The sequence below is a fragment of the Clostridia bacterium genome (genome assembly GCA_024653205.1).
Taxonomy (GTDB): domain Bacteria; phylum Bacillota; class DSM-521; order Neomoorellales; family SLTJ01; genus JANLFO01.
This window is the reverse complement of sequence record JANLFO010000020.1, coordinates 1-44,697: the sequence shown is the minus strand read 5'-3', so window position 1 is coordinate 44,697 and position 44,697 is coordinate 1. Positions and strand designations below refer to the sequence as shown.

Here is a 44,697-nt window from a genome sequence, read left to right as displayed (position 1 = left end):
TTACCAGTTGCCTGTGTCGGCGTTCCTTGATAACCTGCAGGTCAAATTATACGAGGGGGGCAGGTAATGTTGCCTTTTTTGATCCCGTCCTGGTACTTGCTGCTGGCCGCCGCATTTCTGACCCGGGCGGCGGCGAAGCAGCCGGACCTTAAGATAGTAGTGTTCCGGCAGGGGGTAGCGCCGGAAGAATACCGCGAACTGGTGGAGGCTTTCGGCGGGCGGCTGCTCAAGACCGTGCCCCTGGCCGACGCCGCGGTAGGCCTGTTTCCGCGCGGAAAAGAAGCTCTAAAGCTTTTGGCCGAGCACCCCAAGGTAGAGGCGGTAGAGGACGACCTGCCGGCGGCGGTGTGCGAGGCGGGGGAGCCGAAGGAGGAAATCCCCTGGGGAGTGGCGCGGGTGGAGGCGCCGCCGGTCTGGCCCACGGCCACCGGCGCCGGGGTAAAGGTAGGGGTGATCGATACCGGGGTAGACCTGCATCACCCGGACCTAAAGCCCAATGTGCGCGACGGCATCAACCTCCTGCGCCCGGGGCGGCCTCCGCAGGACGACAACGGCCACGGCACACACGTGGCCGGCGTCCTGGCCGCGGCCAAGAACGGCCTGGGGGTAGTGGGCGTGGCCCCGGATGCCCAGCTCTACGTGGTTAAGGCCTTCGACAACTCCGGCAACGGCCGGCTGTCCTCTATCCTGGAAGGCCTGGACTGGTGCGCCTCCCAGGGAGTGAGGGTGGTGAACCTGAGCTTCGGCATGGTCCAGGATAGTCTGGCCCTCAGGCGGGCGGTAGAAAAAGCCTACAAAGCAGGCATATTCCTGGTGGCGGCGGCGGGCAACCTGGGCCTGCCGGAGTCGGTGACCGTGCCCGGCCGCTACTCCCAAGTAATGGCAGTGAGTGCCCTTACCCAGGAGGGGAGCCTGGCCGATTTCAGCAGCTACGGGCCGGAAGTGGGGGTCATCGCTCCCGGAGACAAGGTGCTCTCCACCTATCCCGGCGGCTACCGCACCCTGAGCGGAACCTCCATGGCCGCCCCGCACGTGGCCGGCATCGCCGCCCTGGCCCTGGAGCTAGAGCCGCGGCTCACGCCTGCCAGCCTGCGCCAGCTTATCCGCTCCCACTGCCGGCCGGTGGCCGGTCTTTCTCAGGAGCAGCAGGGGGCGGGGGTCCCCAGCGCCCTGGCGTTGGTGCGGAGGCTCAGGAGCCGCCTGTGGGCCCAAGCCTCCTAGCGGGAGGCAAGAGTTTGCAGAACCCCATAAGGCAGGAGGGAGCAACATGAGCCAAGACTGGTCCGAACTGCTGCGTCTGGCCAAGAAGATCGAAGAAGAAACCGGGGCCTCGCTCTGGGAAGCCTTTCGCGACTTGAAACCTTCGGAGGAGCAGCTGCGTTCCTGGCTGGCCGACCTGGGGTTTACCGGGGATAACCTGTCGGACGCCCGCTCCCAGGTGGAGGGCCTGCTGGCCGGCCTGGGGCCGGAGGAGAAGCGGCAGTTGGCCGGGCTCCTCCGTCAGCTCTTGGGGGATAAGGGGTCGGCGGTGCCGGACGAGGTGTGGGATTTCGTTAAAAGTCTCGAGAGGAACCGCTAGTCCCGCGGTTACCACTTTTCCTTGGTTGGCATAAATTGGTTTGGAGGCAACCGGCCGAGGAAAGGGGGTAGCAACGGTGCAACTGGAAACGGCAGCTCCCGGCGGCTTCTGGTGGATCTTTATTCTGCTGTTGTTTGTCTTGTTTATCCCGCTCCTGTTTTTCTTCTTCATTCCCGACACTCCGGGCAAGAAGAAGCAAACGTAAAGCACGGGCGGTGCCGGCCGGAGGCTCCAAGATCTCTCTGGAAGCTGAAGGCACGGCACCCACCGGTTACCACCATCGGCTGATTGGCATAGCCTGATATGGGAAGCAATCACCAAGAGAAAGGGGGTAGCAGGCGGTGCAACTGGAAACGGCAGCTCCCGGCGGCTTCTGGTGGATCTTCATCCTGCTGTTCATCCTGTTCATCCCGTTGCTGTTCTTCTTCTTTATCCCGGTTTGGGGTAAGTAAGAACGGACCAGCCGGGGCCCTGGCCGAGTGCCGGGGCCCCGCCGCGCATAAGGGTGGTGTGGAAATATATGGCAGCCGTACCGCATCCCCGCATATGGTACCGGCTGGAGGCCCTGGAGGAAGCGCTGGCGCGCCAGGAAAGGCGCCTGGAGGAACTGGTGGAGCGCCAGAGGGCCCTCAAAGGGGGGCTTTTGGAGCTGAAGCAGGCCCTGGTTCCTGCCGCGCCGTCGGCCGGGCAACCGGCGCCGCCGGCGCCGGCCCTCACCTCGGCGCCACCGAAGACGGCTCCGACCCCGGCGGCACTCCCGCCCGCAGAGCCGGCGCTGCCGCCGGCCGAGCCCGGGAAACCCGGGGCGCCCGCAGACGATAACCTGCCTGCCGCGGGCGCCGACCCCCCTGATCCGGCCCCGGCTCCCTTAGTCCGGGTGCTCGGTCTATTGGGGCGAGAGAACGTCCGGAGGGGCATTATCGAGGGAACGTTTAGCAACGGAATCCAGGAAATAATGGGATGGCTGCAGCAGTTCGAAGAGTTCCTGGACGGCCTCCTAAAAATCCTGGAGCAGGTAAGGAACAACCTGGGACAGCCCGGGGCCAGCACCATGGCCGCCGAAATCCCGGTGCTGAGCCGCCACTCGGTGGAGGTCATGGCCAAGATGATAAAAATGCCGGAGTTCCAGCGCCTGGCGGCCGGCCTCCTCACCCAGATGCTGAGAGACCAGGGCCCGCGCTGCCAGCAGGAACCAACCGGCGGCGCGGGTCATACCCTGAAGGTGTAAGGCACCTGAGCTTGGGAAGGGGGGTCTTAAGTGGAACTTGCCCGTTCCGGGTGGGATCGCCGGAGCTTTGTGGTATTCCTGATCCTCATCCTGCTCCTGCTGGGCGACAACTTCTAGGCTGGCTTTCGCAAGCGGGAAAGCGCCGCGAGGGGTACCACCGTACCCCTTTCGGCCTTGCCCCTCCGGCGCGCCCGAACCTTGCCCGGTTCCGGCCGGGCGGCCGACTTGTCCGGCCTCAAAGATACTCTTCGTACAGCGCAAAAACTCAGCACCTAAAGTCACCCTCAGTACACGTCCCGGATCACCTTCTTCACCACCCCGATTATTTCCACCTGCTCGGGCTCAATGGGCCGGTAGCCGGCGTTGGCCGGCTCCAGCCTTACCCGGTTCCCCACCCGGTAGAAGCGCTTCACCGTGACCTCCCCGTCCACCCGGGCCACCACGGTCTGGCCGTTCTCCGCCGTGGGCTGCAGCCTCACCAGCACGTGGTCGCCGTGGTAAATGCCCACCCCCTCCATGCTGTCCCCGCTGACCTCCAGGCAGATGAAGCCCTCCTCGGCGAAGCGCCGGGGAAGTGGCAGGTAGCCCATGACCGTCTCCTCCGATATCACCGGACCGCCGGCCGGCACCCGGCCGATCACCGGCACCTCCACCACCGCTTCCGCCCGGGTCAGGTCGGGAGGGTCCTCCAGGAGCCGCGCCGCCGGCAGCCCCAGGCCCAGGGCTATGCGCTCCAGGGTCCTTACACCGGGGTTGGCCTTATTCAGCTCGATGTCGCACATGTACTGGGGGCTGAGGCCCGACCGGCGGGCCAGCTCCGCCTGGCTCAGGCCCTTCTCCTCCCGCAGCCGCCTTATCCTCTCGCCCAGGTTCATTCTCCGTCACTCCCCGCTCGTTCTTTGCTGCTTCCCGGGCCGTGCCCGCCCGCGCACGCGGCAGCCGCGCCGGCCCGCTCATACCTGCCGTCGATCATATGATACCTCCGGCAAGGCCGGACGAACAAGCCCCCAAAATGTATGCCAGGAACAGAGAAAAGGGGTCCGGGCGCGGACAAGAAAGTACATGGCCGCAGGCGCCCGCCTGCCGCCCTTGCCCCCGGACCGGGGCCGGAGTTATCATCTGCCCGTAGCTGATAGGCGGCACGTCCGAACCGGCCTCGCATACGCTACGGACGGATAGTAGCCGCGCTCGGGGCCACGTCCCGCCGGCCGGGACCGGCCCCGGTCACGCCAAGAGAAGGGAGGGAACGCATATGCCCGTATCCGCTACCCCGGTGGACAGCACCCTGGTGGTGCTGGTCCAGACCGGAACCGACGGCGAGGGCAACCCGGTCTACCGCAGCCTGCGGTACGCCAGCCTCAAGCCCTCCGCCACCGACCAGGACGCCTATGACGTGGGCGCGGCGGTAGCCGGGCTGGTGGCCTACCCCCTGGCGGAGGTCAGGCGCCAGACCCTCTCCAGCCTCATCAGCGCCTAATCGCGGCGGCCTAATCCTAGAGAAGGGAGGTGATGCGCCGTGGCCCAGCGCCTGGACCTGCGCTTCCGCAACGCTGCCGGACGGATCGCCACCCTGAGGGTGCCCGACCCCAAGGCCGGTCTTACCGCCCAGGAAGTGGGGGCGGTAATGGACGCCATCATCGCCAAGAACGTGTTCGAGACCGGCGGCGGTGACCTGGTGGCCAAGGTGGACGCCCGCCTGGTGGAGGTATCCGAAGTGGTGCAGGAGTTTAGCTTCTAGCCCGTGACAGGGCGGGGAGGGAGCCGGACTCCCCGCCCGCACCCCGGCTGCCCGGGGAGCCGTGACCTTCGCCCGCGGGCGCCGGCCGGGGGATCCGGATAACCCGGGTGACAAACCATGTGAGGAGGTGAGAGCTGTGGAAGACCTGTTCAGGCTCGCCGCCAACTACGGCTTTCCCATGGTGGTGGCCTTCTACCTCCTGGTGCGGCTGGAGCCGGTGATCAAGGAGCTGCAGAAGTCGGTAACCATCCTCACCGTGGTGGTGGCCCGCCAGGGAGGCGTGGACTACGCCGAGGTAAAGGGCATGGTGGAAGGTGGCTACGGCTGTTGACTCGCGGTGGGCCCGCTGCCGGGTGCCGGACTCGGGCAGCAAGAGGCGCCGGACGCCCCCGGAAACCCGCCGGACGATAGATAGGGAGGGAGAGACGTGGATTGGCGCTACGTGATCGTGCACCACACCGGCGCGGAGGAGAAGGACGCGGAGCAGGTGAGAAGATACCACCTGTCCCTGGGCTGGCGGGACGTGGGCTACCACTTCCTGATCGAGAGGGACGGGCGCTCGGTGCGGGGGAGGAGCCTGGAGCTTCCCGGCGCCCACTGCGCGGCGTCGGACATGAACCGCCGGGGCATAGGCGTGGCGGTCATCGGCAACCTGGAGGAGCGGCCGCCCACCGAAGCCCAGGAAGCGGCCTTGCGGGAATTGCTGTTCTGCCTTTGCCGGGTGTGGGGCCTGCCGCCGGCGCGGGTCCTGGGCCACCGGGAGGTGCCGGGAGCGGCCACCCTCTGCCCCGGCCGCCACCTGGACCTGGCCGGGCTGCGTCAGGAACTGAAGGTTTATTCGCGGCCGGGGTTCTGGTAAACTGGTGGTAGGGGAGGCGGCAATACCTTGGCCGGCAAGGGACGAAAAACGGGCGGAGTTGCCTTGGCCGGGTCCCAAGGGCTGGCCGGAGAGCGCGAGCGGTATCGGCGGCTCTTGGCGGAATCGCTGCGGCGGGCGGTGCAAGCGCTATCCGCCCTCGAGGAAGTGGAGCGGGTAAGCCTGGTGGGCTCCTACGCCGAAGGGCGGGCCGATCTCAGGAGCGACCTCGACCTTTTGGTAGTGATGCGCACCGAGCTGCCCTTTGTAGAGCGCCTGCGCCGGCTTTATCCCCTGCTGGCCCTGCCGGTAGACGTGGACTTGTTCTGCTATACGGCGGAAGAAATGGCCTCCCTCAAGGAATCCCCGTTTTTCAAGCACCTCCTGGCGAAGGAAGTGGTCCTCTATGAGAAGAACCCCATTTGAAGAGGGCCGGCGCTGGCTGCTCCAGGCCGAGGAGGACTTGCGCTGGACCAAAGATTTGGCCGCGCGCGGGGGCTATCACCTGGCCTGTTTCCTGGCCCAACAGGTGGGAGAAAAGGCGGTAAAGGCCTTCATCTACGCTCAGGGCGAGGAAGTAGTGCTTGGGCACTCTCTGGAGCGGCTCTGCCACCAGGCCGCCCGGTGGGAGCCGGAGTTCGCCCAAAGGGTCAAGCGTTGGTCCATCCTGGACGGATACTACGTGCCTACCCGCTACCCCAACGGGCTGCCGGACAGCATCCCGGCACGGGTCTACACCGGGGAGGCGGCACAAGAGGCGGCCCGCTTGGCGGAAGAAGTGGTGGCCTTCGTGCGGGAAAGGCTTTCGCCCGAGCCATGACCGAGGGACCTGCGGGTAGCCGGCTCCGGGCGCGCGGGGCAGCTGAGCTTGACACGGCAAAAGCGGCTCTGCTATACTCTACTTGCGCGTGGTGGGTGTAGCTCAGCTGGTTAGAGCGCCAGGTTGTGGCCCTGGAGGCCATGGGTTCGAATCCCTTCACCCACCCCATTTCATTGGGGCGTAGCCAAGCGGTAAGGCAGCGGACTTTGGATCCGCGATGCGTTGGTTCGAATCCAGCCGCCCCAGCCAAAGGTGGGCCATTAGCTCAGCTGGTAGAGCAACGGACTTTTAATCCGTGGGTCGGAGGTTCGAATCCTCCATGGCTCACCAGAGACGACAAGGGTTGCAGGGTGCGGGCGAGTTGCCCGGACCCGTTTTTTGTGTCCACGGCCTCCGGCGAGCACGCCGTCTCTCACCGTAAGAGTTGTTTTTCGCAATGGCCTAGTTTATTATACTTTGCAGGGGGAAAAGTATAATAACAGGCAAGCTATTATACTTTAGTGTCAAGATATCGAGGCGATCCTCGCTTGAAGCCCGATGATTTTGCCTGGAGCCAAATAGCGGAAGAGCCCCTCCGGTGAGAGACGAGCCGGGTCCCGGCCTCAGCCTGTTCTCACCTTTCCCTCAGGTTCATCTCAGCCGGCCCCCCTACAATAAGAGCCGGGTCGGAATGAAAACGCGGCAGGGCCGCGTATGGTTCGTAGGGGGAGTTGCATGCATTCCGTGCGAGAAACCAACTACTACCTCAACACCGCCCTCTTTGTGGCCGGGCTGGTCTGCCTGCTCACCGGCCTTATCCACGGGGGGCACGGTTCCGTGTCCGTGCTGGGGTCGGCCGTGAGCCTCAGATGGCTGCACACCGCGGCCGGCTACGTCCTCGGCGGCCTGGTCGCGCTGCACCTTCTCCTGCACGCCCGGTGGATCGGCGCCGCCACCCGGGCCCTTTTGCGGCAGCGCGGCAAACTGGTGCTCTTCCTCCTGGTGATCGCGGTGACCCTGGCGGGCCTCTACCTCCTGGCCCAAGGGCTTTCTCCGTCCGGGCCGTACGGCCTCGGCCCGGGAGGCAGGGGGTTCGGCGGCCCGCCCGACCGCTAATGCCCTAAAGCCGCGGAGGAGGATAATCGTTCCGGCCGGCGAATAGTAAAGAGCCGAGACCAGATGAGTCCGAGACGAGAGGAGGAATGTCCGGTGTCGAGGAAGGTTTTGTCGGTAGTGGTGATCCTGCTGCTGGCGGCGCTGGCGCTAGGAGGCTGCGGCGAGAAGGCGCCGGCGGGCCCGGCCCCGGCGGCAGGGGAGGAAAAGGCGACCCAGCCAGAGGAGCAGGTTCACATCGGTATCATGCAGATCGTGGAGCACCCGTCTCTTGACGCCATGCGCCGGGGCTTCATGGACTTCCTGGCCGAGCACGGCTACCAGGAAGGCAAGAACGTAGCCTACGACTACGCCAACGCCCAGGGCGACATGGCCACCGCCCAGACCATCGCCAAGCAGTTCGTGGCCCAAGGTGTAGACCTCATCCTGGCCATAGCCACTCCCACCGCCCAGGCGGCGGTCAACGCCACCCGGGACCGGCCGGACATCCCCGTGGTGTTCACCGGCATAACCGATCCCGTGGCCGCGGGGCTGGTCAAGAGCCTGGAGGAGCCGGGCGGCAACGCTACCGGCATGACCGACATGATCCCGGTGGAGAAGGACCTGGAACTGGTGAAGAAGTTCCGGCCCGAAGCCCGGCGGGTGGGCTACCTCTACAACGCCGGCGAGGTCAACTCCGAGGTGGTGCTGAACATCGCCCGCGAGGTGGCGCCCAAGCTGGGGCTGGAGATCGTGCCGGCCAGCGTGACCAACAGCTCCGAGGTCAAGCAGGCGGCCGAGTCCCTGGTGGGCCGGGTGGATGCCGTATTCATCGCCACGGACAACACCGTGGTTTCCGCCCTGGACTCGGTGCTCCAGGTGGTGGAGAAGAATAAGATACCCCTCATCATGGGCGACGCCGACTCCGTGCGGCGGGGCGGGCTGGCCACCTACGGCATCGACTACTACAAGATGGGCTACCAGACCGGCGCCATGGCCCTGCGCATTCTCCAGGGCGCGGACCCCGCCACCACGCCGGTGGAGGCCCTGGAGGACCTGGACTTCGTGATCAACCTCCAGGCCGCGGCCCGGCAGGGAGTAGAGGTGAGCGAGGAACTGCGGCAGCAGGCGGACGAGCTGATTCAGTGAGCGGGCGCCGAAGCGCCCGCTCTTTTAAGGACCACCGGCCTTTACAACCTCACCCGCCTTTGTTATACTGTGTGTACTACAAACGGGGAGCGAACGTAACGTGTCCGATACCCCTAGAACCTTACGGATGACGGCGGTGAGGCTGCCGGTTAGGGTGATCAAGGAGATTGATGGCCTGGTCGGAAAAGGCAACCGGTCCAAGTTCATTGCCGGGGCAATTGAGAAGGAACTCCGGCGGCAGAAACGGCTCGCCTACCTGCGCTCCAACCAGGGTCTGGTTTCCGACGAGGAGATCCCCGACGCCGTCGATTTCGTGAACCGGTTGAGAGGGGAAGATTAGGGGGGATCTTTCTGCCGGCGACGCCCCGCCAGAGCTCCGGAGCCCTGCTGGACACGGATTTCCTGATCGACCTCAATCGCAGTCCACGTAATCCTTGGCGCCAAAGAGCAGAAAGAGTGCTCTTAGAGATGGAGGAAGAGTTGTATGTCTCGGCGGTCACGGTTGTGGAATTCATGACCGGCATTGCCGAAGATAAGCAGGAAGAGGCCGCGCGCATGCTCCGGGAACTCTACGTTTATGTCTCTCCCTCCCATGAAGAGGCGGTCCTGGCGGGAAAACTCCGGCGGGCATACCTAGAGCAGGGCGTAACCCTTTCCCTGGCGGACGTCACCAATGCCGCCATAGCCCTATCGCGCGGTTTTGCCCTCCTGACGCGCAACTCCGCCCGCTATCCTTTTGCGGGCCTAGCCATTAAAGGCTGGTGAGGGCGCCGCGGGTCTTTACAGCGGTGGCATACTGCGGATAGAAAGGCCGCGAGCCGCGCTTGTGATTAGGTTATTTGCCTCGGACCGAGGACTGGCTCGGGGGCCAAAGCCAAGGTGATTGAGCGGTAGCCCCTGTGACTGCAGCCCTGCTAGGAGAAAGAGAAGAAGTTGTGGTCTTAACGGCGGAAGTGGACGGGGTGCTTACCGAAGTGAGGCAAGCGTTGGACCGTCCGGCGCAGGTGCCTAGAGGGTCAGAGCCCGCTAGCACCGGGTAGCTGACCTAATCCCAGACGCACAAATCACGGCGAAGTGGTGAAGGTTAGAGGTGGAGATCCGGGGGAGTCTGCTTGCCCGCAATACCCTACTGAACTTCATTGGCCAGGTCCTGCCCCTTATGGTCGGGCTGGTCACGATGCCGTTCATCGTGCGCGGCCTGGGCACGGAGAGGTTCGGCCTTCTCTCGCTGGCGTGGGTGATACTGGGCTATTTTGCCGTCTTTGACCTGGGGCTCGGGCGGGCCACCACCAAGTTCGTCGCCGAGGCCCTGGGCAAGGGCGAAGCCGACCGGGTGCCGGGGTTGGTCTGGACGACGGTAGCGACGCAAGCGCTCCTGGGGGCCGCGGGCGGGCTGACCCTGGCCGCTGTCACGCCGCTTTTGGTGGAGCGCGCACTGAACGTTCCTCCGTATTTAGTAAGGGAAGCCAGCAGTGCCTTCTACGTACTGGCTGTCGGCGTTCCGGTCACCCTGATCTCCGGGTCGTTCGTGGGGGTTCTGGATGGCCAAGGTGGTGCTCTACGACCCGCGCGAGGAAAGCCCCACCAGGGGCCTAATAAACGAGTTCCACCTGGGCTACCTCAACCCGGTGCTTTTGAAAATCCCGCCCCTGGTTTACCACGGCTTCACCGCCGAGGGGGCAACACGGCGCTGATCGTCAACTTCCCCACGGAACTCTACAACTACGAATCGCCGGACGAGTACCGGCTGCCGTACAACGACCCGGCATCCCGTATTCGCGGGAAATTAGACACGGGTGAGCGAAGCTGGCCTTGTTGCCGGCCCTTTGCCTGTTGGCCGAGGCGTGGTACACTAGTAACAGAGCAGCGACAGAAACCGTTGCTCTGATTTGCCTGGTAACAGAATACCTAAAAAGTGAAGGTGGGGTAAATGCCTCTTCTTTCGGCTTTTGTCCAGGCGGCCATGGCCGAGGCTAGGTACAAGAGGCTAGAGGATGGCAGTTTTTTCGGAGAAATCCCTTCATGCCGGGGCGTCTGGGCTAATGAGGATACCCTGGAGAAATGCCGCGAAGTCCTCCAGGAGGTTTTGGAGGAATGGTTAGTGCTGAAACTACGGGACCGTGATCCCCTGCCCAAGGTTGGTGGCGTAGATCTCAACCGGTTGGTAGCTGAGGCGTGAAACCACTAAGCCGGCGAGAACTTATTCGTCGCCTGCGGAGGTTGGGTTTTGAAGGACCTTTTTCAGGTGGGCGCCACTCGTTCATGCGGCGGGGTCAGTTGAAGATCAGAGTACCCAACCCTCACCAGAGCGACATAAGCGCCAGCCTGATTAAAGAGATTCTCAGGCAGGCGGGAATCTCACAGAAAGAATGGGATGACGCCGAATAGGCACGCGGCGTGGCTGCAGCGGAAAGGAAGACCGCTAGCATGGCCCAGTTGTAGTAGGTTATTTGCCTCGGACCGTTGCGCCTGTAGCAGGCGGGTTGGGCAATATAGACTGAGAGGGGTGTGCAAGGTAATGAAGGTCTTCTATACAGTTATCCTAAGAAGATTCTTCGACCAGTGGGTGGCTCTATGCCTGGAAAACGGTTGCGTGGGGCAGGGGACCACGCGGGAGGAAGCTGTTTCTAACCATCGGCGGCGTCGATCCCGTGACCGAAACCTTTGAGCTGAGGGCCGTAAATGCCTAGGAACATTCCGTCGTTGGAGCCCCGGCAGCTGGTCCGCCTGTTAGAGGGAGCGGAGCTTCGACGCGGTCGCCGGCGTGTGCCAGGCTTGTGGACGGCGTTACCGCAAGGAAAACGGGAGGGTAACTCTTGAGCAAGAAGCGTAAACTCTTAACGACCCTGTCCGCTAACACTCTAGGCGACAACGAAGCCGCCGTGCCGGAGATGGAGCTTTACCTAACCCAAATCCGTCGGATCGTGCTCGAGGGTTTGAGGGGCCAGAAGGCCCGGGTCTACCTTTTCGGGTCCCGCGCCTGTGGAAAAGCAACCGGAACCTCAGACGTAGATGTGGCCGTACTCCCCTTGGAACCTCTGCCCCCCGGAACCCTCAGCGCCGTGAGGGAAGCCCTTGAAGAGAGCACGGTGCCGTACACCGTGGATCTGGTCGATTTGTCTCGCGCTGACCCCGCTTTTCGGAAGCGGGTTGTGAAGGAAGGCGTATTATGGGGCGACTTGAGGAACGCCTAGTCATCGCGCGCCGCGCCTTGAAAACGCTGCGGAAACTCCCGCTTGATGAAGTTAAGCCAGACGATGTGGTACGCGACGCAGCCATTCAACGGTTTGAGTACACCTTCGAAACATTGTGGAAGGCTGCTCAGCTAGCTTGCAGCCATGGAAAGAGGAGCCCGGGGTGTGTGAGATGAAGGTTCTCTTGCTCGATCTCGGGCGTCAGTACGAGTCTATTCAAGAAGATATCGACGCTGCCATCCGGCGCGTGGTGACCTCCGGCCGCTTCATCCTGAGCTCACCGGGCAGGAGCAGGAGGAGGTGGAGGGTGAGGTCAAGATGTTTTTTGACAGTAGAATAGAAGAGGGGTTAACCTAAGGGTGGAGGTGGACGGGATGCTTACAGAATACATCGAGGCGGCGCTGGCGGAGGCCAGGTACGAGCTAATCCAAGACGATGAGCCTTACTATGGCGAGGTACCCGGCCTGCGGGGCATTTGGGCCACGGGGAAGACGCTCGAAGATTGCCGCAGGAACCTCAAAGAAGTGCTTGAGGGGTGGATTGTGCTGCGCTTGCGGCGGGGTTTGCCCATACCACCTATAGGGGATTGCCGCATTGAGGAACCGGAAGGGCTCGCGATCGAAAGCTAGACTTACGCCGGTTTCCTGGGCGGAACTGGTGAAGCGGCTGAGGGATTTCGGATTCGAGGGGCCGTACCGGGGAGGGAAACACCTTTGCATCCCCAACCCCCACCGGAGGGAGATCGGTGTGGACCTGTTATCACGAATTCTGAAGCAAGCAGGTATTTCTAGAGAGGACTGGCTCAGGGGCCAAAGCCAAGGTGATTGAGCGGTAGCCCCTGTGACTGCAGCCCTGCTAGGAGAAAGAGAAGAAGTTGTGGTCTTAACGGCGGAAGTGGACGGGGTGCTTACCGAAGTGAGGCAAGCGTTGGACCGTCCGGCGCAGGTGCCTAGAGGGTCAGAGCCCGCTAGCACCGGGTAGCTGACCTAATCCCAGACGCACAAATCACGGCGAAGTGGTGAAGGTTAGAGGTGGAGATCCGGGGGAGTCTGCTTGCCCGCAATACCCTACTGAACTTCATTGGCCAGGTCCTGCCCCTTATGGTCGGGCTGGTCACGATGCCGTTCATCGTGCGCGGCCTGGGCACGGAGAGGTTCGGCCTTCTCTCGCTGGCGTGGGTGATACTGGGCTATTTTGCCGTCTTTGACCTGGGGCTCGGGCGGGCCACCACCAAGTTCGTCGCCGAGGCCCTGGGCAAGGGCGAAGCCGACCGGGTGCCGGGGTTGGTCTGGACGACGGTAGCGACGCAAGCGCTCCTGGGGGCCGCGGGCGGGCTGACCCTGGCCGCTGTCACGCCGCTTTTGGTGGAGCGCGCACTGAACGTTCCTCCGTATTTAGTAAGGGAAGCCAGCAGTGCCTTCTACGTACTGGCTGTCGGCGTTCCGGTCACCCTGATCTCCGGGTCGTTCGTGGGGGTTCTGGGAGCTGCCCAGAGATTTGACCTGGTCAACGCGGTAAAGATTCCCGCAAGTTGCCTAACCTATCTTCTGCCGTTGCTCGGCTTAACGTTAGGGCTCGGCCTTCCGGCCATCGTGGCCCTGACCCTTGTGGCCAGGGTGGCGGCCTTGATTGCGTTCCTGGTCCTAAATCTTCGTCTGATTCCGGGCCTAAAGCGGTGGTCGGCCGAGTTTAGCTTATTTCGGAGCCTTTTTTCGTTCGGCGTCTGGGTGACGATCTCGAGCATTGTTGGGCCCATCCTCGTTTATCTGGACCGCTTCCTCATAGGCTCGGTCCTGTCGATATCCGCGGTTGCCTACTACAGCGCCCCTTATGAGGTAGTAACACGTTTACTGATCATCCCCGGAAGTCTTACCACGGCTTTATTTCCGGCGTTCAGCGCCTTAGAAGCAGTTAGGGATAGGGGCAGAGCCAGTCTCTTCTTTGCACGTTCAATCAAATACATCTTACTGGCATTGGGGCCCGTGGTGTTACTGATAGGCTTGTTCGCCAGGGACGGTTTGCAAATGTGGTTAGGGCCCGACTTCGCTTCGGAAAGCACTGCGGCGCTCCAGATTCTTGGTGTGGGCGTACTGATCAATTCGCTGGCCCAAGTGCCTTTTGCCCTGCTTCAAGGGGTAGGGCGGCCTGATCTCCCTGCCAAGTTCCACCTGCTGGAGCTACCGCTTTACGTCGGGGTGGCTTGGCTCATGATCTGCCGGTGGGGCATCGCCGGAGCGGCAGGTGCTTGGACGCTACGGGTTACGCTCGACGCAGCCCTGCTGTTCGGCGCCGCCCTCAGGGGTTATCAGTTGCCGTCGAGCCTGTTAAGGGCTAATGGGGTGCCGCGCACGCTGTATGCCATTATTGCTCTTGGAACAGCAGCCTACGCCATAAAGAGGCTGTTCATGGTTCACCCGCTGTTACTTCAAGCTTTAATGGTTCTCGGCCTTTTTGTCTGCTTTGTCTGGTTTTGCTGGTGGAGAATCTTAGATCCCTCAGAGCGGGGGCTGTTCATTAAGGGTGCCAGGACGTGAAGGGAGATACATAATGCGCATTTTGATTTTAGGTGCTGCCGGCCAACTCGGTTCGGAACTGCGCTCGGTGTTAGGCGCCGAGCACGAGGTCATTCCCACGGCCCGGCCCGAGGCCGACGTTGCCGATCTGTCGCAGCTTCTCGCGATAGTAAAACGGACAAGCCCTGACGTGATCATCAACGCCGCCGCGTACACCGACGTGGACGGCTGCGAAACGAACCGGGACCGCCCCTTCCTGATCAACGCCCTGGGGGCGCGAAACGCGGCCATCGCCGCCCGGGAGGCGGGGGCCAAGCTGGTCCATGTCAGCACCGACTACGTGTTCGACGGTACCAAAACCGGACCCTACTTCGAGTTCGACCCGCCCAACCCCATCAGCGTCTACGGCGCCTCCAAGCTTTGGGGCGAGAACCTGGTGCGGGAGCAGTGGCCCAAGCACTTCATCGTCCGCACCGCCTGGCTCTATGGCCGCACCGGCAAGAACTTCGTCAAGACCATGCTGCGGCTGGCCCGGGAGCAAAAAGAGCTGCGGGTGGTGAACGACCAGCGGGGCACGCCCACCTGGGCGGCGGACCTGGCCCGGCAGATCGCGAGGCTCATCCAGACGGACTGCTACGGCACGTACCACTGTACCTCCCAGGGGAGCTGCACCTGGTACCAGTTCGCGCTCGCCATCTTCAAGGGAGCCGGCTACGAGGCCAGAGAAGAGCCCGGCGGTTCGGTCCGGTTGCTACCGCCTGCAGGGCTGCCCGGGCCCGTGACCGTGAGGCCGGTAACCAGCGAGGAGTTCCCGCGCCCGGCCCGGCGGCCGAAGAACTCGGTCCTGGAAAACTACCTGCTGCAGCTCCAGGGCATCGACATCATGCCTCCCTGGGAAGAAGCGCTGGCGCGCTTTATGACCGAGATGGAGAGAGAAGGAGGAGAGCGGTGAAAGGTTTAGTCCTGGCGGGAGGGAAGGGCACGCGCCTTCGGCCCCTGACCTATACGGTGGCCAAGCAGCTGGTGCCGGTGGCCAACCAGCCCATCATCCACTACGTGATGGAGCAAATCGCCTCGGTAGGGATCAAAGAGGTGGGGGTGATAGTGGCGCCCGAAACCGGGGACCAGATCCGGGCCGCGCTGGCGGATAACCCCTGGGGCCTTTGCTTCACCTTCGTGCGGCAGGAGGAGCCCAAGGGCCTGGCCCACGCGGTGATGGTGTCCCGCGAATTTCTGGGCGATGACCCTTTCCTCATGTATCTGGGGGACAATCTTATCGGCCAGAGCATCCAGGGCTTCGTGCAGGAGTTCCGCACCTCCCGGCCCGAGGCCCTGATTCTGCTGAAACCCGTAGCGGACCCCCGCATGTTCGGGGTGGCGGAGGTGGACGGCGGGGGCAACGTGCTGCGGCTGGTGGAAAAGCCCAAAGAGCCGCCCTCCAACCTGGCCCTGGTGGGCATTTACCTCTTCTCCCCTGCGATCCACGAGGCCATCGGCCGCATCAAGCCTTCCTTCCGGGGGGAACTGGAGATCACCGACGCCATCCAGGCGCTTCTCGAGGCGGGCAAAAGGGTGAGGAGCCACGTGCTTGAGGGCTGGTGGCTTGACACCGGGAAGAAGGACGACCTCCTGGAGGCCAACCGCGTGGTGCTGGACGAACTGGTGGCCTGCGCCCTGGAGGGCGAGGTGGACGAGCAGAGCCGGGTGGTGGGCAGGGTGAGGCTGGAGAGCGGGGCCCGGGTGGAGCGGAGCACCGTCAGGGGGCCGGCGGTAATCGGCGCGGGCACGGTGATCCGGGACTCCTTCATCGGCCCCTACACCAGCGTGGGAAGAGGCTGCTTCATCGAGGGCACGGCGCTGGAGCACTCGGTGGTCCTGGACGGCGCGCGGCTGGTGAACGTGGAGCGGCTGGAGGACAGCGTAATAGGCCGCAACGCGGTGGTGGCCGCGGCCAAGCAGAACAGCAAGGCCCTGCGGCTGATGATCGGGGACGACGCGGAGGTGAACATCTAGGGCATGCCCTTCCGGTTCACGCGTCTTGAGATACCCGAGGTGGTGCTGATCGAGCCGGCGGTCTTCCCCGACGAGCGCGGCTTCTTCCTGGAGGCCTACAAGTACTCCGAGTTCGCCGCCTTCGGGATAAGCGAGCGCTTCTTGCAGGACAACCATTCCCGATCGCGAAAAGGAGTGTTAAGGGGGCTGCACTACCAAAATCCCCCAAAGGCGCAGGGCAAGCTGGTGCGGGCGGTGGCGGGGGAGATCTTCGACGTGGCCGTGGACATCCGTAAGGGCTCGCCCACCTACGGCCGCTGGGTGGGGGCCACACTTTCGGCGGAGAACAAAGCCATGCTCTACATACCGGCGGGGTTTGCCCACGGCTTTTGCGTGCTGAGCGAGGCGGCCGAGGTGCTCTACAAGACCACCGAGGAGTACGCCCCGGAGTGCGAGGCCGGGATAATCTGGAACGACCCGGAAATCGGGATCCGCTGGCCGGTGGAGGACCCGATCATCTCCCCCAAGGACGCCGGGTGGCCGCCGCTCAAAGAGGCCGTGAACGGGTTTATCTACCGGCCGGGGAGGCAGGGCACGTGAAGCTTCTGGTAACCGGTGGCTGCGGCTTTATCGGCAGCAACTTCATCCGCTACGTTCTTGAAGAGGGCCCGGGTTGGGAAGCGGTAATAAACCTGGACAAGCTTACCTACGCGGGCAACCTCACCAATCTCAGGGACGTCGAGCGCGACCCCCGCTACAAGTTCGTCCGGGGCGACATCGCCGATCGGGACCTGGTGGACAAAATCTTTGCCCGGGAGCGGCCGGACGCGGTGGTGAACTTCGCCGCCGAATCCCACGTGGACCGGAGCATCCTCGACGCCAGCCCCTTTATTGAGACCAACATTAAAGGGGTGCAGGTCCTGCTGGAGGCGGCCCGCAAGTACAGGGTGGAGCGGTTCCTGCAGGTCTCCACCGACGAGGTGTACGGCAGCCTGGGCGAGGAGGGGTGCTTTTCCGAGGAGTCCCCCTTGCGGCCCAACTCCCCTTATGCCGCCAGCAAGGCCGCCGCCGACCTCCTTTGCCGGTCCTATCATAAGGCCTACAGTGTCCCGGTGATCATTACCCGCAGCTCCAACAACTACGGCCCCTACCAGTTCCCGGAGAAGCTCATCCCGCTGATGATCCGCAACGCGCTCCTGGGCAAGGAGCTGCCGGTGTACGGCGAGGGAAAGCAGGTACGGGACTGGCTCTACGTCGAGGATAACTGCCGGGCCATAGCCCTGGTGCTTAACCACGGTCGGCCCGGCGAGGTCTACAACATCGGGGGCGGGTGCGAGAGAAGGAACCTCGAGGTGGTTCGGCTCATCTGCCGGATCCTGAAGGAAAACCCCAGGACCCGGCACCTCGAACCGGAAATCCGGTTCATCAAAGACCCCCGGGGTGCGGCGCACGACTTCCGCTACGCCCTGGCCTGCTCCAAGATTAAGCAGGAGCTGGGGTGGGAACCCGAGATGGACTTTGAAGAGGGCCTTCGCCGGACGGCGGATTGGTATTTGGGCAACCAGGCCTGGGTGGAGGAAGTAATCACGGGCGAGTACCAGCAGTATTACGAGAAGGTGTACGGGTGGGGGTACGCGAAGTAGCCTGGCCTGACGGTCGCACGGCTGACAAGGAGCGGTGCTGCGCGCGGGCGAGTGAACGTCTGGGTGGAAGCTCGTTTGGAGGAGTCGGAGGTACATGAGGGTTTCTGTGGCGGTGGCCACCTACAACGGAGAAGCATATCTTGAGGCTCAGCTTGGCAGTCTTGCACAGTAAACGAGGCCTCCCGACGAGTTGGTTGTCTCTGACGACGGATCCACGGATCGTACGATCGAGATTCTCGATTCTTTCGCCAAGGCGGCGTCCTTCCCTGTGCGCGTTTACCGCAACCCGGAGCGGCTGGGGTATTCCAGGAATTTCGAGCGCGCCATCGAGCTTTGCAGTGGTGACATAATTTTTCTTTGTGATCAAGACGACGTATGGTTCCCGGAAAAAGTTAAGACCGTGCTACAGGCGTTTCAGGCGCCGGAGCATCCCCTGGTGGTGGGTAACAACGCGGAGTTGACGGACGCGGACCTGAGGCCGACCGGATTGACCGCCGTACGGCAGCTCAGTGGCGCAGGTCTTCGTGCTGACAGTTTTGTTTGGGGCTGTTGCACAGCATTTCTGGCTGAACTCCGGGTTGCAATCCTGCCCATTCCGCACGACTGTATCGGGCACGACGGCTGGATCCACAGGGTCGCGCTGACTCTGGACCGTCGCGTACTCTTGCCACAGCCCCTGCAGTATTTCAGGCGCCACGGATCGAACGCCTCCCACTGGTTTGTGATCCAAACTAGGCGGGTGACGATCCTTGATCGGGTCAAGCATTACGCCCCCGGAGACACGCGGGCAGCTTGTAAACAGCGCTTAGCTCAATTAGAAATGCTCTCCAGCCGCCTGCGGGATCGAGGGAGAGAACTGGAAACCCTGCTAGGGGAAGATTTGGAGTTGAATGCCGCCCTCGAAAGAATACGGCGAGAACAACAGGCAGTGATGCGCCGCCTGGCAATGCTCGCGTTGAGGGGGCCTTCTAGATGGGTACCGGCGTGGCGGATGCTCCGGGCAGGCGATTACAGCTACTTTAGCGGCTGGATGAGTCTGGTGAAGGATTTGGTCCAGTAGATCGTCACTAGGTTCCTAACTCAGGTGTTTGGGTAAAGACGTGTACCAGAAAACCGTCGGATTCCGGTCGGGGTCGGAGTTGTGGGCCGACCCATGGTGGCGGAGGTGCAAGGATGTCTGGGCCCAAGGTGGCCTTGTTCCTTCCCTCCCTTCGCGGCGGCGGGGCGGAGCGGGTGATGGTGAACCTGGCCCGGGGCTTTGCCGAGAGAGGCCTGGCGGTGGATCTGGTGCTGGCCAGGGCGGAAGGGCCTTACCTTGCGGAGGTGCCCTCCTCGGTGCGGGCGGTGGACCTGGGCGCCCGGCGGGTGCTCTATGCCCTTCCGGGGCTGCTCCGCTACCTGCGGCGGGAGCGACCGCACGCTATGCTGTCCGCCCTCAACCACGCTAACGTGGTGGCCATTTGGGCCAGGTTGCTGTCCGGGGTCGAAACTCGACTGGTAGTTTCGGAGCACAGCACCCTAAGCCGGTCTACGGAAAACGCTTCCTCTTTGCGAAGGCGGTTTATACCTCTGTTGATCAAGCGCTTTTATCCAAGGGCTGACGCGGTGGTAACAGTATCCCGCGGGGTAGCGGAGGACTTGGTGGCCCAGACCAGGCTACCCGCAGAGAAGGTGAAGGTCATCTACAACCCCGTGGTCACGCCGGAGCTCTTCGCCAAGGCCGAGGAGCCGTTGGATCACCCCTGGTTTCGGCCCGGCGAACCGCCAGTGATCGTGGGCGTCGGGAGACTGACAGTGGCGAAGGATTTTCCCACCCTCCTCCGCGCCTTCGCCCTGGTCCGCCAGGACCGCCCGGCCCGGCTCGTGATCCTAGGTGAGGGTGAAGACCGCCCGGAACTCGAGACCCTGGTGCGGCAGCTGGGAGTCGAACGAGACGTGGCCCTGCCTGGATTCGTAGACAACCCCTACAAGTACATGAAGCGTGCGGCGGTCTTCGTGCTCTCCTCGCAGTGGGAAGGTTTCGGCATGGTGTTGGTAGAGGCTATGGCTCTAGGAACGCCGGTAGTGTCCACCGACTGCCCCAGCGGCCCAGCCGAGATCCTCGAGGGCGGCAAATGGGGGCGGCTCGTGCCAGTTGGAAAGCCCGGCCAACTGGCGGGCGCCATAATGGCGGTTCTCAAGGGGGAACGTTGTGACCCTTCACCACGCGTCAGCTCTTTCTCGATAGAGGCGATAACGGATGAGTATATCCAACTCCTCGGTGTCACCGGCTAAACAACTAAACTTCGTCGGCGTCGTCATACTCGTCATCTTCACTGGTACTGCCGTGCTTTCTCTCCAGACGCCCTCAAGGGACTACCTATTTCCTCTAGCGGCGTACCTGCAGCTACTGTTACAAGTCTCCGGTTTCGCCATCGCGTTACCACTTCTCCGACTACGCCGCTCTGGCATGGGCAGCAACCTACTAGCGCTCTTGTGCCTCCTCTTATTTTTTGCCTTGGTATCCGTCTGGTGGAGCCCATACCCTGAGCTTACACTTCGTAGGACTTTGATGATAATGGTTACCTCAATGTTTGTCGCCATCCTTACCCTGGGCGACCCCACCCCAATAGCCACGTTTACCGGTCTCAGTAAAGGGCTGGCTTTGTTCGGTGGAGCGATGAGCGTTGTGGGATTGGCGGTGTACCTCTTTGGTGATGTAATGGTGCTAGAGTACGGTACCGTCCAGACACTGCGGCTCGGCCCAATAACCCTCAGTCAACGGCTCTATGGCATATCCCCTTTTTGGCGCATTTCCTCGCTCTTTGGCAACCCGAACACCTTGGCCTCATGGCTTCTCATTAGCCTCACCCTCACGGCCTACCACGCGGCAAACGCGCCACATCGTGGACGCTGGGCAGCGTGGACTCTACTGCAGGTGCTGGCACTCTTACTTACCTTTTCTCGCGCCGGCATTTTGGCGACGGTTCTGAGCCTAGCGATGCTCTGGTATCTTTCCCGAAGCCAAGGCCCTGCATCGCGCGGGTGGCGACAAATCATATGGATTGCCGCCGCCATGGCTCTCCTGGGTGCGGGGCTTGCGATTTTTTGTGCTTATGGCGACGGCTTGACAAGCATTGCTGGCCTCTACCACCCGGCGCGCCTCTCTCTGGACCTAAACCTGCGCGAACTTGCGTGGCGCCCACTCTGGCAGACTATTCTAGAACGGCCCCTGATGGGCGTAGGTTTTGGGGTAAGCTCCGAGGCAGTACTGCTCCCAGAGGGGGTCCAGATAGTGGCACACAATACCTTCCTCGCTGTGGCCAGCGAAGTGGGCATTCTAGGCTTGCTGACGTTCCTTGTCCTGTGGTTTCTTCCCTTGTTCGTAGGTACGAGGAGGCTTAGGCACCGCACCGGCACCGAGAGAACCGTCTTGGCTACCTGTGTGGCCATCGCGACCGGCCTAGTTATCCACCAGGTGTTCGAGGGAGCCATTTTAAGGTACGGTTTCCACACACTGTTTTGGATGTATCTTCTTGCCCTGATGGTTCACCCGGCGGTAGGAGTGCCAAATAATGAGCCAATGGTCTGCAAGGGTTTTGTTCCTAATCACGGGTCTAGCTTACGGCGGGGCGGAGACGCAACTGGTGCGCCTGGCCAGCCAGCTTAAAGGCCGGGGCTGGGCCGTGCGCGTGGTTTCCCTTATGCCGCCCCGGGCCTACGTGCAGGAACTGGAGGCGGCGGGCATTCCCGTCTTCTGCCTGGGCATCCGCCGGAAGCTGCCGGACCCGCGACCGGCCTTACGGCTGGCCAGGCTCATCAGGGAACGGCGGCCGCACATTGTGCATAGCCACACGGTACACGCCAACCTGCTGGCCCGGGTCGTGCGGCCACTGGCGGCAGTTCGAGTACTGGTTTGCACTGCCCACAGCATTGACGAGGGCGGCCGGCTGCGGCAACTTCTCTATCGCCTTACCGATCCGTTTTGTGACCTAACCACCCAGGTTAGCCAGGCTGGGCTGGAGCGCTACGTTCGGGTGGGCGCGGTGCCGGCAGGGAAGATTCGCTTCATCCCCAACGGCGTAGACACCGCGCGTTTCAAGCCCGAGCGGAAGGCGCGCCTCGCGCTGCGGAAGGAACTGGGCGTGGAGGGTTCCTTCGTCTGGCTGGCCGTGGGTCGGTTGGAGCCCCCAAAGGACTACCCCAACTTGCTCAAGGCCTTCGCGCGGGTAGCGGCCGAACAAGCTGGCGCTGTGCTCCTGATCGCCGGGGACGGTCCCCTGCGACCCGCGGCGCAGGAGCTTGCCCGGGAACTGGGCCTAGAAAGGCGGGTGACGTTTTTGGGCATCCGCAGGGACGTGCCCCAACTCATGAACGCCGCCGATGCCTACGTGATGTCCTCTGCCTGGGAGGGGATGCCCATGGTGCTCCTGGAGGCCTCCGCTAGCGGTCTCCCTATCGTGGCCACCGACGTAGGGGGAAACCCGGAAGTGGTGGTGGAGGGCGAATCGGGCTTCCTGGTACCGGCGACCGATCACGAGGCGCTGGCGGCCGCGATGCTGCGCCTCATGCGGCTGCCCGAGGAAGAGCGGCGCCGGATGGGCGAGGCTGGCCGCCGCCACGTGGAGACGAACTACGCCCTCGACCGTGTGGTGGACCGGTGGGAGGAGCTGTACCGGGAACTGTTGGCTCGAAAGGGTACAAAGTGCAATGGCTGAACATTTGGCGCCGCAGCGAATCCTGGCAGCTCAGGGGAGAGTGTGGCTCCATTAAACGGGGGTGCTGAAGCGTGGTTATGGAGAAACAACCTAGGACCTGCGGCGTGGTCGGCCTGGGCTATGTGGGGCTGCCCCTGGCGGTACGGGCGGCGCAGGCAGGGTTCACCGTCTACGGGGTCGATATCGACGAAGAGAAGGTGAGGCGCCTCAGCCGGGGAGAATCAATTGTGCTCGACGTCGCCTCCTCCGAGTTGATGAGCCTCGTAGGTTCAGGTGCCTTCTTTGCCACTACCGACTTCTCTTGCCTAGAGGACGCGGACGTGGTCCTGATTTGCGTGCCGACACCCTTGCGGAAGTCGCGGGACCCGGATATGTCCTACGTGCTGGCCGCGGTTCGCTCGTTTACGCCCTTCCTTCGTCGGGGCCACCTAGTCGTGCTGGAGAGCACCGTGTACCCGGGCGCAACCGAAGAGCTGATAAGACCGGAACTCGAACAGGGCGGCCTGCGCGCGGGCCGGGATTTTTATCTGGCTTTTTCCCCCGAGCGGATTGATCCGGGGAACCGTCATTACGGCGTGGCGAACACTCCCAAGGTAGTCGGAGGGGTGACGGCGGAGTGCACGCGAGTGGCGGCCGAATTCTATGCGCTGCTCGTTGACCAAGTGGTTCCGGTTTCCTCCGCCCGGGCGGCGGAGATGGTGAAGCTTCTGGAGAACGTCTTTCGCGCCGTGAACATTGCGCTGGTCAACGAGACGGCCATCATATGTGAGCGGATGGGAATCGACGTCTGGGAAGTAGTGGAGGCGGCGGCGAGCAAACCTTTCGGCTTTATGCCCTTCTACCCGGGGCCGGGGATCGGCGGGCATTGCATTCCGGTAGACCCGGTGTACCTCTCCTGGAAGGCGAGGACCATGGGGCATCACCACCGCCTGATCGAGCTGGCTACAGACATCAACGCTGAAATGCCGCGCCGGGTGGCGGACAGGGCCGGCGAGATCCTCAACCTTTGGGGCAAGGCCGTCCGGGGTGCCAGAATCCTCCTTCTGGGGGTCGCGTACAAGCCGGACGTGAGCGATATTCGGGAATCGCCGGCTCTGGAAATCCTCCACCTCCTGCGCGAACGGGGGGCGCTGGTGGAGTACCACGACCCGCACGTTCCCCGCCTTGACCTCAGTGGCATAGCGATGGCCTCGGTGCCGCTTACGGCCGAGCGCCTATCGGCATGCGATCTCGTAATCCTCACCACGAATCACTCTTGCTTTGATTACCCCTGGATCGCATCGCACGCCAGGGTGGTCTTCGACACCAGGAACGGGTTCAAGGGAATAACGGGTCCTCATATCTTTCGGGTTGGGGCACCACTGCCGAGTGGCGACGTGCCCGTGGAAGTGGGGTGAGAGGGTGGGCCGCATTTGTCTCGTCACCGGGGGAGCGGGTTTTATCGGCTCGAACCTGGTGCGCACGCTGGGGGAGCAAGGGTGGCAGGTAAGAGTTCTGGACAACCTCGCCACCGGAAGGCTCGAGAACCTGACGGACGTGCTCAACCACGTGGACTTTATAGAGGCCGATGTGAGGGATCTGGATGCGGTCCGGCGCGCCACGGAAGGGGTGGAGGTGGTCTTTCACCAGGCGGCGCTTCCCTCCGTTCCGCGCTCGGTGAAGGATCCTCTGGCTACCAACGAGGTGAACGTCACCGGGACCCTGAATGTACTGCTTGCCGCCCGCGACCATCGGGTGCGCCGGGTGGTTGTGGCCTCGTCTTCCTCCGTATACGGCAACACCCCGGTGTTGCCTAAGAGCGAGGACCTCAAACCGTCCCCTATCTCTCCCTACGCAGTCAGCAAGCTCGCGCAGGAACTGTACGCCCGGAGTTTTTGGGAACTCTACGGCCTCAGTACCGTTTGCCTGCGCTACTTCAACGTTTTCGGTCCACGGCAGGATCCCCGCTCCGAGTACGCCGCGGTGGTACCGCGCTTCATCGGCGCCCTGCTGAGCGGCCGGAGCCCGATTATATACGGGGACGGAAACCAGTCCCGGGACTTCACCTACGTGGCGGACGTGGTCGCCGCCAACCTCCTTGCCGCGGGAGCCGAGGGCGTGCACGGCGAGGTGTTCAACGTTGCGGGGGGGAGAGAGACTACGGTCAACGAGCTCTTGGCGGCGGTCCAGGAGGTAGTGGGCGCTTCGGTTGTGCCCGAGTACAGGGAGCCGCGGCCGGGGGACGTTCGCCATTCGCGCGCCGACGTAAGCAAGGCCCGGCGGCTTCTCGGCTTCGTTCCGCGGTGGGACTTGAAGGCAGGCCTGCGCGAGACGGTTCGCTGGTTTGAGGAGAACGGCATGGCGGAGGTGTACGCTTAACAAGGTTGAGCAGGATCATTATTGTTTCCCACTATACCAGATCGTTGCTTAACTTCCGGCGCGAGCTGATTGAGGAAATGGTCGGGCTCGGGCACGAGGTGATCGCCCTGGGGCCAGAGCAAGGCTTCGAAGCACAATTGGAAGCACTCGGTGCCCGGTATGTACCGATTCCCCTCAGGCGCACGAGCTTGAACCCCGCGGGGGACCTCCCCACCCTGGCCGCGCTTGTGCGACTGATGAGGGACACGAGACCGGACATAGTCTTTTCGTACGCCGCCAAGCCGGTCATCTACGGTTCGCTGGCGGCGCGTCTGGCCGGTGTGCGGCGGGTCCACTCTATGATCACGGGGCTAGGGTCCGCTTTCATAGGTGAAGGAGACTGGCGTGGCCGCGTCCTGGCGGGAGCAGTAGCCTCCCTATATAGGCTGGCGCTGGCGAACAACTCCGCCGTCTTTTTTCAGAATCCCGACGATGCCCGGCTGTTTGAGGACTGGGCTCTCTTGCCCGAACGTTGCCGGGCGGTTGTCATCCCCGGGTCGGGAGTAAACCTCACCCGCTTCCCCTACGCGGACGCTCCTGTGCAGCCCGTCTCTTTTTTGCTGGCCGCGCGGCTCATCCGACATAAGGGCATTGTCGAATACGTGCAAGCGGCGCGCATGCTGAAGCCGCGCTACCCGACCGTGCGTTTTGGACTCATCGGACCCTTCGATACGAACCTTTCTGCACTGCGCAGGGATGAAGTGGAGCGGTGGGCGGCAGAAGGCGTCATCGAGTACCTCGGGGAGACGGACGATATCTATCCTTACCTTGCCGCGTGTAGCGTCTATGTGTTGCCCTCTTACCGAGAGGGTACACCCCGCTCCGTCCTGGAGGCAATGGCGGTGGGGAGGCCGATTATCACCACGGACGCGCCCGGTTGTCGCGAGACCGTGGTGGAGGGCCTGAACGGCTTCCTGGTGCCCCCCAGGGATAGCATGGCGCTTGCCGTGGCGATGGAAAGGTTTGTCCAGAATCCTGGAATAATCAGGGACATGGGGCGGAAAAGCAGGGAGATGGCGGAAGAGAAATATGACGTCCGCCAGGTTAACAGGATCATCCTGGACACCATGGGGTTGGTTTGAGGGGTCGTTCTTTGCAGTGTCTGGAGGGACAGCGCGAGGTGGACGCCGGCAGGTTCTTGTCCTTGCTAGAATCAGAAGCCATATCCGGGCCTCTCTGGATGGTCTTAGGCGCGCTGGTGGATGAGCCGCTGAAAAGGCTTTGCCGGACCATATATCGCCGAGGCCGACGCGCTGCGCTCAGAGTTCTCTGGCCATCCGGCCACAACCCTAAGAGGGAGATCCTTTACCTAACAGATAGCCCTAGGTACGGCTGGGTTGTACTGGATACGACTAGCGGGAAGGGATACTCCAGGCAGAACCTAGTGACTCGTTTTGTAGACGAACCTCCCTTGCTGCCCCCAGTCGTTCAGGAGTTGCGTCGCCAGGTACAGGAGGAGCTAAGCGATCCTTATCCCGGCGGGGTCAAGTTGTGGAACGGCGGGCGGTACTACTTGCGTTCCTTCACCCTTACCCGGCTACCGGACGAGGAAGAACCCAGATTGATCTTCGGGTTTGGTCCCTCCGACTACTACAACTTCCTGGCCACCTCCTTAAGCCTGGACCGCAAACTCGAGGTCAACGGCACCACTACTACGCTTAGAGAGATGTACTTGAGGGACGCCGATCCGTGGGCCCAACCTATCTCTTGTTTGGCGCACAGCTTCGGCATTAATCTCGCCGTGATTACGAGAGACAACCACCTCTTACTCACTCGGAGGTCCAGGTATGTTAGCTCGAGGCCGGCCGCATGGACTGTGGCCGTGAACGAGGGGCTCCAGAGGCCGGCAGACAAAGACGAAGCTGGAAATCCAGACTTCTATAAGGCCGCCGTGAGGGGTGTGTACGAGGAGCTAGGTGTAAGCCTTAGGGAAAACACGGGCGACTGGCCGTTGTTCCTGAGCTTCGGGCTCGACTGGGAACTGTACCAGTATGCTCTGCTAGGGCGTGTCAGGCTCAACCTCTCCCTCAAAGAGGTGAGGGACTGCTGGGAGCTTAACAGCCGCGACAAGTGGGAGGGTGAGATTACCGCGATTCCGTTTACGCTTAAGCATTTTAGCGAGTTCGTGAAAGACCATGGGCCGTGGTCTCCTGCCGGAGTAATCTGTATCATTCATGCCCTTATGGCGGACGAAGGGGTGACCATTGAAACAGTTACAAGGGAGCTAAACAGAGTAGGGGTGAGATACCTTGCCTATCCGGGAGGTAGTCAACTCTCAGGGTCGTCGGAGCCTGGCCAAAAGCCCGTTAACCCGCCGTAACCCGTAGGGGGCCGTCCGTGGTCGTGAACCTGCGCCGGCAGGAATTGCGATCGTTGAGCTGATAGAAGAAGTTGCAGGAAGTGTGGCCAGCCTCTAGAAGATTCGCTTGGGCGACGCCGAGGAGCAGTTGGGAGGGAGGTGAAGGAACCTGAGTGCTCCGCTCCGTATTAGGGACCCCATTCACGGCCTTATTGAGCTGACCGAGGGGGAGGCGGCCATAATCAGGCAGGAAGCCTTTCAGCGCCTGAGAAACATACGGCAGCTTGCCCTAACCTATAAGGTCTACCCTGGCGCCACTCACACCCGGTTTGAGCACAGTCTGGGCACTATGCACGTTGCGGACCGGATGATGGCTGTATTGGCCAGAAGGCCCCTGGTGGCCGGGCGCTTCGACCAAGAAGAGTTTGCCCGCCTTCGACAGGTAGTGCGTCTGGCGGCGCTCCTTCACGATGTGGGCCACGGACCGTTTTCCCACGGGAGTGAAGAGTTGTTCCCGCCCGGTCGGAAACATGAGGACTACTCGGTGGCCATCATACGCCGCTATTTTGGGCCGGTTATCACCGATTACTTTCCCAATATCAAGGTAGACGAGGTAGTGACCCTTCTTACTAAGGGGTACCTGGCCCATGATCTGGTCTTCCTAGGCAGGATCATCGATGGGGAGCTGGACGCCGACAAACTGGACTATCTCCTGAGGGATTCCTACTACTGCGGGGTGCGCTACGGGGAGTACGACCTTGAACGCGTCCTGGACACGCTGACCGTGGTTCCCGTCACCGACAGCAAAGAAGAGTGCTCCCCGGCGCTCAGGGGGCCTGAGGAAGAAGGGCCGTCGCCTACTCCCCTGCAAGGTTACTGGCTGCTGGGCATAGACTCCGACGGCGTGCAAGCCGTGGAGGAGCTCATATTTGCCCGCTATTGGATGTTTATCCAGGTGTATTTTCACAAGACCCGGCGCATTTATGACTACTACCTGACCCAGTTCCTTAAGTATTTCTTGACCAAGAGGTTTGGCAGGGAGGTTTTCCCCGATACCGACCACTTAGACGAATACCTGGCCCTCGACGATTCCACTATCCTCGAGGCCGTCAAAAGGGAGCGCGCTTCCAACGAGTGGGCGCGCCGTATCTACGAGAGGGACCATCTTTCCGAAGCCTTCGTTACCCTGCCGCACCATGCCGGCCTGGCGAGCTACATGGTGCTAACTGAGCTTATCCATAGATTCCTGATGAAGTACGGCGCAAACCCCGAAACTGCCTATGTAGATGAGCGGGCCAGAAAACTTCCTACTAATCCCTTTTTCGGGCTGAAGAGGGAGGAGGACGAGGGGGACAAGGCCAAGCGACAGTTCGCCAGTATAATGGTGCAGGACAAGCACCAGCCCGAGGAGGTGCGATCCATCTTCGAGCTTTCTCTCCCCCTTAAGCTCCTGTCTGAGAAGAGCATCAACCTTGTGCGTTTTTACGTCTCCCGCGACCGCAAGAACGAGGCGGCGGTGTGGTGCCGTGAGCAGTTCTCGCAGATCCAGTCCAAAGTAAAGAAGATCGAGGAGGGATGGACGTAGTGGAGCTGCAGGCGCTAATAGCTTACTTGGCCAGCCGGGTTAAAATCAGAGGTAAGAAAGCCTTGCAGAAACTGGTTTATTTTTGCCAGGAAGCAGGGGTTCCGCTCTACGCCACCTATCGTCTCCACATCTACGGACCTTACAGTAACGAAGTGGCGGAAGAGTTGGGCGAGGCAGTGGCTAAGGAAATTCTCCGCCTGGACCTCGATGGTATAGGTTTCTTACCTGGGACCTCCTGCGCCGAATATGTTGGTCAGCAATGGGAGATTATTGCTCCCCACCGGGCCGCCATTGAAGGGGTCCTGGAAAAGCTAGGCGGACTTAGCCCGCTGGAACTGGAGCTGTATGCCACCGTGCACTTTGTGGCCTCGGCGCTTGGCGAAGCCTATGGCGCGGCCGACGAAGAAAGGGTGGTAACCGAGGTTCACCGCGCCAAGGGCCTGAAGTTTGGCCGTTCGCAGATCCGGGTAGCCTATCGGAACCTGCTGGCTTGGGGTTGGCTCGGGCACATACCCCCCGCGCAGGCGGAGGCAACAGAGGGGAACGGCTAGCGCAAGGGCCGCCCTTGTTTTGGAACCCATTAATGGCAAAAATGTTGGTGAGGGAGGCGGGATGAGGTTTGCAATTCACCGCCGAGGAGAAGGCGAATTGAAGGGGGAATGACACGTGGGGGTGGCTGAAGGCTCGCTATCTGCCAGGTTGAATTGGCTGCGTCTCAGAGTGGTGCCAGAACTAAAGCCCTTTGCCAGGCGTATTGCCGTTTTCGGGTCGTTTGTGCGGGGCGATCTAACCCCGGATAGCGATATTGACCTCCTCGTACGGCTCAAACCCCCGGGCGAGCGTCCTGTCCTGGGTCTGAAATGGTTCGGCCTGGAGGAGAAGCTCGGTGAGTTGCTCGGGCGGAACGTTGATTTGGTCAGCGAAGATGCCCTTAGTCCCTACCTCAGGCCGCACATTGAGCGCCAAATGGTGGTTCTCTACAATGAAGAAGGATGATCGCGTTTATCTGCAGCACGTCGTTGAGGCTATCGGTCGGATCCAGGATTACTTGGCGGAGGTGTCAAAAGAGCAATTCCTGCAAACGTCGTTGTTGCAGGACGCGGTGATCCGGCGCCTGGAGATAATCGGAGAGGCAAGCCGTAATCTTTCTGAGGAATTACGTAACAGATACCCTCAAGTACCGTGGGCCCATATTGTTGGATTAAGGAACCGTATCGTTCACGAGTACTTTGGCGTTGATCTTGAAATCGTATGGGAGATTGTTCAGTATGATCTTCCGTTGCTGAAAGAGCAAATCGAAAACATTGCAGAGGCTGAAGGTTGGAAGGGAGTACGCTAAAAGGCTCGCCACCTCACCCATCTTGAGAACGCTTGGCAGATGTCGCGCGGCGATTTACTACGTCGTAGGATGCCACGGAAGACGCACCATGTCGTGCCCAACCCGGAACCAACACACAGAAAATTGGTGATACACAAGCGTGACGGCCGCATTGCGCAGGCACTGTCCACCATTGCGACATTGTCGGCTATACCGGGCGTTTACCCGCTCTCTCAGTTCCCGCAGGATGGCCAGTTCTAGCTCCTTCTCGGCCAGAAGCCGCTTCAGTCGCTCGTTTTCGGTGCTGACCTAGCTCCGGAGGAGTATTACCGAGCATTCTTAGCCAACCAAACCAGCGCTAGATCCTTTGTGGCTTGATGTCCAAAACTGGGGGGCCAGACCGGTATTGACGAAGAAGGAAGCAAAGGTTATGATATGGCTAGAAAGGGACGCAGAAGGGAGCTCTGCATCAGGAGGTGGCATGAGGTGGACAGGCTTTTGACCCCGGAAGAGGCGGCGGAGCGCCTGGCCGTAAGCCCCAAGAGTATCCGGGAGTGGTTGCGGCAAGGAAAGCTCAAGGGGGTCAGGGCGGGAAGGCTCTGGCGGATAAGGGAGCGGGATTTGGAGGCCTTCTTAGACCCCGTGCTTCACGCCCTGGAGAAGGCCCCAGAAGATGATGAGCCGTTAACCGAGGAGGACAGAAAAGCCGTAGCCGAAGCGGAGAAGGCGATAGCCCAGGGGAAGACCAAGCCCTGGGAGCAGGTCAAAAGGGAAATGGGGCTATGAGGCTTGAGGTGACCGAGCCGGCCCAAAAAGACCTGGCCGAGCTGGAGAAGAAGACCCAAAGGCGCATTAAAGCCGCCCTGGACAGACTTTTGAGCTACCCCCAGGCGGCAGACCTAAAGAAGCTCAAAGGCAGCCAAGATATGTGGCGGCTGAGGGTGGGGGACTGGAGGGTCATCCTGCGGCTAGACCGGGAGCAAGGTATCCTCTACGTCCTACGGGTAAGGCATAGGCGGGAGGCTTACCGGTAGACGAAGGAGGTATCCAACGGCATTTTTATTTTGGGGGGGAGGAGTATTACCGAGCAAGGAGCGTAGGCACCGTCTCAGTTTTGAACCGGACGGAGGGATTGCGGATGAGAGAGATTTCGCCTGGGGTGGTGAAGAAAGTGGCGGCCCGGTCCGGCAAGAGGATGTCGGAAGTCATACGGGAGACGCTGCGGGCCTACCTTGAGGAAAAGGCCGGCGTTGATTACTTTTCTATCGTGGGCATTGCCGAGGGCCCGAAGGACGGCCGCACTTCCGAGGAGGCCGAGGAGGTTCTCAAGGAGGCGCTGCGGTGGTACTGGTGGACACCGGCGCCCTTTACGCCCTGGTGGGCCAGGCTGGGCATCTACTACGCCGACCGGCTGTGGGTGGCGGTTGGTGAAGGGGTCTTCGAAGTGTTGCCTTTGGAAAGGGAGGACCTGCTGCTGGCGCTCGACATCCAAAGGAAGTACCGGGACGCAGGCTTCGGATTCGTGGACGCCACTTGCTTTGCCGTTTGCGAACGACATCGGCTGCGGCGGGTGTTTACCTACGACCGCAAACACTTCTCTCTTTATAAGCCTACCTTTGCCGAAGCCCTGGAGCTACTGCCCTAACGTGAGGCACAGTCGGCCGCGGCGTGGGAGGCGACGCCCTGGCGCGGGAGCGGCTGGCCACCGCCCGGTTCTGGTATCCATTTTTCCTCCGGGGGCCTCAGCCCGGGATACCGCGTAGGGGTAGTGAAACGGCACCTCAGACCGGGGCGCCTGTATAGACACCGTCCGTGCCAGCCGGAATCGCGGCGCCAGGAGCAGGATTCCCGTGCCCGTTCTAGAAAAGTTCTAGCGCACTCGTTTTGAGCCCGGGGCCGCGCCTGTCGCGCATGGCCTCAATTGGAGAGGAGAGGCGGAGGTTGCCTGTTGCGGTTCTGGTAGCTTCTCTGGCAGTCTCGCTCTTGGCCGCCCGCAGCCTCTCCGTTCGTCTGGCCCGAAACGGCATCGTGGGCCGGGACATGAATAAGCCGGACCGGCCCGAGGTGCCGGAGATGGGCGGGCTGGCCGTAGTGGCCGGGTTCGGGGCCGGGGTGCTTCTGGCCTTGGGTGGGACAAGCTTCTTAGGCACCCTTCCCGAGGCGGACCCGGTGCTGCTTTTGGCCTGCCTCTCCACGGTGCTCTTAAGCGGCCTGATCGGTGTGGTGGACGACCTGGCCGGGCTGCGCCAGGGGGTGAAGGCGCTCCTCCCTATCTTGGCCGCTCTGCCGCTGGCGGCGGTGCGCGCCGGCCACACCGAAATGCAGATCCCCTTAATCGGCCGGGTGGAGTTCGGCCTTCTGTACCCTCTACTGCTCATCCCCGCCGGGGTGACGGGCGCGGCCAACGGGGTGAACATGCTGGCCGGGTTCAACGGCCTTGAGGCGGGCATGGGCCTGGTGGCCGCGGGGTCACTCGCGGCTATCGCCTGGTCCCTGGGCGAGGTCACGGCCCTGGTTATCCTTTTGGCCGCGGCGGGGGCCCTGGCCGGGGTGCTGGTGTACAACTGGTACCCGGCCAAAATTTTCGTGGGCGACGTGGGCACGCTTTCCATTGGGGCCATACTGGCCGCGGCCAGCATCGTGGGCAACTTCGAGGCCGCCGGGGCGGTGGTGATCATCCCTTACGCCTTCGATTTCGTGATAAAGGCGGCCAACCGCCTGCCCAGCAAGGGATGGTGGGGCGAGTACAACCCGGCGGACGGCAAGCTTTACTGCCCCAACTCCCACCCGGTGGGCCTCTGCCAGTGGATTATTAAGCTTTCCGGCGGCATCAGGGAGCGGGACCTGGTGCTTACCCTCATGGGCATTGAGGCGGTGTTTGGGTTGTTGGCAATTCTGCTGTACGCCCGCCTCTAGTTTCGGCTGGGCGGCGCTGGCGCGGGCCGCAGGAGCGTCGCTCTGCCGTTTTTATGTGGCGACCACCCTCAAGGAAGCCCTGGTGCGCGGGTACTCGGTCGAAATCATGGTGGGTCCACACCACGTCGGCTAGGACGAGGTCGGGGAGGAATACCGCGGCGGACTACTTGGCAGGTGCGGGCCGGGAGAATCATTATGAAGAAGACGGCTGGAGTTGGAGGATGATGAAGAATGCCTGACATCATAGTGGAATCGGTAAGACTTGGCCCGCGCTGCCAGATGGTTCTCCCGGCCCGGGTCAGAAAAGCCCTGGGTCTCTCCGAGGGGGACGAGGTGCTGGTCACGGTGAACGGGAATGCGGCGGTCGTCGTCCCCAAGCCCAGGAGCTTCGCTGATCGGCTTATGGGTCTGCACCGCGACCTGTGGCAGGGCGTGGCTCCCGACGCTTACGTGCGGGAGGAACGGCGGTCGTGGGAAGGCTAGCGACCGTCCTGGAGGCTCACGGCGTAGTCGCCCTCGACACCAACTGCTTTATCTATTACCTGGAGGGCGGGCCGTGGGCCGTAGAGCTCAAACAAGACCTTTTTCGCCCCTTGGAAGAGGGGCGCTTCCGCGCCGTGACGTCGGCGCTAACTCTGGCCGAGATTTTAGTGCGGCCCAAGTCCTTGGGCAGGGAAGACGTTTGCGAGGAATACAAGGCCCTCCTGTGCTCTTATCCCAGCCTTGGTAATTGTCCCTTTCACCGCGGAAGCCGCCGTCACCCGCGCCGAGATCCGGGCCAGGTACCGCATTCCGAACGCCGGATGCGATTTTCCCACTGTTTGTAGCCCTCAAGGAAAGCGGAGGCCGAACAGATAACGGTGACGGAACTGAGCAGGATTCGGCTGGCCCATGTCGAAGCAGCCTTTCCGGTGAGCTTGGGGCACTTAACTAGCAATCGAGGGGGAGGTTACATAGTATGGAAACCGGTTGGCGCCCGGAGCCCGATGACGAAATCGACCTGCCCTGCTGGAAGTAGTGCTGCGGGGGAAGTGGCTGATCCTGGGCATTACGGCGCTGGCGGTGGTGGGGGCGGTGCTGGTCAGCGCCTTTCTCGTCACTCCTAAGTATATCGCTTCGGCCATGCTCCTGGTTAACCTGCCGCAGATCGGGCGGAGCCCCGCTCGGTGGAGGAGCTGCTGAAAGGCGGCCGGACAGTACCCGCAAATGACCCTGGAGACCTTGCGGGCGCAAGTTACCAATCCGGTAGTCTTGCGCAACGTCATGCAAAAGCTCGGACTGGAGGAGCGGGGCTACACCGAGGAAGAGCTGCGTAAAGCTATTGAAGCCAAAACGATCAAGGACAGCAACCTAATCGACGTGGCGGTGACCGGTCCCGACCCTGAGCTGGTCAGACAAATTGCTGATACCGTTAGCCGGGAGTTCATCGCTTTCATAGACCTTACCCTCGGGCAGCAGATCGGCCGCGCGGCGGACTTCATCCGGGAGCAGATAAGGGTGGAGGAGCAGAAGCTTGTCGAGGCGACCAAGGAGTATACCGATTTCCTGTCCCAGCCCCGGGGTGTGGTGCAATTGCAGAAGGAAGTGGAGGCTAAACTGGAGCTTGTGGCCGACTTCCGCAAGCGGCTGGCGGAGAATGAGTTGCAGCGGGAAAGCGTGCTCAAGAGGCTGGAGGCTGCCAGGAGCCGGTTGGCCGCTACCCCCCGTACTCTCACCACCAAGCAGTCCCTCTTGAAAAACCCCACCATGCTGGTTCTGGCCGGTCAGCAAAACGGGGAGGTCGGGGAGCAGGTGGCGGGGCTTCAGGTGGAGAGCGAGGAGCTTAACCCGGTGTACCTCGCGCTGAGCCAGGAGCTGGCCATGGGAGAACTGCTCAAGGCCCAGCTCGGCCAGGAACGCGAGAACCTGCTCCACCAGATAGGGCAGTTGGAGAAGGATCTGAGCCGGCTTCAGTCGGAATTAGCGGTAAAGCAAGCAGAGCAGGACAAGCTGGTCCAAAAGGTGGAGCTCCTCCGGAACCACTACGAGAGCTTCTTCACCAAGGCGGAAGAGGCCCGCGTCTCCAGTTCCATGCGGCTTGGGGAAATACAGGTGATGCATATTTCCGAGGCTGGGCCGGCCGAACCGGTCTCGCCGCGAATTCCCCTTAACGCTGCGGTGGCAGGGGTTCTGGGGCTGATGGTGTCGGTGTTGCTGGTACTTTTCCGGGACTACTGGCGCCGTTCCTCCGGCTGGCAATCCGCATAGATAACCCCTTGGTTCTCAAGTGGCGTTGTTTGGATCCCCGCACGGTAGAGCATTCGTCGATTGGGGCTTGCGCTGCCTTCAACCCAGCAATTAGCTCAAGATATGGCAAAAAAATGCTGATCAGGGAGGAGTTGAGATGATTTTGTAGAATTAGGGTGTACTAGCATGAGGCTTGCTAGGGCGTGGAGCCCCGGTGACCCGGGGGCAACGTCCTGTGTGCGCTTACCGTGGGTCGGGTTGGCCCGGCTAATGGGCGGGAGGGGTCTTGGTAAGGCAAAATTGGGTAGGTGCCTCCCTAGGCTGGGTGTCAGCGGTGGTGGTTATGGGTAGAGACCCGAAGGCGGCGTTTGAGCGTTTGTTGGAACGAGTTCTTGAGGGAATGGTGGTGCCCTTTATCGGTGCCGGCGTTTCTAACGGGGCTAAACACCGTGGTGGCATCTGCGGTCTTACCAACACAGGGTGCATGCGACAGCGCGTCATGCGCGCACTTGAAGCCAGGTGCAGGGAGACTTCCTGCCCACACCGGGCTTCCTGCGTCGTAGCGGAGGAGCTTCGCAATAAGGATCTATCCTTTGATAAGCTCTGTGAGCTTTGGGAATGGTCCTGCGTTGATGGAAACCGGGATAGCTATTCGAGAAGGGGCAAGCTTGTCTTTGAGATTTTGAATATACCCGAATTCGCCAACGTGGAGCCCGCCGATGCGCATTATTACCTGGCATTTCTGGTACGGGAAGGCGTCATTGATGAGGTCATTACCACCAACTACGACACCTGCATTGAGCAGGCGTACCAGGATACGTTTGGGTCTAGTGAAGCTGACCAAAGGGAAGCTCCTGCCCTGGCCATAGCTGATTTAGAGGGCTACCGGAAAAATGGTGGGCGGAAGTTCATCGGAGATAGCACGCTTAAACGTTGCCTAAAGGTGTATAAGATTAACGGCTGTGCCACCGGGCTTCGTAACGGGCAAGACCCGCGGGTGGTGATGTTAACAGAAAAAGACCTGCAGGATTGGCGCCACCGCGGTTGGGCGCGCGATCTCTTTCGCGACCGGTTGCGCTCGCGCACTCTCCTCTTTTCCGGTTTTGGTAGTGAGGAGCCGCAGGTCCGTTACACGGCTATGCAGGTCTGCGAAGAATTTGCCCAGCGGGCTCAGTCTACTGCTTCGTCCGACGCGACTAATGGCGAGCAGGGCGTGTGGAATAAGGTGAATGCTCCTTTCATCGCTGCCTACGATCCCACACTCTCCTTCAGCCAAACCCAAATTTTGAGCGCCTTCGCTCAGTCCTTCGGTGTGTCGCCCAATCCGGAGGACCTTGGGGCCAACGCGTTTTTGGGTTTGGAGTCGGACCTAAGACTCTTTGCTTCGGAATCCCCCACCGAGAAGAAATTGCCTGCGGATCTGTTCTGGAAACGCCTTTACCAGGCGACATTTTGGAGGCTCTTGCGGAGGGTATGCCTGCCGGATAGCCCGGTTTTGTCCTTTCTTCTACCCTATTTGCCGTGTGCCAGGGCGCTCTTGGCAGAGGCGGTGGAATGGTTTGTCCCAAGCAAGGGGACAGAAACGGCGTGTTTCTTCGGCCGGTTTCCGGAAATGCTTGATATAACGCAAGGCCGGGAGGGCGTATTGCCTCTGGTTCGGTGGGTCGAACGCGTCCGATCATCGCGCTCATTGTTGCGGAAAGGTTGGTACTACCTCTTGGCAGACAGACCTGTACTAACCCCTCTTGTGCTTCTATTGATCCATCTCTTGGCCGGTCCGACCGAAGATGAACCGGACGTCTCCTGGTCGAGCCTAAGGGACAGGATTAGCGACCACGAGGGGACCCTGGGACTGGGCCTTGACGTGTCCCGCCTATTCGGTGGGAACCCGGTCAGGTTATATGTCGCTCACCGGGAGGTAGCAGAGGCGGTTCCCAACAAGCTGCCACGGAGTGATTACCAGGAGATAAGCGTGATAATCCAGATTGTAGTTAACAATTGGTCGGCCCGAACCGTGCGGGTGCGACTGGTCGACCGGGAAAACGGAACGATGATGAAAGTTGTCCCGGTTCGTCAGGTGCCTCTTCTTTCGCTGCTGGAGGGCTTCTCCCACGTGCCGGCAGCCAAGAAGGGGTTTCGTGACCGGCTTCAGGAGACGGTCAGGCTGTCTGATAGCGGTCGGCGTCGCGTCCGTATGCGAACGGTTCCAATCGGGACGGGGGGTGGAGAGACGGGTGACCAACAATGGGTTCGACGTTGAGAGGTTAAGACTGAACCTTGACTCGGAGCTTCTTGGGCGTCTCATGGACCGCATGGATTGTAAGAACGCGGGCCTGACGGTCAGGGACCTCTACTTGTCGGACGTGGCCCTGGCAGTGGACATCGCCTGCGAGAGCACGGCCCTCGCAGCCGGTAGGACTCAAGACACGCTTGGGCGGCTTCTACGCTTTATCTCCGGTCGGGCCGAAGAAGTGGGGTTAGTGCTCCCCCTGCTTTGCGTTATCGATGCCGGCGGAGCCCCGGAGCCAACCAAAATCCTAGAAACGTGGGCTGCCGATCAAGACTGGCACCGGGGGGATTTCTCCCTGATCGTTTTGCGTAATGAGGAGGAAGGCAGCGAGCAGGAGGGCGACCAGCAGAGGGCCCGACACCTGATCCATAAACTGATAGGCCCGGCAGCAGCGGCCTGGCCGCAGGTCGAGCTGAAACCGCGGGGACTAGAAGCTATCATTGAAAGCTTTGAAAGTGAGCAGCGGTCGGGGCGGTACTCGGAGGAACATGCCGGCTTGTTGCGGGCCATGACTCAGGCCCTGCGGGAGGAGGCGGTCGGCCCGGTTGATAAGTGGCTCGAGGATCGGCTTAAGGACCTGAGCAACTTGGTGGCGGGGAGCGGAAACGATGGAGAGTAAGCATATCTTGCGCGTAAAGGCCTTGAAGCTGTGCCGTTTCAGGGGCTTCGTAGGTAGTGAGCCTGTGCGGCTTGATACCGACGCCGACGTGGTCTTGCTGGTCGGACCCAACGGCTTTGGCAAGACCAGCGTTATTGACGCCCTTTGTCTGGTGTTGAACGAGTATTATTACCCGGAGAGGGTCCCCCTGGCCTCGGTCACGGGGCCGGTGCATAATAGTCCGGGCAGCGGGTGGGTGGAAGCGGAGGTTGAGTACGCCGGGTCGGCGACGGAAGTTAAAAGGGTAACGGTAACCGCCAATTCCGAGGTCCGGTATGATCCTGCTTTAGGGCCTACCGAAATACCTCGCGAGTTGGCGGCGCGGTGCAGCTTCTACTATCAGGACCTTCTAAGCAAGCTCTTTGAAGAAGAGGAAGCGCAGATGCCCCGCCTGCTGGAGTTTCTGAGGCCATCGCCCAAGAGCATACAAGTGGTTCAAGAGGCGGTGAGGAAGGCGCACAAACGGTGGCGATTAGAGACCGACCGCCTAATGAACTTTATTGGTCAAGGCCTGTCGGGCGAGAGCACGATCAACGTAGACCGAAAACAGGCGGCGCTTGCCTTCAGGGATGCCTACCAGAGCTTGGTGGATACCGCTTCGAGCGAAGAGGGTATAGTTCTCCCCAGGAGGACCGGAGATTGGCTATTCGTCATCAGGTCTGGCAACCTGCGCTCGGGGTGGGAAACGGAGTTGAGGAATCTGGCGGAGGAATTTGCTCCGGATCGTACACCTCCGGCAGCCGATGACAAGCCTTCTGCCTCTTTACGACTAATTGAGGAAGCGCTGGTTGCGCTCCGGGAGAAAGTCGTAAGGCGGATGGGTGAGGTCCAAACTAAGCTGCGTCTCCTCTTGGAGGATCAGCCCGAAGACACTTCGCTATTACCCCCGCCTGTTTGGCCGGAATGCGAAAGAGAAGTAGCGGCGCTGTCCGGGGAGGTTTTGGCCAAGCAGAAGCAAGTCGATCTCCTGGAGAAACTGGAACGCCACTTCGACAACCCATCGGGGCCGGATCTTATACAGGTATTGACCGCCCTGCGTGACCAGGGTCCGACCTGGCTCGAGGTACCCTGCGCGAGTGAGGTACCCTGCGCGAGTGGTGATATTGGGGATATGCTTCCTCCTTCACCGATAGTTGAATGGCTACGAAAGGTCACCAGCTACGACCTTTCTCGACTGGTGGGCGAATTAGAGGCGTGGCAGGTCCGTATCAGAGAGCAGCGCACTCAGCTTTTACAGAACCTCTTACAGTTGCGCGAAACCCTTCAAGCAAAGACTACGCTGCTGAAACGGTCCAGGGAGGTTTACGCCCTCCTACGCGAACCCTCACTTAGCTCCCGGTACAAAACCTTGCTAGAGCAGCAGCCCATTTCTCTTAAGGACCTGAAAGACCTTCTGCGGACCGAAGGCGCACGCACAGCCCTCCTCAGCGCAATTGACCGCGCTCGCCAGGCGGCCTCACAGTGGAGGGAAGTAGAAGAGCTGTATGAACGCAGGGTGGCGTTCGTTCAACAGCAGGCGGGTTACTTAAGGGCAAAAGACTATATAGCTTCGGTCTCAGCAGCTTTGGACCGGGAAACGGGTAAGAATTCTGTGCTAGCGGCCGCCATTGTCCCGCCCGACGATGTTCTTAGGGAACTCGAAGGGACTGTAAACGCGATTCTAAAGCGTTTTCGGTTGGTGGAAGGGATTTGCCCCGTCCGCTTTAGGACCTCGCGACCAACAAAGAGAGGTGAAGCCGCACCGACTTTACAGGTTTATACTCGCGACGACCGGCCCCTGTCGGCCTTATCCACCGGTCATCGAGCACAGTTAGGCCTGGCCATGTTACTGGGTCTTAATTATTCACTTAATAGCTACATACGGCATAACGTCATTGCCCTAGACGACGTGACCACAGCCTTCGACATGGCGCAGTTGCCGCGGACGGCTGCTCTTATCAGACAAATCGCCTATGCTACCGAAGAAGTCTCGGCCAGGCGTCAGGTCTTCATCGTTAGCCATCACGAAGATCTGACCAACCGTCTTCTCGACTTCCTGGTCCCTCCTGCTGGGAGGAAGTTACGCATCGTGAACTTCGTGAACTGGCGATCAGATTCCGGCCCAGGCTTCGAGCAAAGAGAGTTGGAACCGGGCCTAGCAGCGACCGCCGAGGATAGCAGGAGGAGACTCGTGGACATCCTGGAGTGGGCTTGTAGAGCCGCCTATTAACGGATTATTTCATGTTCGGCCTCCAGACGCTGTTCCTCCTCCCTGTAGGTGGCATGTTCGGCGGCCAAACCTTGCCGCTTGAGCATGCCCCGCGCCCCCGCCACGGGATCGTCCGGAAGCGGGCGCACCACCGGGACGCCTTCTCGTTCAATGATTAGCGCCCGACCAGGGGCCTTAAGGCCGCGGAACTTCCCACTGTTTGTAGTATCCAGAAGTCAACCTTGTCGCCTTCGCGCACATCTATCAGGTTAAATACGCTTTTCTCCTCAACGGCCCTTTGGACACTTTGTTCATCCAGGTGGTAATCCGGGGGAGGAAAGGCGGCAAGCAGCTTATCTATCGAACCACCGGGCACGGAGACCACAACATCGATGTCGTGGGTTAGCCGCGGCTCTCCCTGCAGGCTGGAAACCAGAGAGCCGGTGAGCATATAGGGGATCGCTGCTTGGTCGAGAGCGCGGACAACCCTCTCTAGTAGTTTCTGTTGTGGCATTTGCTCAAACGCTCCAAATAGATTCTCCTTATGTCTTCCTCGCCGAGATGCGGATACCGCTCCCGCAGGCCGTGGAAGAAAAGCTTCTTCCCCAGGGCGGACAGTTCAAAGGCCTTCAGCAGGCGCTGCTCTGGAGTCATCCTGCGGAGCACTTCGATGTAGAGACGGTGATTGGGCCGCGCCTTGGGATCCAATTCGACCAGCCTCCGTAGCCGGTGTATACTCTTGACGCTCCAATTATAACACAAGATAACACAAGAGAGCGCACGGCTGTAGCGCCGCCTGGTCCGGGGACCGCCGTTCCCTTTCTGCCTTTTTCCAGCCTGCTCCCCGGATTAATCCCTGAGGTATCTTTGGACGCGGTGAACTCTCCCCGAACAGTCCAAGCGTTGAGGCTGCGGCAATAAGGGGGTATAATGTAACAGAACGTATGCGTAAGCGGGAGATGGAACTGGTGATGACCCAGGCGGTCTACACTCCTAGGGAAGTAGCGGAAATGCTCAAAGTGAACGAACGCACGGTGCGGCGCTGGGTGCGGACAGGGCAGCTGCGGGCCTACCGTTTCGGCAGGCAGCTAAGAATACCTGCAGAGGCGCTGGAAGAGTTTGGCCGGCCGCCAGCGGGAGCGGTTGAGGCCGACTGGCTCGCCAGGTGCCGGCAGGTGCGGGGCTTGCTTCCCGCAAGCGCTGACAGCGGGAAACTGCTCAGGCAAATCCGCAGGGAGAGGGCTGGCCGTTGAGGCTGCGGACCAGAGAAGTGTGCGTGGACGCGAGCCTTGTACTCAAGCTGGTGCTCAACGAGGCGGACAGCGAGAGGGCGGAGGTCCTGTTTACCAGGTGGCACGCGCTAGGGGTGCGCCTCATTGCCCCTGTCTTCTGCCCGGTTGAGGTGGACAGCGTGATCCGGCAGAAGACCACGCGCCCTTCGGCCTGCGGCGGGCTGACAGAAGAGCAGGCCGACCTGGCCTTTGCCGCCGTGCAGGCCATACCTTTGACCGTCCTCATGGAGGAGGGGCAAAGGCAAAGGGCCTGGGAGCTGGCCAAGGCCCTGGGACTTCCCACCGTTTACGACGCCCACTACCTGGCCCTTGCGGAGTTGCGGCGCTGCGAATTCTGGACGGCCGATGACCGGCTGTATAGGAAATGCAAGCAAGAGCTACATTACGTTCGCCATCTAGGCGACGCATGAGTGAGTTTCCTTTCTGGGGAGGAAGAAAGGAATGAATCTGTGGGTTCGGGAGTTGGCCCCCGCTCGTGATGGACCCATCGCCCTGCCTTTCTTCAACGCCCTCAAATCTTAAGGCAGCCCTCCTCCGCTGCCGGCGCTAACGTCCCGGCCCGCCCCGGCCGGCATTTTGCGGTGGTGGGGGTCACCGGGGGAGGACGGCCGTCGCCGCGTTTAAGCGACACCCTTCGGTCAACTCGGTGCTTCCCACTGTTTGTAGCGCTCGAGGAAAGCGGAGGCCGAACAGATGACGGTCGACCCGTACGTGTTCAGCCTGAGGAGGTGCTTGTCGCCGGTAATCAGGTAGTCGGCAGCGGCGGCGGCCGCACAGGCAAGAACGTGATCATCCGCGGGGTCATCCTTCACAATCGGGGGCAAGGCTGGGGCCTCTGCCACTTCCGCAATTCGGAGTAGATCCTCGACGAACCATATCTTGTGCAGCCTGGGAAAGCCGAACTTGGGATAATCCAGCACGCGCAACAACTCTTCCAACATGGGCCGGGAGATATACAGAAGCAGTTTGCCCTGGAGGCACAGTTCGTATACCTTTCTTTCCGGTCCGTTCCAGCCCAGGGCCGAGAGTAGAACGTTCGGATCCAGCACTACTTTTGGCCTCGCGCCCAACGCACGGCCTCCTCGACATCTTCGGGCTTGACTCCTTCCTCCTGCCAGCGCTTTTCGGTCTCCTCGGCCAGGGTGCGAAACCTCGCCAGGGGTTCAACGGCCGCCTTCTCTATTCTTAGCCCCTGGCCTTGAGGGAGGAGCAGGAGGTAGTCTCCTTCCTCAAGGCCATACCGTTCTCTAAGCTTTTTGGGAATGGTAATCTGACCCTTTTCGGAAATCTTAGCCACAAACTGCTCGGCCATGGTGCATCCCCCTTACATTCCTCTTTTCTTCCCCGCTTTGCCATTGTACCACTGCCAAAAGGGGGCGGTCAACTGCAGCGCCGAGGGCACTGGCGTGGGCCGCCGGAGCATCGCCCTGCCTTTCTTCAACGCCCTCAAATCTTAAGGCAGCCCTCCTCCGCTGCCGGCGCTAACGTCCCGGCCCGCCCGACCTGACGGATCCCACTTCTTCGAGGGCAGTGCTGGTTTTGCCCGAGTACCTGAAGCGTGCCGGGTACCGAACTCGGTGAGAGCGAGCGTGGAGGCGGGCCGGAGGCCACGGATGGCCGAAGCCGCGCTGGCGCCATGGACGGCGCCTAAGCGGTGTGCCCGCCGGAGCGCGAAGCTCGAACCCTAGTTTGGTCGGCTAAGCGACCGGTACGAAGGGGAAACCAGCACTGCCCCGGGACGAACTGGGGATAACTCAGCCGCCCGACGGCTTGACTCCTTCCTCCGGCGCGATATTATGTAGGTGTAACCTCTTTTGTTACGGAGGGCTGCCAGGTGGAGAAGACAGGGAGGAGAATACTCAATATCTCAATTCCGGCTCCCTTATACAATGAGCTTGAGGCCATGGCCAGGCACGAAGCCAAGACCAAGGCGGAATTTGCGCGGGAGGCCATCAGGCAGTACATCGAGCGCGAGAAGCGGTGGCAGCAAATCAGGGAGTGGGGCAGGCAAACCGTCCGGGAATTAGGTCTCAAAGGCGAAGAGGAAGTAGAAGACGCGATCCATGCGGAGCGAAGTGAAAGCCGAAGTGGTTAAGGTGGTTTTGGACACCAACGTCTATATATCTGCGATCCTCTTTGGCGGGAAGCCCGAGAGGATTATCAGCATGGCAAGAAGTTCCGAGATCGAGTTGCTGATTTCGCCAGACATCCTTGCCGAGGTGGCGAGAGTGCTGAGAGCTAAATTCGCTTGGACCGATGAGCAGATTAGAGTAACCTTGGCGGAGATCACCTCAATCACCACGTTGATCACGCCTAAGATTGCATTAAAGGTGATCGCAGAAGACAAGGCAGACAACATGTTTTTGGCGTGCGCATTGGCGGGTGGCGCCGAATACGTTGTTTCTGGTGATACCCGTCACCTTCAGCCGTTGAAGGAGTACCAAGGTATTCGTATTCTTTCGCCTGCCGAGTTCCTGCCCATTATAACCCGATTCACTTAATAGCTACATACGGCATAACGTCATTGCCCTGGACGACGTGACCACAGCCTTCGACATGGCGCAGCTGCCGCGGACGGCTGCCCTTATCAGACAAATCGCCTATGTTACCGAAGAAGTCTTTGCCAGGCGTCAGGTCTTCATCGTTAGCCATCACGAAGATCTGACCAATCGCCTTCTTGACTTCCTGATCCCTCCGGCCGGGAGGAAGCTACGCATCCTGAACTTCGTGAACTGGCGGCCTGATTCGGGCCCAGGTGTTGAACAAAGAGAGGTGGAACCGGGCCTGGCGGCGACCGCCGAGAACAGCAGGAAGAGTCTCGTTGACATCCTTGAGTGGACATGTAGAGCCGCCTATTGATGTCTGACTGCCCCTGCCCGTATTGCTCGGCCATGGTGGGTTCCACCGGGCCGGGCCCTTAGGAACTGCGCCGATCGTCGACGGGGGTGGCAGCCAACGACGTTGCGAGCGTATGGCGAAGGGGGCCTTGGGTCCCTGACGTATCCCCACTTTCGAGTTAAGTTGAGTTGACTGGCGGTACCGGGTGCT

59 protein-coding genes, 3 tRNA genes and 3 pseudogenes are annotated in these 44,697 nt (G+C 61.2%); 58 read left to right on the top strand and 7 right to left on the bottom strand.

From position 1 onward, the window contains the following. Positions 1-66: 66 nt before the first annotated feature. The 4 genes from NUV99_09920 (at position 67) to NUV99_09905 (ending at position 2,807) form a co-directional block, all read left to right on the top strand. On the top strand, positions 67-1,221 hold the full coding sequence (locus NUV99_09920) for a S8 family peptidase (GenBank protein ID MCR4420413.1): 1,155 nt from the start codon (positions 67-69) through the stop codon (positions 1,219-1,221). 46 nt (positions 1,222-1,267) lie between these two features. Continuing rightward, a complete protein-coding gene (locus tag NUV99_09915; GenBank protein MCR4420412.1) occupies positions 1,268-1,579 on the top strand; it encodes a hypothetical protein in 312 nt (103 codons plus the stop codon). A gap of 76 nt (positions 1,580-1,655) precedes the next feature. Further along, positions 1,656-1,784: a hypothetical protein gene (locus NUV99_09910; protein MCR4420411.1), complete on the top strand. Its 129-nt coding sequence runs from the start codon at positions 1,656-1,658 to the stop codon at positions 1,782-1,784. A gap of 315 nt (positions 1,785-2,099) precedes the next feature. Next, a complete protein-coding gene (locus tag NUV99_09905) occupies positions 2,100-2,807 on the top strand; it encodes a hypothetical protein (protein ID MCR4420410.1) in 708 nt (235 codons plus the stop codon). Positions 2,808-3,091: 284 nt separating this feature from the next. Here NUV99_09905 and lexA read toward each other — a convergent pair whose 3' ends face one another. Next, positions 3,092-3,682 carry a transcriptional repressor LexA gene (gene lexA, locus NUV99_09900; protein ID MCR4420409.1) on the bottom strand — a complete coding sequence of 197 codons (591 nt, stop codon included), beginning with the start codon at positions 3,680-3,682 and terminating at the stop codon, positions 3,092-3,094. Positions 3,683-4,059: 377 nt separating this feature from the next. Here lexA and NUV99_09895 point away from each other — a divergent pair, with 377 nt between their 5' ends. From NUV99_09895 to NUV99_09710, 38 genes and pseudogenes are all read left to right on the top strand, one after another. After that, positions 4,060-4,284: a DUF1659 domain-containing protein gene (locus NUV99_09895; protein MCR4420408.1), complete on the top strand. Its 225-nt coding sequence runs from the start codon at positions 4,060-4,062 to the stop codon at positions 4,282-4,284. A gap of 39 nt (positions 4,285-4,323) precedes the next feature. Continuing rightward, positions 4,324-4,545, top strand: coding sequence for a DUF2922 domain-containing protein (locus tag NUV99_09890; protein MCR4420407.1), 222 nt, complete (start codon positions 4,324-4,326; stop codon positions 4,543-4,545). 136 nt (positions 4,546-4,681) lie between these two features. Further along, positions 4,682-4,876 (top strand): YvrJ family protein, encoded by a 195-nt coding sequence (locus NUV99_09885; GenBank protein ID MCR4420406.1) that lies wholly within the window; start codon positions 4,682-4,684, stop codon positions 4,874-4,876. 96 nt (positions 4,877-4,972) lie between these two features. Further along, positions 4,973-5,404, top strand: coding sequence for a peptidoglycan recognition protein family protein (locus tag NUV99_09880; GenBank protein ID MCR4420405.1), 432 nt, complete (start codon positions 4,973-4,975; stop codon positions 5,402-5,404). 27 nt (positions 5,405-5,431) lie between these two features. After that, entirely contained in the window at positions 5,432-5,827 is a 396-nt protein-coding gene (locus tag NUV99_09875) for a nucleotidyltransferase domain-containing protein (protein MCR4420404.1), read from the top strand. Next, complete coding sequence (locus NUV99_09870) at positions 5,808-6,221, top strand: HEPN domain-containing protein (GenBank protein ID MCR4420403.1); 414 nt, start codon at positions 5,808-5,810, stop codon at positions 6,219-6,221. Before NUV99_09875 ends, NUV99_09870 begins: the two co-directional genes overlap by 20 nt. Before the next feature lie 91 nt (positions 6,222-6,312). Next, positions 6,313-6,389, top strand: a tRNA-His gene (locus NUV99_09865). A gap of 6 nt (positions 6,390-6,395) precedes the next feature. Beyond that, positions 6,396-6,470, top strand: a tRNA-Gln gene (locus NUV99_09860). Between the two features lie 5 nt (positions 6,471-6,475). Continuing rightward, positions 6,476-6,551, top strand: a tRNA-Lys gene (locus tag NUV99_09855). A gap of 384 nt (positions 6,552-6,935) precedes the next feature. Then, complete coding sequence (locus NUV99_09850; GenBank protein ID MCR4420402.1) at positions 6,936-7,316, top strand: hypothetical protein; 381 nt, start codon at positions 6,936-6,938, stop codon at positions 7,314-7,316. A gap of 93 nt (positions 7,317-7,409) precedes the next feature. Continuing rightward, positions 7,410-8,441 carry an ABC transporter substrate-binding protein gene (locus NUV99_09845; protein MCR4420401.1) on the top strand — a complete coding sequence of 344 codons (1,032 nt, stop codon included), beginning with the start codon at positions 7,410-7,412 and terminating at the stop codon, positions 8,439-8,441. A 127-nt stretch (positions 8,442-8,568) separates the two neighbouring features. Beyond that, positions 8,569-8,781, top strand: coding sequence for a ribbon-helix-helix domain-containing protein (locus NUV99_09840; GenBank protein ID MCR4420400.1), 213 nt, complete (start codon positions 8,569-8,571; stop codon positions 8,779-8,781). A 47-nt stretch (positions 8,782-8,828) separates the two neighbouring features. Further along, positions 8,829-9,206 carry a PIN domain-containing protein gene (locus NUV99_09835; GenBank protein MCR4420399.1) on the top strand — a complete coding sequence of 126 codons (378 nt, stop codon included), beginning with the start codon at positions 8,829-8,831 and terminating at the stop codon, positions 9,204-9,206. Between the two features lie 325 nt (positions 9,207-9,531). After that, positions 9,532-9,948, top strand: a pseudogene (locus tag NUV99_09830) (oligosaccharide flippase family protein). 34 nt (positions 9,949-9,982) lie between these two features. Beyond that, a pseudogene (locus tag NUV99_09825) lies at positions 9,983-10,241 on the top strand (dTDP-4-dehydrorhamnose 3,5-epimerase family protein). Between the two features lie 130 nt (positions 10,242-10,371). Then, on the top strand, positions 10,372-10,620 hold the full coding sequence (locus tag NUV99_09820) for a type II toxin-antitoxin system HicB family antitoxin (protein MCR4420398.1): 249 nt from the start codon (positions 10,372-10,374) through the stop codon (positions 10,618-10,620). After that, on the top strand, positions 10,617-10,829 hold the full coding sequence (locus NUV99_09815) for a type II toxin-antitoxin system HicA family toxin (protein ID MCR4420397.1): 213 nt from the start codon (positions 10,617-10,619) through the stop codon (positions 10,827-10,829). The genes NUV99_09820 and NUV99_09815 overlap by 4 nt, the downstream gene beginning before the upstream one ends. Before the next feature lie 428 nt (positions 10,830-11,257). Then, complete coding sequence (locus NUV99_09810; protein MCR4420396.1) at positions 11,258-11,635, top strand: nucleotidyltransferase domain-containing protein; 378 nt, start codon at positions 11,258-11,260, stop codon at positions 11,633-11,635. Further along, the gene (locus NUV99_09805; protein ID MCR4420395.1) at positions 11,611-11,811 is read left to right on the top strand and encodes a nucleotidyltransferase substrate binding protein; all 201 of its coding nucleotides are present in this window, start codon (positions 11,611-11,613) and stop codon (positions 11,809-11,811) included. The genes NUV99_09810 and NUV99_09805 overlap by 25 nt, the downstream gene beginning before the upstream one ends. Positions 11,812-12,009: 198 nt before the next feature. Further along, positions 12,010-12,264, top strand: a complete 255-nt coding sequence (locus NUV99_09800) for a type II toxin-antitoxin system HicB family antitoxin (GenBank protein MCR4420394.1) — start codon at positions 12,010-12,012, stop codon at positions 12,262-12,264. After that, the gene (locus NUV99_09795; GenBank protein ID MCR4420393.1) at positions 12,230-12,463 is read left to right on the top strand and encodes a type II toxin-antitoxin system HicA family toxin; all 234 of its coding nucleotides are present in this window, start codon (positions 12,230-12,232) and stop codon (positions 12,461-12,463) included. The genes NUV99_09800 and NUV99_09795 overlap by 35 nt, the downstream gene beginning before the upstream one ends. A 203-nt stretch (positions 12,464-12,666) precedes the next feature. Continuing rightward, positions 12,667-14,169: a flippase gene (locus NUV99_09790; GenBank protein MCR4420392.1), complete on the top strand. Its 1,503-nt coding sequence runs from the start codon at positions 12,667-12,669 to the stop codon at positions 14,167-14,169. 13 nt (positions 14,170-14,182) lie between these two features. After that, positions 14,183-15,100: a dTDP-4-dehydrorhamnose reductase gene (gene rfbD, locus NUV99_09785; GenBank protein ID MCR4420391.1), complete on the top strand. Its 918-nt coding sequence runs from the start codon at positions 14,183-14,185 to the stop codon at positions 15,098-15,100. Beyond that, positions 15,097-16,161 (top strand): glucose-1-phosphate thymidylyltransferase, encoded by a 1,065-nt coding sequence (locus NUV99_09780; protein MCR4420390.1) that lies wholly within the window; start codon positions 15,097-15,099, stop codon positions 16,159-16,161. The genes rfbD and NUV99_09780 overlap by 4 nt, the downstream gene beginning before the upstream one ends. 3 nt (positions 16,162-16,164) lie before the next feature. Then, the gene (rfbC, locus tag NUV99_09775; protein ID MCR4420389.1) at positions 16,165-16,740 is read left to right on the top strand and encodes a dTDP-4-dehydrorhamnose 3,5-epimerase; all 576 of its coding nucleotides are present in this window, start codon (positions 16,165-16,167) and stop codon (positions 16,738-16,740) included. Then, the gene (rfbB, locus tag NUV99_09770; GenBank protein ID MCR4420388.1) at positions 16,737-17,783 is read left to right on the top strand and encodes a dTDP-glucose 4,6-dehydratase; all 1,047 of its coding nucleotides are present in this window, start codon (positions 16,737-16,739) and stop codon (positions 17,781-17,783) included. Before rfbC ends, rfbB begins: the two co-directional genes overlap by 4 nt. 190 nt (positions 17,784-17,973) lie before the next feature. Next, positions 17,974-18,843 (top strand): glycosyltransferase, encoded by an 870-nt coding sequence (locus tag NUV99_09765; protein ID MCR4420387.1) that lies wholly within the window; start codon positions 17,974-17,976, stop codon positions 18,841-18,843. 113 nt (positions 18,844-18,956) lie between these two features. After that, positions 18,957-20,057: a glycosyltransferase gene (locus tag NUV99_09760; protein ID MCR4420386.1), complete on the top strand. Its 1,101-nt coding sequence runs from the start codon at positions 18,957-18,959 to the stop codon at positions 20,055-20,057. Next, positions 20,023-21,432 (top strand): O-antigen ligase family protein, encoded by a 1,410-nt coding sequence (locus tag NUV99_09755; protein ID MCR4420385.1) that lies wholly within the window; start codon positions 20,023-20,025, stop codon positions 21,430-21,432. The genes NUV99_09760 and NUV99_09755 overlap by 35 nt, the downstream gene beginning before the upstream one ends. Further along, positions 21,410-22,480, top strand: coding sequence for a glycosyltransferase (locus tag NUV99_09750; GenBank protein MCR4420384.1), 1,071 nt, complete (start codon positions 21,410-21,412; stop codon positions 22,478-22,480). The genes NUV99_09755 and NUV99_09750 overlap by 23 nt, the downstream gene beginning before the upstream one ends. Positions 22,481-22,557: 77 nt before the next feature. Then, positions 22,558-23,877 carry a nucleotide sugar dehydrogenase gene (locus NUV99_09745; protein ID MCR4420383.1) on the top strand — a complete coding sequence of 440 codons (1,320 nt, stop codon included), beginning with the start codon at positions 22,558-22,560 and terminating at the stop codon, positions 23,875-23,877. A gap of 4 nt (positions 23,878-23,881) precedes the next feature. Next, positions 23,882-24,838, top strand: a complete 957-nt coding sequence (locus NUV99_09740) for an SDR family oxidoreductase (GenBank protein MCR4420382.1) — start codon at positions 23,882-23,884, stop codon at positions 24,836-24,838. A 5-nt stretch (positions 24,839-24,843) separates the two neighbouring features. Then, positions 24,844-25,959, top strand: a complete 1,116-nt coding sequence (locus NUV99_09735) for a glycosyltransferase family 4 protein (GenBank protein ID MCR4420381.1) — start codon at positions 24,844-24,846, stop codon at positions 25,957-25,959. Between the two features lie 11 nt (positions 25,960-25,970). Beyond that, the gene (locus NUV99_09730) at positions 25,971-27,197 is read left to right on the top strand and encodes an NUDIX domain-containing protein (protein MCR4420380.1); all 1,227 of its coding nucleotides are present in this window, start codon (positions 25,971-25,973) and stop codon (positions 27,195-27,197) included. A gap of 253 nt (positions 27,198-27,450) precedes the next feature. Continuing rightward, complete coding sequence (locus NUV99_09725) at positions 27,451-28,761, top strand: HD domain-containing protein (protein MCR4420379.1); 1,311 nt, start codon at positions 27,451-27,453, stop codon at positions 28,759-28,761. Continuing rightward, on the top strand, positions 28,761-29,312 hold the full coding sequence (locus NUV99_09720) for a hypothetical protein (protein ID MCR4420378.1): 552 nt from the start codon (positions 28,761-28,763) through the stop codon (positions 29,310-29,312). Before NUV99_09725 ends, NUV99_09720 begins: the two co-directional genes overlap by 1 nt. A gap of 115 nt (positions 29,313-29,427) precedes the next feature. After that, positions 29,428-29,757 (top strand): nucleotidyltransferase family protein, encoded by a 330-nt coding sequence (locus tag NUV99_09715; GenBank protein MCR4420377.1) that lies wholly within the window; start codon positions 29,428-29,430, stop codon positions 29,755-29,757. Further along, positions 29,744-30,100 (top strand): DUF86 domain-containing protein, encoded by a 357-nt coding sequence (locus tag NUV99_09710; protein ID MCR4420376.1) that lies wholly within the window; start codon positions 29,744-29,746, stop codon positions 30,098-30,100. The genes NUV99_09715 and NUV99_09710 overlap by 14 nt, the downstream gene beginning before the upstream one ends. Before the next feature lie 198 nt (positions 30,101-30,298). On the opposite strand, the pseudogene NUV99_09705 reads toward NUV99_09710, so the two are convergent. After that, positions 30,299-30,394: pseudogene (locus NUV99_09705) on the bottom strand (transposase). 171 nt (positions 30,395-30,565) lie between these two features. Here NUV99_09705 and NUV99_09700 point away from each other — a divergent pair. The 11 genes from NUV99_09700 to NUV99_09650 all read left to right on the top strand — a co-directional run bounded on the left by NUV99_09700 (position 30,566) and on the right by NUV99_09650 (position 40,378). After that, a complete protein-coding gene (locus NUV99_09700) occupies positions 30,566-30,865 on the top strand; it encodes a helix-turn-helix domain-containing protein (protein ID MCR4420375.1) in 300 nt (99 codons plus the stop codon). Further along, entirely contained in the window at positions 30,862-31,113 is a 252-nt protein-coding gene (locus NUV99_09695) for a type II toxin-antitoxin system RelE/ParE family toxin (protein ID MCR4420374.1), read from the top strand. The genes NUV99_09700 and NUV99_09695 overlap by 4 nt, the downstream gene beginning before the upstream one ends. 104 nt (positions 31,114-31,217) lie before the next feature. Then, positions 31,218-31,724, top strand: a complete 507-nt coding sequence (locus NUV99_09690; protein ID MCR4420373.1) for a PIN domain-containing protein — start codon at positions 31,218-31,220, stop codon at positions 31,722-31,724. Between the two features lie 296 nt (positions 31,725-32,020). Beyond that, positions 32,021-32,995: a hypothetical protein gene (locus NUV99_09685; protein ID MCR4420372.1), complete on the top strand. Its 975-nt coding sequence runs from the start codon at positions 32,021-32,023 to the stop codon at positions 32,993-32,995. Positions 32,996-33,226: 231 nt separating this feature from the next. Then, a complete protein-coding gene (locus tag NUV99_09680; protein ID MCR4420371.1) occupies positions 33,227-33,478 on the top strand; it encodes an AbrB/MazE/SpoVT family DNA-binding domain-containing protein in 252 nt (83 codons plus the stop codon). Beyond that, on the top strand, positions 33,466-33,822 hold the full coding sequence (locus tag NUV99_09675) for a hypothetical protein (protein MCR4420370.1): 357 nt from the start codon (positions 33,466-33,468) through the stop codon (positions 33,820-33,822). Before NUV99_09680 ends, NUV99_09675 begins: the two co-directional genes overlap by 13 nt. 190 nt (positions 33,823-34,012) lie before the next feature. After that, entirely contained in the window at positions 34,013-34,177 is a 165-nt protein-coding gene (locus NUV99_09670) for a Wzz/FepE/Etk N-terminal domain-containing protein (protein MCR4420369.1), read from the top strand. Between the two features lie 24 nt (positions 34,178-34,201). Continuing rightward, a complete protein-coding gene (locus tag NUV99_09665; protein MCR4420368.1) occupies positions 34,202-35,242 on the top strand; it encodes a hypothetical protein in 1,041 nt (346 codons plus the stop codon). A 304-nt stretch (positions 35,243-35,546) separates the two neighbouring features. Continuing rightward, entirely contained in the window at positions 35,547-37,481 is a 1,935-nt protein-coding gene (locus NUV99_09660) for an SIR2 family protein (GenBank protein MCR4420367.1), read from the top strand. Then, positions 37,456-38,130 (top strand): hypothetical protein, encoded by a 675-nt coding sequence (locus NUV99_09655; protein ID MCR4420366.1) that lies wholly within the window; start codon positions 37,456-37,458, stop codon positions 38,128-38,130. Before NUV99_09660 ends, NUV99_09655 begins: the two co-directional genes overlap by 26 nt. Next, positions 38,120-40,378 (top strand): AAA family ATPase, encoded by a 2,259-nt coding sequence (locus tag NUV99_09650; GenBank protein ID MCR4420365.1) that lies wholly within the window; start codon positions 38,120-38,122, stop codon positions 40,376-40,378. The genes NUV99_09655 and NUV99_09650 overlap by 11 nt, the downstream gene beginning before the upstream one ends. Here the strand turns inward: NUV99_09650 and NUV99_09645 are convergent. The 3 genes from NUV99_09645 to NUV99_09635 are packed head-to-tail and all read right to left on the bottom strand — an operon-like array spanning position 40,375 to position 41,065. After that, entirely contained in the window at positions 40,375-40,509 is a 135-nt protein-coding gene (locus NUV99_09645; protein MCR4420364.1) for a hypothetical protein, read from the bottom strand. The genes NUV99_09650 and NUV99_09645 overlap by 4 nt on opposite strands. A gap of 23 nt (positions 40,510-40,532) precedes the next feature. Next, entirely contained in the window at positions 40,533-40,808 is a 276-nt protein-coding gene (locus NUV99_09640; protein ID MCR4420363.1) for a hypothetical protein, read from the bottom strand. Between the two features lie 41 nt (positions 40,809-40,849). Next, on the bottom strand, positions 40,850-41,065 hold the full coding sequence (locus NUV99_09635) for a hypothetical protein (protein MCR4420362.1): 216 nt from the start codon (positions 41,063-41,065) through the stop codon (positions 40,850-40,852). Between the two features lie 236 nt (positions 41,066-41,301). Here NUV99_09635 and NUV99_09630 point away from each other — a divergent pair, with 236 nt between their 5' ends. Together NUV99_09630 and NUV99_09625 are read left to right on the top strand one after the other, a co-directional pair. Beyond that, positions 41,302-41,610: a helix-turn-helix domain-containing protein gene (locus NUV99_09630; protein MCR4420361.1), complete on the top strand. Its 309-nt coding sequence runs from the start codon at positions 41,302-41,304 to the stop codon at positions 41,608-41,610. After that, on the top strand, positions 41,607-42,059 hold the full coding sequence (locus NUV99_09625; GenBank protein MCR4420360.1) for a type II toxin-antitoxin system VapC family toxin: 453 nt from the start codon (positions 41,607-41,609) through the stop codon (positions 42,057-42,059). The genes NUV99_09630 and NUV99_09625 overlap by 4 nt, the downstream gene beginning before the upstream one ends. Positions 42,060-42,287: 228 nt before the next feature. Here NUV99_09625 and NUV99_09620 read toward each other — a convergent pair whose 3' ends face one another. Further along, the gene (locus NUV99_09620; protein ID MCR4420359.1) at positions 42,288-42,719 is read right to left on the bottom strand and encodes a putative toxin-antitoxin system toxin component, PIN family; all 432 of its coding nucleotides are present in this window, start codon (positions 42,717-42,719) and stop codon (positions 42,288-42,290) included. Further along, complete coding sequence (locus NUV99_09615; GenBank protein ID MCR4420358.1) at positions 42,698-42,961, bottom strand: AbrB/MazE/SpoVT family DNA-binding domain-containing protein; 264 nt, start codon at positions 42,959-42,961, stop codon at positions 42,698-42,700. The genes NUV99_09620 and NUV99_09615 overlap by 22 nt, the downstream gene beginning before the upstream one ends. A 522-nt stretch (positions 42,962-43,483) precedes the next feature. On the opposite strand from NUV99_09615, the gene NUV99_09610 reads away from it, so the two are divergent. The 3 genes from NUV99_09610 to NUV99_09600 are packed head-to-tail and all read left to right on the top strand — an operon-like array spanning position 43,484 to position 44,508. Then, positions 43,484-43,744, top strand: coding sequence for a ribbon-helix-helix protein, CopG family (locus NUV99_09610; protein MCR4420357.1), 261 nt, complete (start codon positions 43,484-43,486; stop codon positions 43,742-43,744). Further along, complete coding sequence (locus NUV99_09605) at positions 43,713-44,150, top strand: putative toxin-antitoxin system toxin component, PIN family (protein ID MCR4420356.1); 438 nt, start codon at positions 43,713-43,715, stop codon at positions 44,148-44,150. The genes NUV99_09610 and NUV99_09605 overlap by 32 nt, the downstream gene beginning before the upstream one ends. 55 nt (positions 44,151-44,205) lie before the next feature. Beyond that, on the top strand, positions 44,206-44,508 hold the full coding sequence (locus tag NUV99_09600; GenBank protein ID MCR4420355.1) for a hypothetical protein: 303 nt from the start codon (positions 44,206-44,208) through the stop codon (positions 44,506-44,508). The last annotated feature ends 189 nt before the right edge of the window (positions 44,509-44,697 follow it).

Coding starts and splice junctions, on each gene's coding strand:
- NUV99_09690 (MCR4420373.1), top strand. CDS start 31,218: ATGAGAGAGATTTCGCCTGGGGTGGTGAAGAAAGTGGCGGCCCGGTCC.
- NUV99_09870 (MCR4420403.1), top strand. CDS start 5,808: ATGAGAAGAACCCCATTTGAAGAGGGCCGGCGCTGGCTGCTCCAGGCC.
- NUV99_09650 (MCR4420365.1), top strand. CDS start 38,120: ATGGAGAGTAAGCATATCTTGCGCGTAAAGGCCTTGAAGCTGTGCCGT.
- NUV99_09680 (MCR4420371.1), top strand. CDS start 33,227: ATGCCTGACATCATAGTGGAATCGGTAAGACTTGGCCCGCGCTGCCAG.
- NUV99_09920 (MCR4420413.1), top strand. CDS start 67: ATGTTGCCTTTTTTGATCCCGTCCTGGTACTTGCTGCTGGCCGCCGCA.
- NUV99_09895 (MCR4420408.1), top strand. CDS start 4,060: ATGCCCGTATCCGCTACCCCGGTGGACAGCACCCTGGTGGTGCTGGTC.
- NUV99_09695 (MCR4420374.1), top strand. CDS start 30,862: ATGAGGCTTGAGGTGACCGAGCCGGCCCAAAAAGACCTGGCCGAGCTG.
- NUV99_09615 (MCR4420358.1), bottom strand. CDS start 42,961: ATGGCCGAGCAGTTTGTGGCTAAGATTTCCGAAAAGGGTCAGATTACC.
- NUV99_09640 (MCR4420363.1), bottom strand. CDS start 40,808: ATGCTCACCGGCTCTCTGGTTTCCAGCCTGCAGGGAGAGCCGCGGCTA.
- NUV99_09600 (MCR4420355.1), top strand. CDS start 44,206: ATGGCGCAGCTGCCGCGGACGGCTGCCCTTATCAGACAAATCGCCTAT.
- lexA (MCR4420409.1), bottom strand. CDS start 3,682: ATGAACCTGGGCGAGAGGATAAGGCGGCTGCGGGAGGAGAAGGGCCTG.
- NUV99_09800 (MCR4420394.1), top strand. CDS start 12,010: ATGCTTACAGAATACATCGAGGCGGCGCTGGCGGAGGCCAGGTACGAG.
- NUV99_09850 (MCR4420402.1), top strand. CDS start 6,936: ATGCATTCCGTGCGAGAAACCAACTACTACCTCAACACCGCCCTCTTT.
- rfbD (MCR4420391.1), top strand. CDS start 14,183: ATGCGCATTTTGATTTTAGGTGCTGCCGGCCAACTCGGTTCGGAACTG.
- NUV99_09665 (MCR4420368.1), top strand. CDS start 34,202: ATGACCCTGGAGACCTTGCGGGCGCAAGTTACCAATCCGGTAGTCTTG.
- NUV99_09840 (MCR4420400.1), top strand. CDS start 8,569: ATGACGGCGGTGAGGCTGCCGGTTAGGGTGATCAAGGAGATTGATGGC.
- rfbC (MCR4420389.1), top strand. CDS start 16,165: ATGCCCTTCCGGTTCACGCGTCTTGAGATACCCGAGGTGGTGCTGATC.
- NUV99_09820 (MCR4420398.1), top strand. CDS start 10,372: ATGCCTCTTCTTTCGGCTTTTGTCCAGGCGGCCATGGCCGAGGCTAGG.
- NUV99_09630 (MCR4420361.1), top strand. CDS start 41,302: ATGCGTAAGCGGGAGATGGAACTGGTGATGACCCAGGCGGTCTACACT.
- NUV99_09755 (MCR4420385.1), top strand. CDS start 20,023: ATGAGTATATCCAACTCCTCGGTGTCACCGGCTAAACAACTAAACTTC.
- NUV99_09805 (MCR4420395.1), top strand. CDS start 11,611: ATGGGGCGACTTGAGGAACGCCTAGTCATCGCGCGCCGCGCCTTGAAA.
- NUV99_09760 (MCR4420386.1), top strand. CDS start 18,957: ATGTCTGGGCCCAAGGTGGCCTTGTTCCTTCCCTCCCTTCGCGGCGGC.
- NUV99_09905 (MCR4420410.1), top strand. CDS start 2,100: ATGGCAGCCGTACCGCATCCCCGCATATGGTACCGGCTGGAGGCCCTG.
- NUV99_09915 (MCR4420412.1), top strand. CDS start 1,268: ATGAGCCAAGACTGGTCCGAACTGCTGCGTCTGGCCAAGAAGATCGAA.
- NUV99_09745 (MCR4420383.1), top strand. CDS start 22,558: ATGGAGAAACAACCTAGGACCTGCGGCGTGGTCGGCCTGGGCTATGTG.
- NUV99_09605 (MCR4420356.1), top strand. CDS start 43,713: ATGCGGAGCGAAGTGAAAGCCGAAGTGGTTAAGGTGGTTTTGGACACC.
- NUV99_09710 (MCR4420376.1), top strand. CDS start 29,744: ATGAAGAAGGATGATCGCGTTTATCTGCAGCACGTCGTTGAGGCTATC.